This is a genomic window from Campylobacter sp. RM5063 (genome assembly GCF_024723655.1).
Classification (GTDB): Bacteria; Campylobacterota; Campylobacteria; order Campylobacterales; family Campylobacteraceae; genus Campylobacter_D; species Campylobacter_D lari_D.
On the sequence record NZ_JANQDA010000012.1, the window covers coordinates 1 to 54,218 of the forward strand.

The window sequence follows — 54,218 nt, forward strand, 5'->3', positions numbered from 1 at the left end:
TCTAATAACATCAGTTACATCTTTAATATCGCTACTTTGTTTAATAACCTCTTCAGTTCTTGCTGCTACTGCGTTCATAGAAGCACTCATTTCTTCAACAGCAGCTGCGCTTTCTTGTAAAGAATCAGCTTGTTTTTGTGCGCCATCATTAAGCTTTAAAACACTCTCTTTTAAAGCATCAGCTTTAGTTTGAAGCATTTCCCCTTGTTTTAATGAAGCTTGAAGCATTTTTCTTATTTCTTCTCCGACTGCATTAAGCGATTTTTCTATCTCACCATCAGCATACTCAAGCTTATCTGAAAAATCAAGATTTTTAAAACTTTTAAAAACTCTTTCTATTTCATTTAAATCTTTACCAATTTTCATTTGCATATCATCAAGCATTTTATTTAATACTTCTTTTAATTCCACAAGTTTTGGATTAACAGGATTTGCTTTTATTCTTTGAGTAAAATGTCCTTTTTCTATATCACAAGATACTTCTAAGATATTTTGCACAGTTATGTCATCTTTTTCTAAACAAGTATGTATATATTGAACATTATCATTAATCATTAATGCCATTTTTCCAAGTTCATCATTATATCTAGGAATTAAAACCTCAACGGTTGGAAGCTCATGATTTAAGTATCTAAAAAATTTCATTAAATGATCTTGAAGTCTTTGCACTCTTATAGAAACTATTCTTTTTACTGAAGTACCAATCACAACTACTATAACAATTATCGCTATAATAGAATTAATCAAAATAATATTTCTTAAATCCACAATAGAAGCATATACAGATTCATTTGGGACAATAGCCAACATAGCCCAATAAATTCCTGTATTTGGCCATATTTCAAATACTCTTATAGCACCATGATATTCACTACCATCATCTGCTTTATAATCAATAGCTCCTGCATGGATAGTTTTTTGTGCTTCTATTATATGAGCTGTATTTTTATTAACCTCTGTAATCTTTTTTGTAACAAATTCAGCATTTGGATGCGTAGCTATAACACCATTACTTGCTATTAAAATCCTTCTTGCTCCTTGATAAATAGATCTTGAAGAATCATTTAAAAAATCAGCCGTAGGTTTAAGATCAAAAAGCATACCAACAACACCTATAGCCTTTCCTTTTTTATCTGCAATAGGCGCAGCTACATGAACACCTAGAAATTTATTTCCATGTATGTTATACCATCTTGGTTCTCCAAAATATAACTTACCCCCCCCCATCAAATTTTTTATAGCATTCGTTTTAGCAATCTCTTCACTTGCTGCTAAAGTTTGCATACCGCCAGCATTGTTAATATCTACATCTCTCATTAACACCATAAATTCATTATTATTTGAAAAATATTTTACATCAACACCCAAATTTTTATATACAGTTCCGTCTTTTAAATAATAATAACCATAAGCTATATCTCCATTTGCATCAATGGCTTCTCCAAGGATATTTTCTATCCTTTTTGGGTTTATAGCACCTTCTGAAATAAGATTGTTTAAAGTTCTTTGTGTACCAATAGTACTGACGAATAAAGACCTAATGCTCGCTTCAGCTTGATTTCCATAACGATGCACAGAAGCTGTGAGTGTATTTTCTATTTGTGTATTTAAAATAGCTGTGGATCTGTTTATAATCAAAAAAGATAAAATACTTAAGATTAAAACAACCGTTATAATAGCTATTGCAACTATTTTAGCACCAAGACTCCAATTACGCATTTTTTCTCCTTTAGTTAATAAATTATAAATTTTTATAATTATAAAAACTTTTCATTAAATAAAAATTAAAATTTATTAAAATATTAAATATTTTATAAACAATAAAAATTATCAAGTTAAAGCTAAAGAATTGAGTAGTTTTTACAAAGAAAAGAAGTTGAAGATTTATTTAAATGGATGAATGAAAATGCCAGATCACCTCGTTGGTTGAGCATAAATGGAATAGATTATGATGAAGCTTATGTTAAAATTTTTCACACAAGCAAAAGCATAGATGAGTTTAAAGAAAAATACCTTGAGCTTCAAAATACATACTTTGTTGATTTTAGCAAAAAGATTAATGAACCTCAGGAAACTTTAGAAAAAGACAAAGAAAAATCTTTCAAACCTATACAAGGTGAAAGTAAAAATAAAGAAACCTACAAAGATGATAATGCAAAAAATGAACTTATAAAAAAACTTTTAAAAAATAAATTTAGCACAAGAGAAGAATTAGAAATTCTTTTTGGCATGAAATTTAATGATGATGTGGGAGAATTTAATCAATTTCTTTCTCAAAATATCACTCCAAAAATTATAGATATTAAAGTTTAAAAATATTTTTATAATATTAAAATATATTAAATTTTATAAAATCATTAGAACCATTTTCACTAATAACATTAATAACATATTTACCTTTTTTTAAATCTAAAGATAAACTTTCTTCTTTTCCTTCAAAAATCAATTCTTGATTTAAATACCAAAAAAGTTTTTCTTTTTTAGGGTTTATAAGTTTAATTAACAATTTTTGCTTACTTTTTAAATCTTTTGGCAAAATGATATTAAGATTATTTAGCGGATATATGATTTTTAAATTTTGATTAGAACTTTGTAAATTTTGCTTTTCTTTTGCAAAAAATGCTTGTGCATTGGAAGGTAAATTTAATATAATCTTTTTCTTTGCATGGATGAAATTTTCATCTAAAGAATTAACTTCTTTATTTTTATACATAAAAACTTCTTTTAAAAATGGTGAAGTTCTTAAGACATTTGCACTTTGTGGGTAAAGCACTTCTTTAAAGTCAAATTTATAATCATATCTATATCCTGTTTGATTTTCAATTTTGATAGAAACTAAATCATTAGGCTTTTCAAATTCTAAATTAACTCTCTCAAGTAAGGCTAAAAGTTCAAAAAACAATTCCCCTGCTATGCTTACACCATATAAATTTGCATTTGCCTCGCCATTAAAATTTCCAACCCACACTCCTAAAGTGTATTTTGGAGAAGTTCCTATAGCCCAGGCATCTTTTCTACCATAACTTGTGCCTGTTTTCCAAGAAATAATAGTATTAAAATCATATTGTCTTAAACCTGCTCTATCTAAATCCTTTAAGGTTTGTAAGGTTAAAAAGCTTGCTCCATCACTAATAAGCTTTTTATTTTCTCTAGTAAATGCATTTTCTTCATATAAAAGCTCTTTAAAATTTCCATAATTTCCAAGTCCTAGATAGATTTTTACCATATCTTCTAAACTAAATTCTTTTGTGCCCAAAATCAAAGAAAGTCCGTATTTTTTAAAATTTTCATCTTCAAAATCTAAAATATCTTTGAGCTTATAAAAAAACTTCTCATACCCATATTCTGCAAGTAAGCTTACAAAAGGAACATTAAGTGATTTTTGCAAAGATTCTTTTGCACTAATAAAACCATGGTATTTTTTATTTGCATTTTGTGGAGCAAAGTTAGAAAAAAATGTAGGCACATCAAGCATTAAAGATTCAGGCACTATAAGTCCCTCATCTATGGCAAAAGCAAAAAGCAAAGGTTTTAAGGTTGAACCCACACTACGCTTTGCTATCACCCCATCAACTTGACCAAAACTTGCAAAATCATAAAAATCATTAGAGCCTACATAAGCTAAAACTTTATTTGTTTTGGCATCTGCTAACAATATAGCTAGATTTTTTATGCCTTTTTGTTGTAGTTTATAAGAATATTCTTTAGCTTTTTCTTCAAATTTGATTTGAATTTTTTTATCTATACTAGAAACGATTTGTTCTTTATCTGCTAAAAGCCTACGCGCTAAATGTGGAGCTAAGTTTTTCCTTGTTTTAAAGCTAGGAAGTTTTTCAGCCTTTGCAAGAGTTAAAATATCTTTAGAAAAATATCCCTTTTCAAAAAGCCTATCAAGCAAAGCATTGCGTTTTTTTAAAAGTCTATCTTTGTTTTTTTCAAGATTAATTAAACCTGGATTATTAGGAAGCACAGCAAGCAAGGCTGCTTCACTCCAAGTAAGATCTTTTAAATCTTTTTCAAAATAAAATAAACCCGCGCTTGCAACACCTACTAAATTTCCCCCATAAGGAGCATTATTTAAATAAAGTCTTAAAATTTCTTCCTTATCATAAGCGTTTTCTAAAGCAAAAGCTTTGATGATTTCATTAAATTTATTAAAATATGTGCGTTTGTTTTGCTCTAGAAGTTTGATTGTTTGCATAGAAATTGTACTTGCGCCACTTCTTTTACTTGAAAAAAGATTATTTTTAAAAGCCCTTATAATCGCTAAAAAATCTACTCCATAATGAAAATAAAAATTTTTATCTTCATATAAAAGAACTGCACTTTTTAATTTTTGCGGTATAAACTCACTCTCTAAATGCCATTGTTCGTTAGAATCTAAAAATACACTAAGAATTTCTTTATTTTTATCAAATAAAACCTTACTATAAGTGCATTTAAATAAATCCTTACTATCAAAGCTAAAATAAATTAAGCCTATGTAAAGACATAGACTTAAAAAGCATATTGCAAGGCTTATTTTGATTTTCACTGCACTACTTTGACTCTTTTACTCTCACTTAAAGCTCTATAAGCATTATCATACATTGCTTCAGCATAAGCTCCACTCAAAGTATAAACACCTGGAGTAACAGCACTTAATTTCACAAAAAATTCTCTTGACTCATCAGAGTATAAAGGAAAGAAATACATGATTTTATCATCTCTTATATCTACAAAATCATAATAAGAATTTTTCACAAAATTAGGAGTTTCATCATCTAAAAGATCATGTACTATCTCCCATCCACTTGGTAAAATTTGAGTTAAAGCTATATTAGAAGTGCCCGGATAATTTTTATTTGATATTTTTAATTTCATATAAAAAATTTGAGAGCTTTTTATAGCACTTTCATCTATTTCATTTCCATTTTCATCATAAAAACTTCTTTCTATATACATACGCTGCGCAAAAGGTTCGACAATGCCTTTTTTAATTCCCTCTACTCCAAAATGCACATAAGTATCTTCTTTAGCTTCTATCAAAGCGCTGCCTTGATTAAACTCAAATTTAGAAAAACTTGCATTGAGCTTTTTACTCTCACCATTAATTTTTACACTTGCATTGATAGTTTTAGGATTTTCATCACTAAAGCTATTTGCCAAAGCATATAAAGCATAGCCTGTGCTTTGAGTGCTAAGCCAAGCTTGACTTTCTAAAGTTTTTTTAATATCATCTAATAATTCATCATTATTTTTACCATAAATTATTTTATACGCATTTGCAATAATAGCTTCATCTCTTAGAAAAGATCCATAAGTATGAGTATAATTAGCTTTTTCATCAGGCTTTGTGCTTAAATTTTTAGCTATATTTAAAGCTACCTCATCAAAACCTGCTAATTTATAAGCTGCACTAAGTTGCCAAAGACTTACATTGTTTAAGCTTTGCAAATAAGTACTATCTTCATAAATAGCATTCATTATGCTTAAATTTGGCTCTTTGGCTAGAGCTAAAAGATATAAAGAATTTATTCTAATTTCTTTATTTGTTTGAGCTTTTAAAACATAGCGTTTTTGATAATCAAGCCATGCTTTAAACATTCCCTCGCTCACATAATAGCCTCTTTCTTTGGCTAAAATCATAAACATACCTGCATAATTACTTCCCCAAGCATCAGAATCTTTAAGTCCTTGCCAATAAGCAAAACCACCATTAGCAGTTTGAAAATTTGCGTATTTACTTAACAATGCATTGATATTGTTAATATTTTTTTGTTCATTTGCCCCTTGATCAAGTTTTTGCAAAAAGAGTTGCGGTAAAACTGCTGAAGTACTTTGCTCTATACATCCATAAGGATAATTTTGCAAGTATTTTAATCTATGATTTATATTTAAAATAGGCTTAGAACTCACACTTAAAAACGCCACTGGATTGATATAATCTTGTGTGATTTTAAACTCCATAGAAGCATTTGCAGGAATTTTAAAAGATTTTCCCTCATAAGTAATCGTATTTAGTGCTTTTATGTCAATTTGAGTATTTTGAGTATAGGTGTAATCTTTTGCATTTAAACTTAACTCTATTTCTTCCACCCCAAGCTTGCTTGAATTTACTCTTGTGTTAATATAAATATCTTTTGTTTTTTCATTACCAAAATCAATTAAAATTTCATCTTTTTCAAAATTTATGAGTGAATTTTTTGTTTTTAGTTTAAGTTTTGCATTTTTTACATCATCATCTACTTTAAATACCTGCACTAAAAGCTTAAACTCATCATCAAGTCTTAAAACCCTTGGCAAAGTTTCAAGCATTACAGCAGGTGCGCTAACTTGGATATCTTTAGAAGCACTGCCAAAACCTGCTAAGTTGTTCGCCACTACCATAACTCTAACCGAACCTAGATACGAGGGCATATTAAATTTTAATTTTGCATAACCATTTTCATCACTTTGCACTGGCTCTTGAAACAACACAACAGGTTTAAATCGTCTTGCTTTTTCATCGTTTTTACTTTTATTTGCCCTACTTTCTAAGAAAACATCACCGCCCGTAGTTAATACCTTGGAAGCATTAGAAATATTTTTAGCAATGATTTTATCATAGGTATCATATATGCTCATGTTAAAGCGAATTTTTTGATAAAAATATCCCCAAATATCTGGAGTTTTAAAAGCATTTACATCAAGCAATCCCTCATCTACAATAGCTATGGTATAAGTATAACTTTGCTTGTTTTTACTTTGAATTTCTACTTCAAAATCTTGTTTTGGCATGATTTTATCCGGTACTTTTAAATCAAGCTCGATTTTACTTTGTTCATCTACTACATTCAAAGGCACTACACCAAAAAGTCTTAAGGCTCTATCGTTAGTGTATTGATTATAATCTTGAAGCAAAATCACACTCACATACACATTTGGCTTATATTCTTTAAGAATAGGAATTTCAACCTTTGTAATATCTTCATGCGTATCTATCACAAAGCGTTTTAAAACCTTTACATTATCATTTAAAGTAACGATGGCTTTTGCACCCTTAACACTTTCAAATTCAATAAAAGCTGTTTCGTTTGATTTGTATTCTTTTTTATCGCTTTTTATTTTTAAAGAACTCACTATATCAGCATTACTTGGCGCACCAAAACTACTAATATAAAAAAACTCTCCTGCGCTTGTTTTACTTTGTGTATCTTCAAGCTCTATAAACATTTCACCATGGTATTCTTTGGGATCAAATTCTATTTTAACCGGTTTATCCTTACTTAAAATAGTTCCTTGGGTAATGATTTGTGTGTTTTTATCTTTTTTGAGTGATTTTAAAAAATCATCATAATTATCATAATCCCACCACCAAGAATAATCATTTGCATAAATAGTATATTTAATCTCTCTATTTGCTATCAAATTCTCATCTAAATCACTCACAATAGCTTCAAAATTAATTGTAGAACCCGAGCTTAAATAGTGATTTTTTAAACGCTTAATACCCACAAAATACTCATGTAATATCACTTGTGAATTCACAAGCGCTTCAACTGATCTTGAACCTTTTTCAAAAACCCTAGCCCTTATGTTAGCTTCAAGATTATATGGAGTATTTTTAAAAAAATCTTTTAAAGCAAATTCTTGCTTTACAAAGCCACTTTCATCTAAAATGCCTTTTAAATTATCTTGATATTTTTGCACTAAAACACTAGGATTTGAAAAAATATATTCTGGATATTTTGAATTTTTATATTCTTTTTTACTTACAAATAAATCAGCTTGATATTGTAAATTACTTGCTGGTGTTCCAAAAAGATATTTTGAGCTAATATTAAAATCTAATTTTTCATTTTCTTTTATACTTTTTGGAGCTTGTATAGATACTTTTATACGATTTGGCACTATATTTTGCACTAAAATTTCTTTATCAAAAATAGCATTTGCAAATTCTACTCTAGCTAAATACACTCCACTTAAAGCTTGTTGATCAAGTGAAATCTTTTTATAAAAAGTTCCATTACTCAAAGGATCAAGTTTAATTTTATCTAAAAACTTTTTATTGCGTGGATCAAAAAAACTCAAAAATATAGGGTGATTAACAGCTCCTTTATCATTTCTTGCAACCATAGTTAAATGTATATCATCACCTGGTCTATAAACCCCTCTTTCTGTGTAAATAAACACTTTGTTTTGAGAATTTTGCTCTAAACCATCTACATCAAAACCATCATATAATAAAGGCGAACTTAAGCGTAAAATAGAAGCTTGCTTATCTTTTGAAGCAATGATAAATAAAGCTCTTGACTCATCAATATCATCAAAAACAGCCAAACCATTATCATCGCTTGTCTTAGAAGCTAAAATTTGATTGCTTTTACTAATTATATCAACCCTAACCCCACCTAAAGCCTTTTGCGTGGTAAAATCTCTTACATCGACAAAAAGTTTTTTATTTAAATTTTGAGCAATTAAAGCTATATCTGAAAAAATCAAATTTTTACTAATCTTTGCTTTTTGATCGAAAAATCTTTGTTTTTTCCAACTCTCCATACCCTCATCAAAAACATAATCAATATCTTCTTCTTTAAAATAAAGCTTAACTATAAACACACCACTTAAATCTTTTAAACCATCTAAAGCTATCTCATTTTCTTGCCATTGATTTTTAACATTTTTAATATCAAAGTCTTTTTTTAATACTACTTCACTAGTATAATCACTCTCTGAAAAAATATCGCTATCATAATCACTTAAATTTTTAGCACCTTGAAGATTTTTATATCTTAAATATTCACTTAAATTATTTGAAAATACCTGATGAACTTCTAAATGGATCTTTTTAATATTTAAACTTTTAAAAGCTATTTTTTTACTCGCTTTGCTAGATAAAAATACCCCTTGATTTGTAAAACTTATAGCAGGCTCATAGTCTTTTAAACTTACTTGAGTTTTATAGCTTTCTTTTGTACTAATTCCATCAGCGCTTTTAATCCCTTGAGCAAGTTGAATTTCATAAGTTTTATTTGGAGTAAAATTTCCTATGAGCTTGATTTTATTCCCAAATACCAATGCTTTAAAATCTACTTTGGGTGTAATAAAAATCAACTCTTTTAAATTTTGATCTTGCGAAATACTTTGAGAAAAAAGTAATTCTATGTTTTTATTGATTATATTTGCATTTTGAAATACAAATTCGTTCTTTGCAAGTAAAATATATTCTAAATCTATATTTTTCTCTAAACCTAAAATTTCTTTATCAAAAACTACTTTTATATTAGTGTTTGTATTTTTAATTTTTAATGGCTTAGAATACACACTTGCTATATCATCTTGGATGATAATTTTATCTATTTGAATTTCTTTTTCTTGTGCATTAATTTTTACAGCTTTTAACAACTCATCTTTATCAAAAGCATAAAAACTTTGAACATTTAAAATCAACACACTCTCATCATTTGATATATTTTGAAAATATCCTTTGACATCTAGTTTTTCAAAAGGAGTTTTTACTTTTAATTGTATTTTTTCATCAGCTACAATATCATTTAAGTCTATAAAAATATCATAATTTTGATTTGCTTTTAAAGAAGTGTATATGTTTAATCTTGTGGAAGTTTCAAGTTCATACTTTGCTTTTATTTTTTGATTATTAATAACAATTTCTCTTTCTTTTACAACACCTATGTTTTCTGTAATGATATTGGTATTAAATTCTATAAAAATACTATGCGTATTTTCATTAAAACCATAAGATCTTATAATAGAATTCTTATCTTCATTTTTAGAACATGCAAACAACAAGCTTGCAAGCAAAACAATAAAAAAATAATGTAAAAATCCTTTCATGGGTATCCTCTTTTTGGTAAATTTTTCAAATTATATCTAAATTCACTCTTGCTTCACTCAAAAAATTATATAATTCTTACATAAAAATAAAGGAGAAAAAAATGAAAAAGAAAATCGCTGCATTATTGACAACCTTAAGTCTTTCAAGTCTTGCTTATGCAGATGGAATTTATGGTGTGATAGTAGATGTAAATGATGGCGCAAAGACTATTTTAATCGATACTACCTATGGAGAAAAAATGAATATAAAAATTCTACCAAATACAGAAATTGATATGGATGATTGCGGTATTTTTGGTATGGATAAATATGGCACTTTTAGAGATTTAAAAGTAGGAACTTTTATAGAAGCTGAAGTTTTCCATGGCTATGCTCAAACAACACCAAATCCACAAACGCCAAATCAAGTTCAAAATATAACCGCTAAAGAAATTAAAATAGAATGCAAAAAAAGAGCTTATTAAGCAAAATAACTCCTAAAAAGGAGTTATTTTAATGCGTTTTTTTCTTATATTAATTTGCATTAGCACTTTTGCATTTGCTTATAAAATTCAAGGTATTTTAAAAAACACTACTACACATACAATAAGTATTCAAACAAGTTTTGATAATAACTTAATTATTACCATTTTACCCCAAACACATATAGATATTTATAACTGCGGAATTTTTGGTAGCAATAAAAAACAAGCCAATGTACAAGATCTAAAAAAAGGGAGTCTTGTTAAAGTTAAAGGCAGTAAAAATGGAAGCATTATCATTGCTGAAAAAATTATAGTAGAGTGTGATGATCAAAGAAGAGCTTATTAAGATAATAACTCTTCTTTATCGTCTTTATTGATTTTTTCTATATAAAGACTTTGTGAAGGAAATGCAAAACTTAGTTTATTTCTTTCGACAATCTTCATTAATTCAAGTAAAATACTTTGTCGTGCTTCTCTAAAACCTGCAGCATCAACTGCTTTAGTATAAAAATATACTTCTATATCAATAGAACTTGCGCTAAAGCCACTCACAGCCACATAAGTATTATTTTTATATCCTTCTAAATCATTCACTGAAACTAAATTTTGTCTATATCTAGCGCGGGTTCCACCATGATTTAGCGCACTATCATCAACTTGAGCTATCAAAGGACTAGTGGCTAATAAATATCTTATATCTTCTACACATTGCTCAAGTTGTTCAGGTCTTGCATCATAAGTTACACCTATAAATAATTTTACATGGCGTCCTATTTTTCTTTTACTCCAATTTTTTATATTAGTTCCCATAATAGTTGAATTTGGTAAAAACACCAAAGAATTATCAAAAGTTCTAATAGTAGTTTTTCTAAGCCCAATTTCTACTATAGTTCCTTCTATACCTGAAATTTCAACCCAATCGCCTTGATTAAAGCTGTTATCAAAAAGCAAAAGCACAGAAGCAAAGAAATTTGCAATAATATCCTTAGCTGCCAATGCCACAGCCAAACCACCAATACCTAAAGATGCAATCAATGCTGAAATATTAAATCCTAAATGTGATAAAACAAATAAAACAGCTATTACTATAATAATAAAATATAAAATTTTAATAATTAAATTAACCACTTCGCGTTTGCCACTTTTTTCAGCAAGCTTTGCCACAATTACCATACCATAACTATCAAAAATATTTATCACAAGCCAAGCAGTTAAAATAACATAAACAATTGATAAAATATTACTAATTCTTATATCTACAGGTGCAGGATAGTAAAAAATAGTAAAACAAATTCCAATAGCATAAGCAAACAAAAACCAACCCACTGGTCCTTGGAGCTTTTCTAAAAAGTGAGTTTTTATTTCTACATTTTCTGAATTTTTTCCAAATAAATGTATCAATACAAAATACAAAATTTTTGCAAGATAAAATTTCAAAGAATAAAACAAAACAATGACAATAATAGAAATAACTATTTTTCCAACATTTACACTACTAATAGAGGTTTGTTTATTAATATAATTAATGGCATTTTGCAAACCCAAGCCCGTAAATAAAAAATTAGTTTCAAGCAAATTTGCATTATTTCTTAGATATACCAAAATTTCATTATATGACTTGATGGTATTTCTTAAATTATTTTCACTAAGCTCTAAAGTTCTAAGTTGAGTAATATCATTAATTTTCTCTTTATCTAAAGCAAAATTAAAAACTATATCTTCTTTTAATGAGTCAATGCTTTCATCAATAATTTTTTTTATTTTTTGACTTTGAGCACCTTCGATAAAAACTTTTTCTAATTCAAATATACAAAGATAAAAATGTTCTGCAGAGGTTAAATTTAAAAGTTTGATTTTATTATCCACATAATCATAATATCTTTTTTTAGCTTGGGCATTTTCAACACTTTTTTGTAAAGCATTCTTAGTTTTTAAAAAATCTTTTGCTTCTTTATCATCAATCTTTTGAGATACCATTTTTAAAGGTAAAGTAGTCAAAAGAGCTGTTTTTTGTTTTTCTATTTCTTTGATATTATCTTGAAATTCGGTGCTATTTGTATCACCGGTTTTAAAACTTTCCAAAAGTAAATTAAGCTCTATATAATCTTGTACCAAAGCAAAAATACTATTCTTATCCTCTAAAGCATTTTTTTCCTGTGCATTCAAAGTGCTGATAAATAAAAATAATAAAATAATATTAACAATCTTTTTCATACTTTTTTCACCCTCTCTTGTATTAAAACAAAATTTTCAAAATTAAAATCATACTCATAAATTTCACCCGTTTCTATGATGTAATACCAAGCATGAAGTTCTATTTCTTTTTTATTTAAAGCTTCTTCTATACCTGGATAGGTTAATAAATTTTGTAAAGAATTAACCAAGTTCATTTTTTCAGTCATCCAAGATCGCATGGCTAAATCACTGCCTGCAACTTTTAAAACCTTATTTTTAATAGGCTCGAGCAAGGTAAGCCATTTTCTCACATTCGGCATACTCTTTAGCTCATTTTCATTTGCATATAAAGCCGCACAGCCACCACAATTACTATGTCCACAAACTATGATATTTTTTATATGTAAAGAACTAAAAGCATACTCAATAGCTGAAGTAGTTGCCAAAAAATCATCTCCTACTCTATAAGGTGGAACTATATTGCCTATATTTCTTACAACAAAAAGCTCTCCTGGGCCTGTATTAGTAATTAAATTTGGTATAACTCTTGAATCAGCACATCCTATAAAAAGCGTGTGGGGATTTTGTTTATTTTTTAAACTTTCAAAAAGTTCTGCATGCTCTTTAAAATCTTCTTGCATAAATTTTAAAGCACCCTCGATCAAGTCTTTCAAAAAAAGTCCTTTTTTGCATTTTAATAAAGCATTATACTAAATTATTTTTACTTAAAATAAATCTATAAATTTATTTTTTGTTATATTTTTATACAATTTTAATCTTTTATTTATCTTTTTTTTGTAAATTTTAATTTTTAAAAATTATTGGAGGATTTTAATGAGTCTTTATGATAGAGATTATTCTAACTCTAAAACTCAAGAATTTGAAGGTTATGCTAGAAGTGATTTGAGCATTTTTATAAAACAAACTTATCAGCTTTTTGCTGCTTCATTATTAGCTGCAACAGCAGGTGCTTACATAGGAATTTTTGCCTTAGCGCATTTATTTGCACAATCTCAAGCAACTTTTTGGATTTTATTTATCGTAGAAATTGGCTTGTTATTTGCATTACAATGGAAAAAAAGAGAAGCTCCGCTTAATTTAGTTTTACTTTTTGCCTTTACTTTTGTTTCAGGACTTACTTTAACACCACTTTTATATTCTGTTTTAGCACTTCCTGCAGGAGCTAGCATTATCGCTCAAGCTTTTGCTTTAACAACAGTGGCTTTTGGTGCTTTAAGCGTTTTTGCTATGAATACAAAAAGAGATTTTACTATGATGGGAAAAATGCTTTTTATAGCTTTAATTGTTATCGTAGTAGCTTCTTTAATTAATATCTTTTTTCAAAGTTCACTTTTAAGCTTAGCAATTTCTGGTATTGGTGCAATTTTATTTTCTTTTTACATTCTTTATGATACTCAAAACATCATTAGAGGAAATTATGAAACACCAATCGAAGGTGCAGTTGCGCTTTATCTTGATTTTATCAATCTTTTCATCTCTCTTCTTAATATTTTAAGAAGCTTTAATAGCAGATAAAAATTTGCGAGAAAAATTCTCGCAAATTTTCTTTACCTCTTTCAAGTTTTTATCAAACTTTTTAAGTTAAAATACTCATTTTATTTTCAATAAGGAAAATTCATGACTACTCTTTTAATTATTTTGCAATTTGCAATTGTTGTGATTATTTGTATTGCTGTTTTATTACAAAAAAGCTCAAGCATAGGACTTGGAGCATATAGCGGAAGTAATGAAAGCTTGTTTGGAGCAAAGGGTCCTGCAGGGTTTTTAGCTAAATTTACTTTTGTGATGGGTGTTTTACTTATCGCTAATACAATTGCTCTAAGTTATATGTATAATAATGCTAATTCTAACTCACTTGCTGAAAAAGCAGAACAAATTTTACCAAAGGCACCTGAAACAAACACAACTAGCATTCCGGTTGCACCAAGTGCTCCAATTAGCGAAAGTAATACTAGCAAATAAAAAAAGGAAATACCATGCTAAATGAAATTTATACCAAGCAAAAACAACAATCAGACAAAAGCTTAGAGGCCTTAAAAAAAGATTTTACTACCATAAGAACTGGCAAAGTAAATATAAATATACTTGATCATATTCATGTAGATTATTATGGTAGTGCAACTCCATTAAATCAAGTAGCAACAGTTTTAGCAACCGATGCTTCAACTATTAGCATTACTCCTTGGGAAAAATCAATGCTAAAAGCCATAGAAAGTGCTATAGCTGCGGCAAACATTGGAGTAAATCCGAACAATGATGGTGAAAGTGTTAAATTATTTTTTCCTCCTATGACAAGAGAACAAAGAGAAGAAAATGCTAAAAATGCTAAAGCTATGGGTGAAAAGGCTAAAGTTGCTATTAGAAATATTAGAAAAGATGCAAATGATGCGGTAAAAAAACTAGAAAAAGATAAAGCAATCTCAGAAGATGAAGCTAAAAAAGCTTATGATGAAGTACAAAAACAAACCGATAATTATACAGCAAAAGTAGATGAGTTAGTTAAAAACAAAGAAGCGGAACTTTTAAAGGTTTAAAAATGAACTTAGAACAAATTTATAAAGATTGTGGAGCATACCTACAAGGACATTTTTTACTTAGCTCAGGGAAACACTCTGAGTTTTACCTTCAAAGTGCTAAAGTTTTAGAAAATCCAAAACTAGCAGGTGAGCTTTGTGATGAGCTTGCGAAAGTTATTGCTAGTTTTAATATTGAATTTGATAGTATTTGCTCGCCTGCCTTGGGTGGAATTTTAGCAGGTTATGAACTTGCTAGAGCTTGTAACAAACGCTTTATTTTCACTGAACGCGTAGAAGGAGTGATGAGTCTTAGACGCGGTTTTGAAGTAAAAAAAGGTGAAAAATTTATCGTTTGTGAAGATATTATTACAACAGGTGGCTCAGCACTTGAGAGTGCAAAAATCATCGAGAATTTAGGTGGAGAAGTAGTAGGTTTTGCAGCTTTAGCAAATCGTGGTTTTTGTGCTGTAAAAAATTTAAACAATCCAAGAAAAGAAAATGCAAAATTACCACAAAATTTACCACTTTTTGCACTAGGAAATTTTGAATTTGATATTTATGATGCAAATACTTGCCCACTTTGTGAAAAAGGCACTAAAGCTATCAAACCTGGTAGTCGTGGTAACTAATGAAAACTAAAGCAAAAATAGCCACTCGCTTTTTAAGATTTAAAGCCTTTTTGATTGATCTATTTTTGCTTTATGTGCCCATTTTGTATTTGTTTTATTTTACTCTTGGCTCTAAAGAAGCTTTTTTAAACAATCAACTTATAATTTTTTTGTGCCCATTGCTTTTTGGATTTTTACAAGCATTATTTTTAGTAAAAAAAGCTCAAAGTCCTGGACTTAAAGCTTATGATTTATACTTGATTGATATTAAAAATGGACACAAACTTAATTTTTTTAGAATAATCCTACGCTATGTAATTTTCATTATAAGCTTTGGCTTGTTGATTGGCTTTTTGGTAAGCTTTTTAAGAAAGGATACCTTAGCCTTGCATGATATTTTAAGCCAAAGCGCTATTGTAACAAAGGTGGAAAAATGAATAGAAAAAGAATTTATAATCCAAAATCAAATGAAACTTTAAATGATAGAAAAGTATTTAACGGCAACCCACATGGTATTTTAAATTTTACTAAAGCAAAATACACATGGGCTTTAAAACTTTGGGATTTAATGGAAGCAAATACTTGGTTTCCAAAAGAAGTAGATACAACAAAAGATGCACTAGATTATCGTTGCAATCTAACCGTAGCAGAAAAAAGAATGTATGATCTAGTTTGGTCTCAACTTATCTCAATGGATAGTTTTCAAACAAACAATCTTGCTGATAATATCAACCCTTATATCACAGCACCTGAAATCAATGCGGTTTTAGCAAGACAAGCTTATGAAGAAGCAAATCACTCAAAATCTTATGCAGTGATGGTTGAAGCAATCTGTGAAAATACAGACTTAATTTATGAAATGGAAAAACACGATGAGACTTTAAGAGAAAAAAATGATTTCATTTCAAGTATTTATGAAGAATTAGCTGGCGAAGTAGATGATAATAAACTTTTACTTGCAATGGTAGCAAATCAAATTCTAGAAGGAGTGTATTTTTATAGTGGTTTTACTGCTATTTATGCTTTAGCGCGTGCAGGAAAAATGCTAGGTTCAGCACAAATGATACGCTTTATACAAAGAGATGAAATTACTCATTTATTATTATTTCAAAATATGATTAATTCTGTGCGTAAGGAAAGACCTGATTTGTTTAATGATATCAATATAAACAAAATTTATGATATGTTTAAAAAAGCAGGTGAACTTGAGATCAAATGGGGTAAATACATCACTCAAAATCAAATCATGGGTTTTACAGACGATATTATAGAAGAGTACATTCACTATCTTGTTGATCAAAGACTAATAGCTATTAATCTTGATAAAATTTATAATGCAAAACATCCTATTAAATGGGTGGATGATTTTTCTAAATTTAATGATCAAAAAAGCAATTTCTTTGAAAGCAAGGTTACAAACTATTCTAAAGGGAGTTTGAGTTTTGATGACTTTTAAGTCACAAAACTACCCATATTTTACATTTTTTTAAACTAAAATTCTCTTTTTATTTAATATTTTATTTTTATTTATTTCATTATTGTAAAATCCGCCATTTTATTTTATTAGTAAAGGGGTAATTATGGAGTTTTTAGAACTTTTGCTAGTCTTTATTGCCATAGTTCTCATGATAATTAAGCCTGAAAAAGAAAAACTAGCTTTTTCTATACTTGTAATTTCATGGGCTATTATGGTATTTGACTATTTAGGTCGCAAATCAGGCGCAATCTTAGGCCTAATGAATCTATAAGGTGGCAAATATGTGTGATATTAACAAAACTAAATTTTTTTATTTTTTAATGTGCTTGGCAGGTTTTTTAATCATTTTAATGCCTGTTGGAATTGCAAATTTGATTTTTGGTTATATGCTAGGTGATAGCCCTTGTACTTCTTGTTGGGGCCAAAGAGAATCAATGATTTTCATTGGTGTTGCAGCTTTATTTATCGTGCGTTATGGTATGAAAGGTAAGTTCTTAGCTTTTCTTTTAATTGCAACTGCATTTGGTTTATGGCAATCATTTAATCATATAAGCGGACATGCACATCGTGATCTTGATCAAGGTTTTGGTTTGCCTATTTTTGGTTTGCATACTTATTTTTGGGCTGAAGTAGTATTTTGGGCTGTAGTTTTATTACTTGGTGTAATTTTTGCTTTTGCTCCAAAATTTGGCTCCTTTGAAAAAGAAATGGAAGGAGTTAGTTTTAGAAAATTAACTAAATTTAACCTAGCTGCTATGGTTATTGTTGCTTTTATCGTAGCTTCAAATGTCTTCCAAGCTTTCGTAAGCACTGGTCCTATCCCATATAGCGGACAAGGTGATCCAGTTCGTTTTAGTTTAAATCCAAAATATATTATTTGGGATGATTCAGGCTGGAATAAAAGTTGGAAAAGCATTTCTTTCCTAGGAAAACGCGATGTTAAAGAACCTGATTTTGCTTTTACCCCTGCTAATGAAAAACTAGGTATTGAATTTGATAATAATATCAGTAATGCTCCATTTGCAAATATCGATGATAATCTAAAAATCGTAAATGAAACAAAAATTGATTTTCCTAAAGCTATCAATACACTTGATTATATCAATGGAGAGTATGTCGCAAGTTCAAAATGGGAAGTATTTTTCCTAGATGATAATTTTAGCACTAAAACAGATTTTCTATTAGACCCATATTTTTCAGCCACAATTAATCCTATCATAGGAATTATTCCTTATTTGGACAACAAATACATCTTAATGGGCTCTAATAAAACTTTCTTAAGATTTGCTCAAAATCCTAATGCAGATGAAGCTTTACAATATGCTGATTTTATTAGAGGAGCAAATAATTTTGAAGGACAAGGTGAAAACCTTGGTCGTGGTAGAATTGACACAGTTAGAGCTAAATTCCATCATATTTTAAGCACAACTACTGATGGAAAATACATGTATCTTGCTACCGTTCCAAACAATAAGGATACTAAAACTTTTGTAATTTCTAAAATTTCTTTAGCAGATAGAGTTCTTTCAGCTGAATTTACTCCTAAAGCTGAGTTAAAAGAAGGAAAAACTTTGGGCGATCTTTATATAACTTCAATGGCTTTTAAAAATGGTAAAATTTATGCATTAAGTAAAAAGCATAATGTTATTGCTGTAATTGATCTAGACAAAGAAGAAGTTGTAAAAACTATTTCGTATCCAGAAAATATAACTAACGCAAGAAGCTTATTCTTCAAAGATGGTAAAATGCACATCTTATCTTATCAAGATGGATCAAATATCCTTTATACACTTGATTAATCTTAAGGCGTTTTTACGCCTTAAGGATTTTAAAGCTAGATAAATAAAATTTAAGATAAAATAACACTTTTTATCAAGGAGTGCTTATTGATTCATATATTTGAACAAAAACAATGTCAAACTATGGCAGAAGAAATTCGCAAAAACACTTTCATTAATGAAGAATTATTTGAAGCTTTTTGTTCTACTCCAAGAGAAATTTTTTCACCTTTAAAAATGCATGCTTATAGACTTGATGCACTTCCTTTAATGGGTAATCAATGGATAAGCTCACCTTTAACTGTGGCCAAAATGACTATGGCGCTTGATTTTAAAGAAGCTGATAGTGTTTTAGAAATAGGTTGTGGTAGCGGGTATCAAGCTGCGATTTTAAGTAAGCTTATTAGAAGAGTTTTTACCATAGAACGCATCGAAAAACTTGCAATTAGTGCTATAGAAAAATTTAAAAAACTAAACTATGCTAATATTCATGTAAAATTTGATGATGGACAAAATGGTTGGAAAAATTATGCACCTTATGATAGAATTTTACTCTCAGCTTATATAGAGCATATTCCAAATGTATTATTTGATCAACTTGAAAATAACGGAATTTTGGTAGCTCCTTTACTTATAGGAAATCAACAATTCATCACTAAATTTACCAAAAAAGATGGCGAGATTAGCAAAGAAGTTTTAGATGAATGTCTTTTTGTGCCTATCAAAGACGGTAAAGAATAATCTTGCTAATTTTTAAGATAAATATTTAATTTTAATATAATTATTTTTAAATATAAGCTTCTTATAGGATTTATTTTTTTATAATTATACTAAAAAAGGAATATTATGAGTTTTAAAAAAATACTTTTTGGCTTATTTACTACTAGCATGCTTTTTGCCTATGAGCAAATGCCTCAAAATGCCTCACATGGAAATTTCATAGACAAAGACAAATGGAAAAATTTAGATAAAAACTGGATTTACTGTGAAAGTGGTTTAAATCAAGATTTTATCAATATAAATAGTAAAAAGGCTACAAATAAAAATCATTCTTTAGAATTTAACTACTCAAATGATTCTTTTGGTTTAATAAATGATGGTTATACCATAAAAATGTATTTTGCAAGCAATGGAAGTCATATCGTGCTAGATAATACAGCTTATAATTTATCTCATTTTCACTTTCATAGCCCATCAAAAATTTCTATTGATAAAAAGCCTTATCCTTTAGAAATTCATTTTAGCCATGTAAGTCAAAAAGGTGATATAGCAGTGGTTGTGCTGTTTTTACAAGAAGGTGCGGAAAATCCTTTTATTAAAAAAATCATCCGTGCTTTTCCTAAAAAAGAAGGCGATAAGCTTTATATTCAAAGCTTAAGCGCTAATGAGTTATTACCAAATAATCTTCAATCTTTTTACATCTTTAAAAACAAACTCAACAAGCCTTGTAATCAAAAAATCACTTGGATAGTTTTAAAAGATATGAGCTATGCCTCTAAAGAGCAAATTCAAATCATACAAAATTTAATGGGAAAAAATGAGAATTTAAAAATACAAGAAATTAATAATTTAGAACAAAATGATTAAGTAAGCTAAACTTAATCATGTATAAAAGCTTGAATTTTTTCTAAATTAGCTCTAAAAATTTTAAAATTTAACTCACTTGAAATTTTTAAATCAGCAAAAAAAGGATTTTTCAAACTTGCTATGAGTAAATAATCATCTTTTTTCAAAACTCTTTGTGTAGAAAATTCTTTATCCTTTACTTTTTCAAAAATACTTTCACTTGAGCTAATATCTTCTTTTAATTTCTTACTATAAAGCAAAATTCCACAAAAGAAATTCCCAAATTCATCTTTAAATTTCACATCATAAAGAATAAAATCATCAAAAATAAAAGAATTTTGAGAATGATAAGTTTTTAAAGAATAATCAAAAGCAATTTTTTCAAAATATTTTTGATCAAAGCCTTGTTTATCAAATTTAGCATTATTTTGTTTTAAAAATTCTTCACACATTTTAAACACAAGCTCATTGCGTCCCCACATAAGCTTTCTTCCTAAAATTCTAAAAAACAAAACTCCTGCTAAAACAGCAAAAAACAAAGCTATAATCACATCTTTGCTAAATTGAAAAGCAAGAAAAAATATAACCAAAGCTTCGGCAAATGCTAAAATTTGTAAAGCTTTGAGTCTTTTATTTAAAGCTTGTCTTATGGCTTCAAAATCCATTAAGACTTAGCCTTTTCCATTCTTTTTCTTTGAGTAGGATCAAGATATCTTTTTCTAACTCTAATATTTTGTGGAGTAACCTCTACAAGCTCATCTTCTTCTATCCACTCTAACGCTCTTTCAAGGCTTAATTTTCTAGGTGGTACAAGCTTAATCGCATCATCACTACCACTTGCTCTAACATTAGTTAAATTTTTACCTTTAATAGGATTAACATCTAAATCATTTGGACGCGAATGCTCACCTATAATCATACCTGTATATACTTTTGTTTGAGGATCAATGAACAATACCCCTCTATCTTGTAAGTTAAATAAAGAATATCCTAGTGCAACACCATTTTCCATAGAAATTAACGCGCCATTATTTCTTTTTTCAACTGCCCCACTAAATGGACGAAACTCTAAAAAGCTATGGTTCATAACACCCTCGCCTTTAGTATCTGTTAAAAATTGTGATCTAAATCCTATAAGCCCGCGCGCAGGAATTTCAAACTCAAGTCTTGTTTGACCATCTCCAGTTGGTGTCATAGTTTTCATTTCAGCTTTTCTTTTACCTAGTTTTTCAATCACTACTCCAGTAAAATCATCAGGCACATCAATCACTAAATGCTCAAACGGCTCTGTTTTAACACCATCTTCTACCTTAACGATAACTTCAGGTCTACCCATACAAAACTCAAAACCTTCTCTACGCATATTTTCGGCTAAAATAGTTATTTGAAGTTCACCTCTTCCACTTACTTTAAATTTACCCTCGCCTGTGCTTTCATATTTCATAGCAATATTAGTTTTCATTTCAGCTTCTAAGCGTTCTGCGATTTTATTTGAAGTTACATGCTTACCTTCAGTACCCGCTAAAGGACCATCGTTTACTGAAAATACTATACTTAAAGTTGGCTCTTCTATATGTAAAGGATCAAGCGGCATAGGGTTGTTTGGATCTACCACGCTATCTCCTACATCTAAAGCTTCAAAACCTGCAATCGCTACAATATCGCCTGTCCCTGCTTCTTCAATGTCCATTTTTTCTAGACCCATAAAACCAATAAGCTTTGAAATTCTTCCATTGATTTTAGAGCCATCTGCTTTAGCAAGCATAACATTTTGATTTTTCTTTACTTTACCATTAAAAATTCTTGCAATACCTATTTTACCAACGAAATTATCATAACCTAGAGTAAAAACTTGAAGCTGTAAAGGATTTTCATCACTACCACTTGGAGCAGGCACACGCTCAAGTATAGTCTTAAACAATGGTTCCATGTTAGTGCTTTCATCTTCAAGTGCAAGTTTTGCATAACCATTTTTAGCAGCCGCATATACTACTGCAAAATCAAGTTGTTCATCATTTGCCTCTAAAGCCACAAAAAGATCAAAAATTTCATTGATTACTCTTTCAGGATCAGCAGCTGGCTTGTCGATTTTATTAATAACAACAATAGGTTTAAGCCCTAAAGATAAAGCCTTTTTTACCACAAATTTAGTTTGAGGCATAACCCCTTCTTGTGCATCAACTAAAAGTAAAACCCCATCAACCATTTTTAACACACGCTCAACTTCACCACCAAAATCAGCATGGCCTGGAGTGTCTATGATATTTATTTTTGTGCCTTTATAATTAATAGCAGTATTTTTAGAAAGTATAGTGATACCTCTTTCTTTTTCTATATCATTACTATCCATTACACGCTCAGCTATTTGTTCACGCTCATTAAAAGTTCCTGATTGTTTTAAAAGCTCATCTACCATTGTTGTTTTACCATGATCAACATGAGCTATAACAGCTATATTTCTAATATTATCCAAGTTTTTCTCCAAAGTCTTAAATTTAAAATCTAATATTATATAAAAAAAATGCTTAAAAATTAAGATTTAAAAATTGGAACACTTGTTGCTTTTGTCTTGAGTAAGAATTATTTTTAAGGAGAAAAATATGTCAAACCTAAATACTCAAATCTTTAACGCTAACTTAGAAAAACAAGGAACTTCAGTTTTAAATAGTAAGCATTTTATGGAACTTTTAAATTATTTAGAAGTTATAAATTCAAATGAAGAAAAAGAATTAAATTATGCAAAACTTTCAAGTAAAGTAAGTGAAATTTTAGATGATGCTAAAAATGAAAATGCGGTTTTAAATGCTAAAAACATAGAAGAATTATTAGTGATATTTAAAAATTTTAATCTTACTCATGAAAATTTAAAACTTGATTGTGCAGCACAATTACAAAATTTATTTCCAAATTTAGCAAAAAATAATTTTTTAGTAGGTTAATTAATGTCTAATATCCAAGCTAGTGATGCTTTAAACTTACTAAGCATCACTCCACAAAATGAAAACCCAAGTAAAGAAAACACTAGCTCGCAAAGTGATGGCGAGGAATTTTTAAATTCCTTATTGCAAGCAATAAATGAAAAAGATGGAAGTTTACCAAAAGATTTCAAGACTCCGCAAAAAGATGATAAAGTTAATGATAAAATTTTAAAAGATGATGTCAAAGACAAAATACCGCTGGATGAAAAAGATGCTTTGAAGCTTTTTGAGGGTGCAAATTTTATGCAAATTCTTTCTTTATTGGAGGTTTTACAAAGCGATAGCAAGGATATAAAACTAAACAAACTTGTCCAAGATAATACTGCTATTTTAGCTCTTGAAAAAAATCTACACAAGCTAAAAAATATAAAAAATATTAATGAGCTTTTTAATGTGGCAAAAGAGCTTGGATTAAACATCAAAAATATAAAATTTGAACAAATTAAAGATTTAAAAGAAGCCTTTCCAAATCTTGATAAAAAAGGTTTTTTTGAAATACCAAAACAAAATAATAATACTAATGTTTTTCAAGATTTAATCAATCAAAAAATTACCAAGCTTTTAAAAGAAGAACCAAATACAAGCAAAAATATAAAAAGCAAAGAAAACGAAGGTGTGTCTTTGCTTTCTTCTGCTTTAAAAAATATAGAACTTCCAAAAAAAGATATAAAAACACAAGCAAAAGAAAACATTCAAAACATAGATTTTAAAGAAAAATTAGTAGAAAAAATTCAAATTCAGGATGAAAAAGAAATAAAAAACGCAAAAAATATCCAAAATACAACAACAAAATTCAATGAAAAACTAAGTGATATTGAGTTAATTAATCTTACTCAAAACACAAACCTAAAAAAAGATATTAAAGAAAAAGAAAAGCTAGATTTTAAAGAAATATTAAAGAATGAAAAACTAACTATTAGCGAAGATAGCTTTAGTAAAAAAATAAGTTCTGTTTTAGAAAATTCAAAAGATTTAAAAGCTGAATTAACAAATATAAAAAATACTCAAAATATACAAAATCAAAATCAAGATTTAAAAATTAACTTAGAAAATCAATTGGCCCCTCAAGATAAACATTTAAAAATAGATAAAAGTAATCAAAATATAGATAATTTTAGTGATATTTTTAAACACACAAAAGAGTTTTCAAAAGATGAAAATGATCATAGTGAAGAAAATTTAAATTCTTATGTAAGGGAAATGAATAGGGTTTCTAATAATTTTATAAAAAATCAAAATATTCCTATGAAAGAAACTTTCAATGATTTTGCCCAAGAATTTAAAGAAAAACTAGAAAGCTACAAAGCACCTATAACTCGCTTTAGTATAACTCTTAATCCACATAATCTTGGAGAAGTAGAAGTAACTTTAGTCCAAAGGGGTTCAAATTTAAATATTAGCTTTAACTCTAATCAAAATACCTTAAATCTTTTCATACAACATCAAGCTGAATTTAAAAATGCTCTTGTAAATATGGGATTTACAAATTTAGAAATGAATTTTAGTAATCAAGAAAGAAAAGAACAAAACAATCCGCAAAGACAAAAAAACAACAATAGTAAAGAAGATAAGGTGAATTTTGAAAAAGAAATTCAAGAAAAACCGAGCTTAGAAATGGTTTTAGCAAAATATTTTTAAATGGAATATTTTTTGCTTTGAGCTTTAAAAATATATAAAAAAGGATTTTTATGTCAAATATAAACACACAAACCCTTCAAGGTCCTTTAGCAACGCTTAATACTAAAGATATGCCAAATGCTAAAGGAAGCACTAGAGCCGGTGAAGGTGATAGCGGGTTGATTTACAACCCTGGGGCAGAACTTGACAAGGATGCGTTTTTAAAGCTTCTTTTAATAGAACTCCAACATCAAGATCCAACAGATCCTATGGATACTGAAAAAATGCTTACCCAAACGGCACAACTTTCAGCACTTGAAATGCAAGATAATACTAATAAAACCATGACTCAACTTGTAACTGCGATGACAAAACTACAAAATTCTATTGCAGCAAGCACAGGTATGAGCGCACTAGCTGCAGTTGGAAAGCTTGCAACAGTTAAAGATAATTACCTTGTAGTGGCAGATGATGATATACAATTTCAAATTAATATGTATTTACCACAAGAACCACAAAAAGGTAAAAAGACTGATATTGATATTGAAGGTTTTGAACTTAAGAAAAATGGCGAAGATAAACTAGATATAACAGGTAAAGTTGATAAAGAAATAGCTGAACCTGGAGAAACTATACATATAAAATTAAAAGATGACAAAGGTCAAGAAGAAACGGTTCAAGCAGTAGTTGGAGAAGATCAAACATTTAAAATAGTAGGACATACCCCAAGTGTTGATATCAAAACAGCAAAAATTGATTCAGCTTATAAATCAGACAGCACACCTGTAACATTTACTATTTATAATGAAGCAGGAGATCCTGTAAGAACAATGAGTGTTAAAGATATGAGTGCTGGTATGAAACAAATCGTTTGGGATAGAACAGATGATAGTGGAAGTCCTGTACCATCTGGAAAATACTATGTAAGAGCAAGCTATATAGGTGAAGATGGCACAACCGTTAATTCAACTTATGGTGCTTATCCTATCACTGGAGTTAAATTTGAAGAAGGTGAAGCTCTAGTTGGTATGGGCGGTAGTTGGGTTAAATGGGAAGATATTAAAGAGATTACAGGATAAAATCATGTTTACGGCATTTTACAATGGAGTAAATGGAGTAAAATCCCAAAGTTATGGTATAGACAATACCGCTCATAATATAAGCAATGTCAATACAGTCGGTTTTAAATACTCTGATGTGGCATTTAAAGATGTATTTTATAGCACCATAACAACACAATCATATAACAAAGGTCAAACTGGTTATGGTAGTGTAGCAGGAGCTACTAATGATATTTTTGAACAAGGTCCGTTAGTTTCTACTGATAATGAATTTGATGTAGCAATTGCTGGAAAAGGCTTTTTTGGTGTAAGTAATGCCAATGGGGTTTATTATACTAGAAATGGTGCTTTTAAACCTGATGCAAATGGATTTTTAGTAGATTCAAATGGAAATTATGTACTTGGAACTATGAATCCATCATTACAAGAAATTCAACTAAGTGATAGAGTTTCTAATATGTTTGGTCAGATTATGGGACAAAAAGTCACTACAGCTTGGAGTGGAACACCTGGACAGAATTTACAAATGGGCGGAGTTAATACTCAAGGACCTATTTCTGTACCTAAAAATCTTTACTTACCACCTCAACCAACGCAGAATATAACTTGGAGTGGAAATTTAGACACAAGCACCAAAACAGAAGCAGTAAATGTAGATGTAGATGCTTCTAAATTTGAATTTAGTAAAAATGAAGATGGTAGTGTAAAAATTTCAGGTAGTGTAAAAGATGAACAAATTTATGGTATAAAACCTGGCGATACTATATATTTTAAAATCACTGATGAAAAGGGTGCTAGTCAAACATTACAAGCTACTTTAGATGAAAATTTAGCTTTTAGTATCGACAATCAAAAACTAGATAAAGTCGATTTAGAAACAGCCAAATTAGAATCATCTCACTTAAGCGTTGAAAAAGAAGTAGCTGATAGCACAGAACTTTCTGCAAAATTAATAAATCCTGATGGATCTATTAGTTGGGTAAAAGTTAAATTAGATAGAGTTTTACCGCAAAATGGTACAGATTTAGAATACAAAGCCGTTGCACAAGTGTATGATAATGATGGCAATAAAATAGGTGGAACAACTGAAGGTTTAATCACTTTTAACGAATCTGGAGCTTTAGTATCTAACACCTTAAATTCAGTAGATAATAATGGAACAAGGGTTAATATAAATCTTGGTTCTTATTATGATCCAAATATACCAAATTCAGGCTATGATGGACTTCATGCTTTACAAAACAAACAACCTTCAGTGCATACACAAACAGATGGTAAGGGCGAGGGGTTTTTAAATAATTATTCTATTAACACAGATGGTACTATCATCGCCACTTTTACCAATGGAGATCAAATAGCTATGGCAAAACTTGCTTTGTTTAATTTCACAAACGAACAAGGCTTGGAAAAGCTAGGGGAAAATCTTTATGGGCAAACAGGAAATAGCGGTAATCCAACTTTTTTACTTGATGCTAATGGAAATTTCAGCACAGCAACTTTTAAAGGTTCTTATTTAGAGCAATCTAATGTAGATTTATCAGTAGCTTTTACTAACTTAATCACTCTACAAAAAGCTTATGATTCAAGTAGTAAAAGTATCACAACAGCCGATCAAATGATACAAAAAGCAATCAACATGAAACGCTAATTTTAGCTTTTCATGTTTTATTTATATTTTTTTGCTCTAAGATATATTTTACCTCTTGCTCAAAAAATTCATACACCCTAAGCTGAACCAAAGATTCTTCTTCATTTTTATCTATTAAACGCTCAAGTTTATCAAATTTTATCTTTTGTATATATCTTGGATTTTTTTTCAAAAGCAAAGCAATATTTTTAAGTAAAGTATCCAAACTAAGCTCACTTTTTAAAACTCTATCTACATATTCTTTAGAAGTTTGCACCAAAATTGCTTGCCTGCTTTTATCTTTTGGATAAATTTCGCTAGCAATATCAGCTAAAACTTGCCAAATTTCTGCTTTTATATTTTTATTTGCCACAATAATAGCCGCAAAAGATTTTGCTCTAAATTCTAAAGACAGATGACTAGGAACAAAAAATTCTCTAAATTTAGATAAAAAATTTGCAAATATACTCAACATACTTCACCTCAATGTTTTTTAAGATATTTTAAGATATTATTTCAACTGCCTTCTCTTAGACCTGTGCAATGCTATTTTTAAGCACCGCTTCAGGGTGGGAACACAGCAGAGCACTTAGACTTAGTGTGTGCCGCAGTCATCTGGGAGAGGGTTTTAAAGTTTAAAATACCCTTTAATATCCTCACAAATTCTAAAGAAATTTACCCCATTAATAGTCGGATTTGTTTTAAAATACTCATACATTCCCACAAAACCGCTTTCAAGCTCTTTAGACTTTACTCCATAGCTAATCGATAAAGCCGCTTCTATAAAAGCTGCTAGCTTATCACAATATTTCAAAGCCTTTCCATCAATAGCCTTAAAACGATCCTCATTAACCGCATCTAAACTACCACTATAAACACTTGGTTTGTTATTAAAAATACGATTTTCAAATTCATTTTTTACAAAGGCACTTTCTTCATTTTGTCCTTCTCTAATACCAAGTATATAACTAAATTCTTCTCTAAAAGATAGTGGTATAAAAGGTAAAATTTTCTCATTAATAAGTTTCATTTCATACTCATTGATGATTTCATTTAAACCATCTATGCCATATTTTACTGGAGAGATGATATCTCTAGTTAAACTTTCGGGTAAATCATGAAACAAAGCACAATAAAAATTGCTTTCTATCCTACCATCGCATGCTTTTACTTCTAAAGAATAAAAATAAGACAAAATAGCTACCACAAGCATATGTCCTAAAACCGCAGTTTCTGGAATCCTTGGAGTTTGTGCCCATCTTTTTTGAAAACGCAAGCGTCCGCTTAGATCGATTATTTTAGAAATTTTTTGATTAAGAGCTATTTTTCTTGCGCCAATTAACTCATAATAATCTTCTAATTCTTCTTCAACCTTAGCCTTAATCTCATCAATATCACTTAAAAATGAACTAGTTTGATAAACTATATTAAACTCCCACCTTGTCGCAAAATACGAAGCAGCTTTTAAAACAAGCCTTTCTTTTGCACAATCTTTACCTTGCAAAAAAAGCTCATAGCGTTTTAAAAACTCACCATTTTCTATATCTTGAATCATTGGTGCGATTTTACTTAACACCCAAGCACTTACTTGCTCATTTTTTGCACGCGTTATCTCATGATACACATCAGGGCGTATATCAGTCACTACCACCCTACTTAAAAACTCAAAAATTCCTGCTTCTATGATAAAACGCATATTGACATCTTTTTCCATTTTAGCAATGAAATAAGCAATGATAAATTTATGTGCTTGTTTATCAAGCTCAACTAAATTTGTCATTCTAGGATAATCATTCCACCTTGATATAGAAGCAGCTTTAAAAATATGCTCTATTAATTCTACACTAATCATTTATTTCCTTTTTTTGCTGTGATTTTACTTTATTTTATAATCTTTAGCAAATTTTAGATATATTTGAAAATGAATTAGAGTAATTAAAAGCTTTCTATATCACTTAACTTAAGATAAACCTCATCATTTTTACTAAGCTCTTTATGATGATAAATACTAAAAATATGTCCTTCCAAACTCACGCCTAGCTCATAAAAATCCCCATAAAACACACATTCTAAAACGCTAGCCTTTAAAGGAGTTTGTGAAGTTGAAATTTGTATATCATTAGGGCGTAAAATGCCATTTTTACTTTGTAAATATGCTTTAAAATTCTCATCTAAAATTGTATTTGGATCTATAAAAAATGCTTCACCCAAAAAACAAGCACTATCTATATTTTTAGGCTTACAAAAAAGCTCTTTAGCACTTCCATAGTCTAAAATTTTCCCATCCTTAATCAAAGCGATATTGTCTGATAAATAAAAAGCATCGTCTTTATCATGCGTAACAAAAATAGCACTAAGCTTATGCTCTTTTAAAATATTTTTGATTTCTTTGCGCATTTTAACACTTAAAGTGTGATTTAAATTTGAAAAAGGTTCATCAAAAAGTATGATTTTTGGTCTTGCAACTATGGTTCTTGCTAGTGCTACTCTTTGGGCTTGCCCACCGCTTAGCTCATTTGGATAACGCCTTAAAAGTGTATTTAAATTTAAAATTTCCAAAACCTCATCAAGCCTTTGTTTTTGCTCGTTTTTACTTAAAGAGCTTATACCAAAGCATATATTTTCTTCTACATTTAAGTGCGGAAACAAAGCATAATCTTGAAACAAAACCCCCACATCACGCTCTTGTGGGGCTAAATACACACTCTTAGAAGCAACTAGTTTATCTCCTATATAAATACTGCCATCATTGATTTCAAAAAAACCCGCTATACAACCAAGCAAAGAACTCTTACCACAGCCACTTTCTCCCAAAATACTGACAATCTCGCCTTCTTTTAAGCTCAAAGAAATTCCTTTTAAGACCTCTGTTTTTCCAAAAGATTTGTAAAGATTGTCAATTTTTAAGATTTCCATTATTATCCTTTTTGGTTGTTTTTATTTTGCAAATAATGCATTAAAAATGTAGGGATAATCCCAAATAACACTATAATCAAAGATGGCAAAGAAACATTATAAATTAACTCATTTTCACTATAAGCAAACACAAGCGATGAAAGCGTTTGAAAACCTGAAGGTGAAAGTATAGTTGAAATAGGCAATTCTTTTAAAATATCCACACAAATAATCACCACAGCTAAAGCTAAATAATGTTTCATCAAAGGAAAATGAATTTGAGTGAAAATTTTAAGTGGTTTTGATTTTAAGGTTAAATTTGCATAGTCTATATTTTTAGAAATTCTCTCATAGCCTGATTGGGTTGCAAAAATTCCAGAAGCTAAAAATCTCACAAAGTATCCAAAAAACAGCACTAAAAATCCACCACCTATGGCATACTCAAAAGATAAAAGATCAAAAATATAATTTAACACACCCAAAATCACTAAAATTCCCACAGCTACCACAGCTCCAGGTAAAGAATACCCCAAAGTCGTAAGCCAAAGGATGATTTTAGAAGCTTTTGTATCATTTAAACGCACTATAAAACATAAATAAAATGCCACTCCCACAATAGCAAAAGAACTCACCAAAGACACACTAAGACTATAAAATGCAGGTGTTAAGACATTGCTTAAATTTTGCATAAAATCAAACCCGGCCCAATAAACAAGCCACATAATAGGCACGACAAAGGCTAAAAATGCCACTAAAAAGCACCATAAAAAGGCTAAAAATGCCCTAAAGCCTTTTAACTCATCTTTTGGGGTAGGTAAAAATACATTTTGATTAAAACCTTTTTTACCTCTTTGAATTTTTTCTAAAAGCATTAAAAATGCGATAAATACAAGTAAAGCCACGCTTAAAGCCACAGCACTGACTTCATCGCCACCACTTCCCCATGTTCTAAAAATTCCTGCACTAAAAGTATCCACGCCAAAATACGCCACCAAACCATAATCACTCAAAACCTCCATAGCCACCAACAGCAAAGCACCCACTATACCCACACGACAAAATGGTAAAATCACTTTAAAAAATGTTTTTAAATTAGAAGCCTTAAGTGTTTTGGCACTTAAAATGATATTTCCAAGTCCATAAGCAAAGGTATTTTTAGCAAAAAAATACACATAAGGATAAAGAGCAAAAGATAAAATCACAATCACGCCATATGCATTCATGATATCTATACGCCTATCAACACCTAAAAACGTGGGAATTAAGCCTTGAAATTCAAACAAATCAATCCAAACAAAACCCATTACATAAGAAGGTATAGCCAAAGGTAAAATCAAAAACCATTCAAAAAATTTCGAGCCAAAAAATTTATAAAAAGCTATCAAATAAGCACTAATTAATCCTATAATCAAACACAATACTAAAGTCCCAAACAATATAAAAGCACTACCAAAAATATACCTTGGTAAGACATTTTTACTCAAATGTTTTAAGGTATTAATATCTATAAAAGGAAGGTGTAAGATAATAGCAAGTATAGGCAGTATGATTAAACTACAGAAAAAAAAGGTGGCAAAAGACCACCTTAAACTTAAAAATTTCAAATTTTATTTTTCCTTAAAATTATTTCCATTGAACTTCATCAAAAATCATTAAAGCTTCTTTAGCATTACCCCAATAAGCTTCAAAATTTGGCTTTTCTACTTTAAACTCGCCCCAAGATTGTAAAATTTTAGCAGGTTTTACTTCTTTATTTACTGGATACTCATAGTTTTGGTTTGTTAAAATTTCTTGTGCTTCTTTTGAAAGCATAAACTCGATAAATTTAACCGCAGCTTCTTTATTTTTAGAAGTTTTTAAAACACCTATACCACTTACATTGATATGTGTTCCTCTATCATCTTGGTTTGGAAAAATCACTTTTACTGAATTTGCAGCTTCAACATCTTTAGGATTTTTTGAATTTGCTAAATGTCCTAGATAATAACTATTTGATATAGCCACATCGCCTTCTTTTGCATAGATTGCACGAATTTGATCACGATCCCCACCTTTTGGAGTGCGTGCAAGATTATTTGCTATGCCTTGTGCCCATTCTTTTGCTTTTTCTTTACCCAAAGTATCTATCATAGCACTTAACAAAGAAATATTATAAACATTATTTGAACTTCTTACTAAAACTTTACCTTTAAATTTAGGATCAGTTAAATCCTCATAAGTTTTAATCTCTCCATCTTTAATTCTATCTTTAGAAGCGATGATGATTCTTGCTCTTGTTGTAAAAGCATACCATTCGTTATTTTTGCCTCTTAATTCTTTTGGAGAAAGTTTTTCTAGCTCAGGCGAGCTAACTGAAACAAAAAGATTATTTGTGCGAACTTGTTCTAAATTTCCCGCATCAGCAGTCATAAATAAATCTGCTTTTGAATTTTTACCTTCAACTTCTAATCTTTTAGCAAGCTCATTAGCCTTAGCTTGCACCACATTTACACTAATACCTGTTTTTTCTTGAAATAATTTGAAAATTCCTTTATCAGAATCATAATGACGATGAGAATAAATCGTAAGCTCTTGAGCACTTAAGCTCATAGCAGCTAGTAAAGATAGTAAAACTACTTTTGCTTTCATTTTATAAATTTCCTTAATTTTAAATTTTGAAATTGATAAGGATTATTATATTAATAATTCACTTTATATTTACTTAAATTGATATACATAATCAATTTAAAATAAAATAATACAAAATTAACATAAATCAAGATATTTTTTCTCTTATTTTTATATAATCATCAAGAATACAATATATAAAGGAGATAAAATGACACAAGAGCAAATTCAAATCATCAAAGATTGAGTACCAATTTTACAAAAAAATGGTGAAGTTTTAACTAAAGAATTTTATAAAATCATGTTTGAAGAATATCCTGAAGTAAAACCTATGTTTAATATGGAAAAACAAGCTTCAGGAGAGCAACCAAAAGCTTTAGCAATGGCTATTTTAATGGCAGCAAAAAATGTAGAAAATTTAGAAAATATGAGAAGCTTTGTTGATAAAGTAGCTATCACTCATACAAAATTAAATGTCAAAGAAGAGCATTACCCTATAGTAGGTGCTTGTCTTTTAAAGGCTATCAAAGTAGTATTAAATGCAAATGAAACTATACTAAAAGCTTGGGAAGAAGCTTACAAAGCTATCGCACAATTTTACATAAACATTGAAAAAGAAATTTATGCAAAAGCTAAGTGATAATAGGCTTTGATTTTTCAAAGCCTATTTTAAAAACGCTATCCCCGCTTTTGCTATTTTTACATCCTCATCTAAGTGTGCTCCACCCACACCTATACCACCAACAACAACTCCATCTATAAAAATCGGTACCCCACCAGGCATAATAGAAAACTTATCATCTAAATAACGAATATCTTCAGGTATTTTACCCTCTTTTACACCTTTAAAAATAACTGCTGTTTCTCTTTTTTGTGAAGTGGCTGTGTAGGCTTTTTTATAACTAGCATTAATCGTATGCACGCCTGCTTTATCATCTCTTAAAACTGCTAAAATTTGACCAGATTTATCTACTATGGTAATACTTACATGAAAGCCATTTTTTCTTGCTTCTTTCTTTGCAAGATCCAAAATCCCTTCAACCATTTGCGAAGTTAGAACAGGCTCTTTTACAAGCTCAAAAGATTTTGCCATCAAACTTACTCCTAAAAATAAACATAAAATAAATAATTTTTTCATTTTTATCCTTTAAAATTTTTCTACTGCATTTTTTGCTAGTTCTTTAATATCGCCTTTTAATTCACAAATTTGACCATTTTGTGCGAGTAAAATTCTATCAGCCATGTCAAAATATACTTCATCATGTGTTATAGCAAATATTGTAATGCCTTTTTGCTTTAAAAGTGGCAAAAGCTTAGTATAAAAAAACTTTCTAAACATAGGATCTTGATCAGCTGCCCACTCATCTAATATTAAAATATCTCTTTTTTCAAGTAAAGCATTAAGCATAGCAAGGCGCTTTTTTTGTCCAGCCGAGAGCTTTATAGTGCTAAAAGTATTTTCCACAAGCTCTACTTTTTCATTTAGTTCTAAAATTTCAAGCCAATATGCCAAGTCCTCTTTGCTAAATTTCTCATCTTCTAAAACATGCTCAAATAAATGAAAATCACTAAAAATCGCACTAATTAAACTTCTATATTCATAAATATTTTCTGAAGTTATTTTTTCATCATCTAAAAAAATATCCCCTTTAAAGTCTATAAAAAGTCCTGCTAAAATCATAGAAAAAGTAGATTTACCACTACCATTTTTACCTATTAAAAATACGCATTCGCCCTTTTTAAGCTCAAAATTTACAGGTTTTAGTGCAAAATTTTCATTATAAGAAAAAGATACATCTTTAAAACAAAGTTTTTGCCAAGTTTTTTTATTTTGACTGAATTTAAACTCATGAGAATAATTTTCTAAATTTAAATTTGAAATTTTATCTAAAGCGATTTTTGCCATCATAAGCGTAGGAAAACTTCCTATCATAGCTCCAAGTGGCGATCTTAAAAAAAGCACGCTTAAAGCAATAGTAGTAGCACTTTGCAAACTAGCAAGTTCATAGCTTAAAGCTATATAAAACTCCACTCCTACTAAAGCTAGCATGGCGCTATTGCTCCAATTATTAGATAAGATATGTAAAATATTTCCTATAGTGGAGCTTTTTTTCTTTTTTAGAGCATTTTTTTCAAACTCGTTTTCATAATAATACTTTGCCCTTAAAGGATTTAAGGTTAATTCTTTATGCCCTTGTAAAATATTTTGATAGTTTTTTTGCAAAGCATCATCATTTTCCCTAGCATTTTTAAAATAAAAATATACCTTACTCATTAAAAAATTATCCACCAAAAAAACGCACACTATCCACACAAAACATAAAAAGAAAATTTCTAAAGAAAGATAAGCTATATAAGCACTTACACAAATAATCAAAACACTTGATTGTATGAATTCAGGAAGTCTTAAAAGTCCAAAAGAAATACTACGCACATCATTATTTAAAGAAGCCAAAATCTTTGCTTTAGTAGTATTTAAAATACTCAAAACACTTGTATCTAAAATTTGCTTTACAACCCTTCTTTGCATTTTAAAAATAAAACTTTGTCCAAACGAGCTTAAAGCAATTTCTACAAAAGAAGAACTCGCAAAAAAGACAAGCAACAAAAGCACAAAATACACGATAATATTTGAGTTTTCAAGATTAGCTTTTAATAAAAATTCATTGATAAAAACTAAAGTCAATACACCTAATATACTCGTAAAAATACTAAAAAGCAAAAAAAGAATGATTTTTAATTTGCTTTCTTTAAATAAAAAAACTAAAAATTTCATTTAATCTAAACCTTAACTCTAAAAGCAAATTATATAACAAAAATATGCATAATAAATTATTTATATTGTTTATGTTTATTTGTTTTTATTTAACTATAAATAAATTTTGTTATAATATATTTAAAAATTACATATTGATATTAATAATTATTTAAGGATAGCTGATGTCTAGTTTTTTTAACCATATTCTTTTGTCTGGTATTGTTATTTCTATCTTATTTAATCAAAGTCTAGCGCTACCTAGTGGTGGTAAATTTACACATGGAACTAGTGGTTCTATTAGCATAAATGATAATCATATGAATATCCACGGAAATGGGCAAAATTCTGTAATACAATGGGGGGGGGGGATTTAGCATAGGCAAAAATGAAAGTGTAAATTTTAATGGCTCTAACAAAAACTACCTAAACATTGCTCATGGGACAAGTAAATCTACCATAGAAGGTTTATTAAATGCAAGTGGCAATAATGTCTTTTTAATCAATCCTAATGGAGTAATCATTACTAAAACAGGAACTATCAATGCTAATCGCTTTGTAGCTTCAACCTCATCAATAAGTTCTGATGAAATACAAAAATTTGCAAATGGAAAAACAAACACCATACAATCACCCATTATAAAATTAGATAAAAACAATGGCAATGTAGTTAATATGGGAAATATTAACGCTGAAGAAGTTGTCTTTATAGGAAATAAAATTTTATTAAATTCAAATATTAAAAATTCAAATGATTTATTAACTAAAATCAACTCAAAAAACATCAAACTTATAGGAAACGAAATAGACATTGATACATCAAATATAAACGCAAATTCTTTATCAAAATTAGAAGTAAGTGCTAAAGAAAGAGGTTCTATATATTTAAATGCTAGTGGATATTACTACGATCCTAATTCTTTTGCAGTTTTTGATAAACTTAAACAAGCTGATTTTCAAAATATAAAACATAATAATAACTCTTTTAACATATATGATTTTGTAGGAATATCTTCAGATGTTGATTGGTGGCATTTTGCCAAAGGTTGGAATGAAAATAAAAAAGATTTTAGAAATACAGCTGTTGAATACAGACTAACAAATGATATAGATTTTAAAGGAAAAAACTATGCAAATTACTGTATAGAAGGATATGGTTGCACCAATATGATAGTAGGATATAAAGATCCTATTTACAATGATAATTGGGAAATTATAGAAGATAATAGCTTTTATAATAAAATTTTTGACGGACAAAATTTTGCTTTAAAAAATATATTCATAGATACAAATGTATTATCAGATTCTTTAAGATATGTTGGTATATTTGGAAATGCTAATGGTTCTGAATTTAAAAATATAATAATTGATTATAACGATAACTCTATTCTATCAAACTCAATGTATACTGGAGGTTTTGTAGGACATGCAAGTGGTGGTAGCAAATTTGAAAATATAGAGTTAAAAAATATCTCTAAAATCTCTACACAAAATAAAAACAATCTCTACGCAGGAGGTTTTATGGGATATGTTAATGGTGCTAACTTTAACAAGATTGATATAAAATCAATAGGAGAAATCAGCGGTATTAGCCTTGAAAATAGATCACATATTGGAGGTTTTGTAGGTGGAATTAACAATGGAAAATTTGAAAATATAAACATATCACAAATAAATAAAATTATTAATGATAAAACAACAAAAGCAACATATACGGGTGGTTTTGCCGGAGAAGTATGGGGAGGAAAATTTAGCAATATCGATATAAGACAAATTGATGAAATTAATGGAGGCTTTGTTACAGGTGGTTTTTCAGGTAATATAGGCTATGCTGATCTTGAAAATATAAATTTAGATATAAACAACATAACCTCCACTTTTACTACTTTACGCCATACTTATGCTGGCGGGTTTGTAGGAAGTATTGATTCTGGTGATACTTATTTTAAAAACATCAATGTGCGTGTTAAAAATGTAAAAAGCATTAGTCAAGATAACAAAGATGGCTCATTGGAAGAAGATTTTTTTGATACAGGAAATGCTTATGCTGGCGGGTTTGTAGGTTTTGCTAATGGAGGTGTTTTTGATAATATTAGCATAGAAGCTGAAAAAATAGAAAGCATTAATAATAACTCCATGGAAGGCACTCGTGCTGCAAGTGGTGGCTTTGCAGGAAAAATAGAAGGATATAGAAGTGATAATTTATCTCTTTCAAATATCACAATAAAAAATATTGACACTATTTCAGGCAAGATTGAAAAAGACAAAAGCGGAATGGTAAATGTTGGAGGTTTTGCAGGATGGATTCAAAAAGAAGGTAAGGGAAGTTTTTCTAACATAAGCATATATGATATAAAAAATATACAAGCTTATGGACAAAAAGACTTTGCCAATGCTGCTGGGTTTATCGGATATATTGAAGGGCGTTCAATGTTTCAAAAATTTAATTTAGATTTTAAAAATATATATTTATTTTTTGAAAATGACTCCCAAATACAATCTTTTGCAAGTGATGGTAAAAATTTAAGTGGAAAATTTATTAGTGCCTATAACGATAAAAATGTAAATTTAGCTTTTAAGAATATACATATTTATCATCATGAAAATGATTTTAATGATGTTTTTAGCGACTTAAAATTATGGAAAGATATGAAAATTAATATTCATACCTATAATGATGATAATAAAAATTTAAAATTTGAAGATTTTTTAAGTAAAGATAATACAATAGCAAGACCTATTATAGAACTACCAAAAAAACCAGATTTTTCAAATAAAATAGAAATTAATTACCCAAATATAGACAATATCATACAAGAAGAAGCCATCCTTGGTAAAGATGATTTATATGAAGATGTCATCAAAAATGAAATTCTAGCAGATCTTATCAATCAGCATTATAAAATATATATTGATGTTTTATTGGATATGTTAGCAGAAAAAGATTATAATCTAATGACAGAAGATGAAAAAGTAGATTTTGTGGCAAAATACTTCATCAAAGATACAGCAAATAATAAATCACAAGCCTTGAAGATAGTTCAAAGTTTAGATTTTATAATGGCTTATCAAAACAACGGATTAAATAATGCAAATGATGATAAATTTGAAGAAGGTGTAAAAGATTTTTATCAAAACAATATAAAATCAAATATAGACAAAACAATTGAGAAAAAATAAGTATATTAGAAATTCTAAAAGGAGAATTAAAAGATATAGTTTTAAATTCGCAACAACTTCTAAAAGAATTGGAAAATATAAAATTACAACTTCAAATAGCAGAAAAATCTTATAATGACTATATAAAAAACAATTCTTCACTAGATCCTAATAAGCTAGCTCAATTACTTAAAAATATCAATATGCTAGAAAAACAACAAGAAACAATAGCTTCCAAATTAGGATTAGCAGAAATTAAAAATAAAATAGAATATCAACACAATAAAGGTAGTTTTTTAATAATGGGAGATTATCAATATGACTTATATAAACCTATTTTAGAAAGCATTGATCTAACACCTAGCATTCCTGTTGAACCTGATTTACCTTGGACTGATCTAACACCTAGTATTCCTAGCATTCCTACACTAGAAAACAATCAAGCAAAATCAAGTCTAAACAATAATCAAAACTATCCTGCAATGATTAATGACAATATTGCTAATTTATTTTTATTTAATTCTTTAGGAGATGATTTAGTTAAAGATGAAATAATAATCAAAGAAATTGGGGAACTTGATATAGAAGCTCGTAAAAAAACTTGTATTGTAAGCGATGGGTTTAAAGCTATGAACCCATGTGCTAATTAAAGAAAGTTAAATGTATAAGATTATTGTTTGCACCTTAATTTTAACATGTGCCTTACGAGCTACAAATGACAATATAAAAATAATAGAATTATCTCCTGATAGAAATATACCACAAAACAAAGCTTTAAAAGAAAATTTAAAAACTGAACAAAATTATGAAAAATTTCAAGATGCTAGAGAAATCATAAATACACACCAAGAACATTATGAAAAAGAAATACTTACTCACTATAATTTTCACATCACAAACAAAGGAATTGATTTTGAAAATTTAGGAATTGAAGAAGAGGAATTACATAATCTCATATTAAACTATGAACAGAAAAAATTTAATATCCAAGATTTGCAAGATGTATCAAATATTGTTGCTTATTATTTCCAAGTTAATGGCTATCCTGCTGCAACAGTGTTTATTCCAAAACAAAATTTTGAAGATGGCAATATAGAACTAAACATTGCTTTAGGAGTATTTGGAAAACACATAATAGAAAACAAAACCTCGATCAAAGATCATTTCATAAAAGATAAATTAGATAAAAAACTTAAAGGTAGAATCATCTCCACTAAATTAATAGAAGATAGCGCATATAAAGTCAATGAAATGTATGGAGTACAAACCCTAGCAGGCTTACAAGCAGGAGAGAATGTAGGAGAAACTGATGTAGTTATAGAAGTAGTGCCTGATACTAAGGCTAATGTATTATTATATGCTGATAATTATGGTATTGAAAGTTCTGGTAAATATAGAATAGGCATCAGCATGGGATTTAATTCTATATTTAATATGGGGGATTATTATAATTTTTACTTACAATCAAGCAATGAAAAACAAATCAACTACGGGGCTAGTTATACTTTCTTTTTAGGAAATTTAAAAATTACTCCAAGTGTATCAAAAGGAAATTATTCCTTGGGAGAAGATTATGAAAATGCCGGATTTTATGGTACTTCTAGAAATTTCGGTATAGACTTTTCTTATCCTGTGTGGATTAATACTAATTCATCATTTTACTTTACTTCAAGTATTTATCATAAAATACTTAGTGATACAAGTGCTGGATTTTTAACTTTTAATAAGCATTCTAATGTAGGTAGTATGGGTTTAGAAGGTTTATTTAGAAATTTTCATAACACTTTTATTTATAGTACCAAAATCAACCTAGGCAAGGTCTATGACGATGGGGTTAATTTTTTAGGTACTAATTATAAAAATAATAGTAATGGCATGGGTTGGTTTAGAAAACTCAATGCTAGTTTGAATAATTATTATAGTATTAATGAATACATTACTCATACTTTAAATATAAACTATCAAAAGGTATTAGGGAATTTTGAATTAGATTCTTCTGAAAGTTCATCTTTAGGTGGAGCTTATGGAGTAAGAGCTTATGATAATGGAGAAGGAGATGGAGATAATACCATAGTAGCTAACTTTGGTATAAGAATAAATATACCAAATACTAATTTTTATTTTACTCCCTTTTATGATGTAGGTTATGCTTGGTATGAAAAAGACTCAGGAAGTAGATTAGCAGATGAGCATTTTTTAGATGCTGTAGGCTTACAAATACTTTATAATAAAGCTAATGAGTATTATATAAAGCTTGATGCAGCAAGAGCAGTTCATCAGTATAAATATGATGATGAACATAGAATGAAATTGTATTTAAGTGGAGGGGTGTATTTTTAACTACCGCTTAGAAAATACACTCTAGTAGCTAAATCTTTAAAAGCTTTAGAGTGGATTAGACCTTGACAAGCTTTAGATTTTGAAGTGCTTGCAAATTCACTTTGACTAAAAGCATTTAAAGCCTCATCTAATTGAGTTTTTATGCTTTGATTTTTAGGATCTTTCAAAGCTTGATTTTTTAAATCTGCTATATTTTGGGCTTTGCTTTTTTGAGCATTATCTACCATAAGTGCTAAAAGCAAAACACTTTCTTTATCTACAAAAAGCACTTTAAAACATTGCTCATCATTTCCTACACTAAAATCAAGTTCTTTGGTGGAATTTTGCAAATTTGATAAGTCTTCATTTTTTATATTTGTTACATTGCTCATTAAAGCTATATTTGAAAGACTTTCATTTTTTAATATATAAGCACTTATATCATTAATAAAAATTTTTAAATTTCCCAAAGCTTGAACTACACTTGCCTCATCTTTACTTGTGCTAAATTTTGGCAGAGCAACCGCAGCTAAAACTCCAAGTATAATTACTACAAACACAAGCTCTATAATAGTAAAAGCTTTTTTCATAATATGCCTTGTAAGTTTTTTACCTTAGGCTTTATAAGATCATCTTCTATATTTACAAATTCTTTACGCTCATAAGCCTCACAAGCTGCCCTTGCTATCATCAAAGCATTATCCGAACAATACTCAAGCGGAGCTAGCAAAAGCTCACATTGATAACTTTGACATAAATGCTCTATTTGACTTCTTAAGCTTAAATTTGCACTAGCTCCGCCTACTATACCAAAGCGTTTAAATTTATACTCTTTAAAAATTTTTTCTAACTTGTTTAAAATATGAGCTATGGCTGCTTTTTGAAATGCAAAGGCAATTTTACTTTTACGCTCCAAACTTAATTCTTCTTTTAAAATTTCCAAACGCACTTGGTTTTTAAGTCCTGAAAAACTATAAGCTAAATCTTTAGAATGAAGCAAGGGTATGCTAAATTCTAAATCATTTTCTTTTACATTTTTAGCTAAATTTTCTATGATAGCTCCACCAGGATAGCCAAGATCCATCATTTTTGCTACTTTATCAAAGCTTTCTCCAAAACTATCATCGGTTGTTCTTGCTAATTCTGTGATTTTACCTTGCTCATTAATAAAAAGCACCATAGTATGCCCACCACTTACAAGCAATACACCCATATCAAAATTAGCTTTTTTATCTAAAAACATAGAATAAATATGCCCTTTTAGATGATTAATCGCAATGAGCGGTAAATTTAAACTAATAGCAAGCATTTTAGCCATAGCTACTCCACCTATCAAACTCACACTAAGGCCAGGTTCATTTGTAACTGCTATGGCGCAAAGTTTATCAAAGTATTTTTGGCATCTTTTTAAAATCTTAGGTAAAGCTTCACTATGTAATCTTGCGGCAAGCTCGGGCACCACCCCTCCATAAGCACTATGGGCATTTTCTTGAGAAATTTTTGTATGAAAGATACACTCAAAGCTATTTTTATTAATGATAGCAATAGAACTATCATCACAAGAGCTTTCTATGGCAAGAATCAAATCTCTCATTGAAATTCCACTAAAATCATACCGATAAATTTGTCTTTTTGTTCTGCTTTTTCTATGGCTTTTGCAGGTATATTTGCTTTTTTAATTTCTTTAAAATTAGTCTTTCTTTCTAAAACTTGATCGGCTAAATTTGCATTCTTTAGCTCATAAAATTCTACTCTGTAAATTTTTCTTTTTTTATCCAAAGAATAACGGCTTTGCATTTGGTTTTTGCTTATAACAATATCACTTTCATCAACACCCCTATCAAAACCTATAACATTAACTCTTACACCTGCTATAGAAGGTATTTTAAAATTATCTTTTACCATAATTTTTTGAGCAAAATTTGTTTGTATATTTTTTCCATCTACTATCACTTCAACACTATCTAGAGCATTTGAAAAATCAAAATATTCAGGATACAATCTTGTTTGCAAGCGATTGCCATAATTGATTGAATATGAGTTAGCATTGGAAATTACTGCAGTAATCTCATTACTTGCTTCATAATTTAAAGCTTGATTAATAGGAAAAGGTAAAAAATTTATAGCACTAGCAGGTTTATCAAGATAAAGTAAAATTTTATCATTAAAAAGTTTTACCTCTAAAGGCTTTTCAATAGCTCTATAAACTCCATTTGGAGTTAAATCAAAAGTTCTTTGAAATTCTATATTTGCCTTTTTTAGATAATACTCCACTGCCAAAAGATGATAATATACTCTTAAATGCGTTGGTAAATTTTTGCTCGCTTCATTAGCAAAAGCTGCTTTGTGATTTGACACCACAAAATAAGTTAAAGCCTTTAGCATATCTTTATCATTGCTTTCTTGGGTTTTGGTGTTTTTTAAATGATATTGATGTTCTTCTTTAACCAAAGCTTTATTGATATTTTCCACTGCTTCTTTAGCAATATTTTCCAAATCTGCATATTTAGTAGAATTTACCTCACTTTGATCAATAATACTAGTATTGCCCCAGCGATTTGGATTTTTATCTTTGCTTTCATATTGAGGTCTATAAAATCCACTTCCATCGTGCAAATTTATAACCATATTCACCTCAGGTTCCAAAATAAGCTTTTTTATGCGCTCTATAGTGTGAAAATCAGGATCGTTTTCATCTATATGGGCAAATTTTCTATTTAAATCTCCAAAATTTCCTCTATTTCTAGCAATAATACTTTCAAAAGCTAAATTTGGTGCGACAATAATTTTACCTTTAGTGATATTATAATCACTCAAAAGCAAACTAGCAGCATGAAACCCACCTGGCTCGTCTCCTTGTATACCTCCAAGGATTAAAACCGTATTATTATCATCTAAACTTTTTCCATTTTCTTTAACGCTAAACTCTAAAGCAAAAACCACATTTATAAAAATCAAAATACTTAAAAAATATCTCACTTCATTTCCTTATCTAAATAAAGCCTAACTTGCTTATCATACTCAAAAACATCTTCAATTTGGTTAATCTTTGGTACACCAAAATAATCCAATGCTTTAAAAATACCCTTGGCTATGTCTAAAAACTGCGCTTTTTGGGCTAAAAATTGATACACCATATATTCATTTGCACTATTTATAATCACACCCAAGTCAGGCTTTTTCAAAAGCTCATCTTTAAGTGAAAATATAGGATATTTTTTTAAACTAATTTTTTCAAATTTTAAACTTGGCATAGCTAACAAATCCAAATTTTCTATAAAGCTTTGATCATGCTCATCTAAAATCGCTTGAGCTATAGACAAACGCATATTTGCATGAGAAAAATATGCACTCATACCACCATCTTTAAATTCACATAAAGCATGCACTAAAGACTTTCTTTCTATCAAAGCATCTATTTGTTTAATACCATAAAGATGATAAGCTTCGATGATTTCAAAAAGTTTATTACACATGCTAGCACTATCTATGGTGATCTTAGCTCCCATGCTCCAGTTAGGATGCTTAAGAGCTTCTTTTACACTGACATTTTTTAAATCTTTGATTTTATAATTATAAAAGGCCCCGCCACTTGCCGTGATAAAAAGCTTTTTAATATCTTTTCTTTTATCTATCAAGCACTTTAGTGCTGCATGTTCGCTATCTATGGCTTTAATCTTAGAAGTGTCAAAAAATTTCCCTGCTACTACTAAGCTTTCTTTGTTTGCCAAGGCTAAAATTTTACCAAGCTTTTGCACCATAAGACTTGAACTTAAGCCTGCAAAACCTACTATAGCATTTACCACTAAAGAACTTTTGCACTCAGCTATCATCGCTTTTAAACCCTCTTGACCACAAAAAATCCTATCATGATCAACTAAGGTTTTATCTTTTTCATCTTGTATACATACAAATTCAGGCTTAAAAAGAGCTATTTGCTCATTTAAAAGCTTGATATTTTTACCGCAAGATAAGGCTTCTATGTTTATGTTTTTTTCTTTAGCAATAAAAAGAGTATTAACTCCTATACTTCCCGTGCTTCCAAGTACGATCATACTAAAGTTGCCATTGCAAATGCTGCAATGATAACAGCATCAATTCTATCTAAAACTCCCCCATGCCCTGGGATTAAATTACCGCTATCTTTAATACCTGCTTGTCTTTTAAAATAACTCTCAAGTAAATCCCCTATCACAGCAAAAATAGCTACGATTAAAGATATATAAATACTTTTTACCAAGCTAAATTCAAAAGAGCCCATGATGGTTCCTAAAATCCCCGCACAAACAATGCCACCTACAACACCTTCTAAAGTTTTATTTGGACTTGTTGGAGAAAAAGCTCTCTCGCCAATTAGTTTTCCTATAAAATACGCCCCACTATCGCAAGCAACGACAATCACTATAAGCCAAAATAATACAAACATACCCTCATAACTTAATACTTGATAAAGCATTAAAATAGGTAAAGTAGGATATATATAAGGCATAAGTTCATTTAAATTTTCACTTTTTTTATAAACTAAATATCCTAAAATCAAAATCAAAGCCAAAAGGCCTATAAAGAAAGGTTTATCTAAAAATGCTCCTATTGCAAAAACACACAAAGCTACAAAAACACTTGCATGTTTGCTTTTAAACATAGCTTTTGCTTCATTAAATGCCAAAAACAATAAAACACCAAAAATCACAAAATTAATCAAAAAATTATCCACTAAAGCAACAACAGCTATCACAGCTATCATCACAATAGCACTAAGAATTCTTGTCTTTGAAAACATTTTTATCCTTTCTATATACTTAAATCAAGCAAATGAGAACTTTTTTTAACTACTTCTTGTCCCTCTTGTTCATCTTCATCTTCTTGCTCTTGTTCTTGATGATGTTTAGAATGCTTTTTTTCTTCCTCTTGCCTTTCTTTTACCTCATCGCTTACTTCATGAGTTTGATTAACTTTTTCAAGTTTTTCAACCGCCTTTTCTTTTGCTTGAAATTCACTCATATTTACCAAAGTTGCAAAAGAATCTTTTGCCAATTCATTACTAGCTTGTGCTGAATGTACTGGTGCATTTTGGTTAGCAAAATGAATACCACCTATGGGACTTATAGGCATACTTACTCCTTTAAAACGCTTAAAGTCTTATAATTTGTATAATTTACAAAAGCCTTTTCTTTTATTTTTACAAAATTCTTACTAGTATAATCGACCAAATAAACTCCAGAACTTAGCTTGGAAAATTCCACACAAAGCTTTGCTGCAAATTCTAGCACTAATTGACTTATTTTTAATTTATTTGAAGTAATGATCACATGAGCACTAGGATAATCTTTCACATGCAGCCAAATATCATCTTTTTTAGCTATTTTTAATAAATATTCATTAGCTTTTTCATTGCGTCCTACGCTGATTTTAAACTCATCAAAATAAAAGCTACTAACCCCTGCATTTAGTTCCTCTTTTTTTGTTTTTTTAGTTTTTTTAGGCATTAAAACTTCTAATTCTCTCAAAGAGGTGCTTTTAGCAATTAAGTCTTTTAAATTTATTAGAAAATCAAGTTTTTCACTTAAAATTTCTCTTTCTATATTGATATTTTTAGCCTTTTGTTTTAGCTTTTTAGCCATTTTATAAAATTCATTCGCACTATTTTTAGGTGTATCTTCGAGTTTAAAGGCAAGCTCATTTGCATTAAAATCTTGCAAAATAAATTCTCTTTGATAATCTTTTAAAGAATTTAAATTAGCAAATAAAACATCTGCTTTTTGGCTTAATTCTTGAGCTTTTTTTAATAAATCGCTTTCTTGCTCTAAATTTTCTATACTCTCTTTAAGAGTAAAGATTTTTTTATCTATATTTAAAAGTTTATTTTCTTTTATATCTTTTAAGCGATCTTGCTGTAACTTTTTAGCACTTTCTTTAAAATACACATTAAAATCATCAATCTTTACAAATTCTTCTTTTATCTCATAAGCTTTTAAAGCTTGGAGTTTTTCGCCTATTTTTACAACGCGGTAGCTTTTATCTATATGACGCAAAGCTTCTATGATAATATCATCAGTGTCTGTGATGATTACATTAGTGTTTTTTCCTGTAAATTCAAAATAAATCTTAGCCCCATAAGCTTTGTAAGATTTTTCTGATAAAACTTCAAAAGATAAAATTCTATTATTTTCTAATACTTCTAAATTTAAAATCTTTGCGTTAGAGAAGTATTTTTTTAGCATAAAATCAAAAGGTGCATTATAGACTTTTGCTTGGAGTTTATCTTGGTAAATTCCACTTTTTCCACGCGTTAAGTCTAGTATAAAAGCTTGATGATCTAAGCTAAGCTCTAAGATATTATCATCAAGGCGTTTGAGATAATTTAGTCTTTGAAATTGTTTAAAATAATCTTTTATTTGTATTAAATCTGTATATTTCATAAATGTATTATAAAATATTTTGATGAATTTATGAGGTTTTTTATGAGTGAAAAAATTCCCTATCCTTGTGTGATTTTATGCGGAGGAAAATCTTCGCGTATGGGAGAAGATAAAAGCTTATTACAAGTAGATAATAAAAACTTAACTCTTTATCAATATGAAAAAATGTCAAGGATTTTTAATCAAGTTTTTATTAGCAGCAAAAAAGATAAATTTCATCAAAAAAACTTAGCACTTATTTTAGATGAGGATTTAAACAACTACTCTCCACTCATTGCCTTAAATTCCATACTTAAACATTTTAAAAATACCTATGTATTTATCCTTAGCGTGGATACTCCAAACATAAACAAAGAAAGTTTTTACAAGCTTTTTGATCATCTAAAATCACAAAATATACTCTTAGCAAGCACAAAAAAACACAAGCATTATTTATGTGGATTTTACCATAGTAGGAATTTTGAAAAAACTTTGCAATTTTTACAAGAAAACAATCACAAATTAGCCCTTTTTTGTGATACAATGAAAGCAGAATTTATAGAATTTGAAGATGATAATGAGTTTATAAATTTAAATTATTTTAAAGAATATAAAAAGTGGCTTCATGAAAAAGACAATTCTACCCATAGTATGTGCTTTTAGTGCTTTAGCAAATGAGGATTTATTCAATCAAGCCTTAGAATATGAAAATCAAGGTAAGTACAAAAAAGCTATGCAAATTTATAAAAGCTTAGCTTTAAAAGAAAAACAAAAAGAAGCAAGTTTAGAAAAGTCTTTTAATTTTGAGCAAAATACATCCAAAGAGAAAAAATTAGATGATATTAATCCAAAAAATGAAGCTTTAGCAAACTACCTTGGCACAGAAAAATCATACAATCCTTTTGGTATTAGCACGCATAATCTTAGCTATTTTATGCCTGTTTCTTATAGTTTTAGCAAGAGAGATTATAAAAGCACTGAAACTAAATTTCAAGTAAGCCTTAAAAAAACTCTTTTTGAAAATCTTTTGGGTTTAAATGAAAGTTATAACATAGGCTATACGCAAATTTCATGGTGGCAACTTTATAAACATTCTGCTCCTTTTAGAGAAACAAACTATTTACCTGAATTTTTTATCAACTTTCCTATAAGCGGACATGGTGCTTTTGAGAATTTAAAAGATGTACGCATAGGCTTATTACATGAATCTAACGGACAAAATGATCCAAAATCAAGATCATGGAATAGAATTTATCTAAGCAATGCATGGTTTTTTGGCGATTTTATGTTCATACCTAGAGTTTGGCTAAGAATTCCTGAAAAAAGTTCAGAAGATGATAATCCTGACATAGAAAAATATTTAGGTAATTTTGATATTAATCTTGCTTATACCCAAGATGATTATTTTATCAATATATTGTGGCGTAATAATTTAAATTTTGCTAATAACCGCGGTGCAGTAGAAATAAGTGGAGCTTATAAAATTTCTAACAATGGCTTATATATTTACACTCAGTATTTTAACGGATATGGTGAGAGTCTTATTGAGTATAATAAATCTTCAAGCAGACTTTCAAGTGGAATATTGTTAATGTATTAAAATGGAAAAATTTTGCTTTATTAAGTTTATCATTAATAATGAAAAGTCTTTTAAAAGATTGTGCGATTTGTTTAATTATATCAAAATCTTAAAAGATGAGAATTTACAAATAGAAGATTTATACACAGATAAAAGTATATATAATTTTTACAGCAAAAAAGAATTAGAATATTTCTCAAGCAAAGATTGTTGGGAGTTTGATGATATTTTTGACTGCATAGGAAATGGAGAATACTATTTTCACTCCATAGAAAAAATAGAGGAAAATATCGCCAAATTGTATTTTTACCCCATTTCTTTTCCTTATGGTGGAGTTGAACCTATAATCGAGTTTATAAAATCATTTCAAATGAAAATTCTTACAATTGATTGTGGTTATATGGAAGAATTTGAATATTAAAAGCCTTTTTAGACTTTTAATATTTTAAATTAAGAAAAATGCTATAACACTACCCAAGATAAGCAAAGAGCCGTTAAAGCATAAAAAGGTTGGTATACAAGTATCTTTTATATGATCACCTTGCTTATCTGCATTAAGCCCTACACTCACTCCCAAAGTCGTTTCACTAGCAGGTGATCCTGCATCGCCCAAAGCTCCAGCAACACCGATGATAAAAATAATTGCAGCAGGTGAAAAACCAAGTTCTATACATATAGGACAAAATAAGGCGGCGATGATAGGAATAGTACCAAAAGAACTACCTATACCTATAGTGATTAAAAGACCTATAGCTAGCATAATAAAAATAGCTAAAAAGTGACTTTGCTCCATAAAAGGCACGCTTGTTTTTACAAGCTCAGCTATACCTCCACTTTGTTTTAAAACCTCTCCATATCCTGAAGCAACAAGCATTACAAAAGCTATATAACCCATGATTTTAAGCCCATCATCAAAAACTAAATTAACTTTGTTATACTCTACTCCACCCAAAATTACCATCAAAACAAAACCTAAAAGCCCTGATAAAGGTAAATTGTGCGTCAAAATTTGCAAAATCAAAGTCAATCCAAGACCAGCTAAAACACCCCATTCTTTTTTACTCATTTTTAGATTTTCAAAATCCATTTTGGCAATTTGTTCTTCTTGATATTCTCTTGGCTTAGCATAAAATACAAATACAGCCAAAAATAAACCAACTAACATACAAATAGCCGCAAAAGCCATAGTTTGAGAAACTTCTCCTAGGCTAATTTGCACCCCATTTGAATTTAAATTATCCACAAGCAAAGTTTGAAAAATAAGTCCAAAACCTAAAGGCACAACCATATAAGGTGTGGTAAGTCCAAAAGTTAATGCACAAGCTATGGCTCTACGATCTATTTTTAATTTATTAAAAAGTTTCAACAAAGGTGGAATTAATAAAGGCACAAAAGCTACATGGATAGGGATTAAATTTTGCGAAAAACAAGCAATAAGTGCCAAAGAAAGTATAAGTAAGTATTTTTTATGTGAAATATAATGCGAAACTATTTTAATCAAATATGCTGTTAGATTAGTTTTTGATATAGCAGCGGCCACCGCTCCAAGCAAAATATAACTTAGTGCTGTTTGCAAATTCCCTTGCATACCATCAATTAAAACTTTCATAGAATCCATCATAGCTTGTGGAAGTTGGGTAAAAAAATCCACCAAACTTAAATGCTCCATATGCATAAATTTAGACCAAATACCTACAAAAAGCCCAGAAAGCAAAACACTAAGTAAAACATTAAACCTAAAAAAACACAAAAGCGTCATTAACAAAACGCCTATAAATACTGGATTAGTTAAAAGCATTACATTCCTTAAATCAAAATAATTGCACATTTTAAATAATTTTCTTTAAAATACTATTTAAGTTTAAAAAATTTAAGCAAAAATTGCAAAATAAAAGCATAAAATGATAGTTTTTACTTTAAAAAAGGATACAAATGAGAAGTGACGCAATCAAAAAAGGACACTTAAAAGCACCAAATCGCTCTTTACTTAGAGCATGTGGCTTAAATGATGAAGATTTTAATAAGCCTTTTATAGGTGTAGCAAATAGCTATATAGATATCATCCCGGGACATTTTTTCTTAAATGAATATGCAAAAATCATTAAAGATGAAATCCGAAAAAATGGCTGTATTCCTTTTGAATTTAACACCATAGGTGTTGATGATGGTATAGCTATGGGGCATGATGGTATGCTTTATTCTTTACCAAGTCGTGAAATCATCGCAAACTCTATTGAAACAGTGATGAATGCACACCAACTTGATGCACTAATTTGTATCCCAAATTGTGACAAAATTACTCCAGGTATGCTCATGGGGGCTTTAAGAGTTAATGTGCCGACTATTTTCGTTAGTGGTGGACCTATGAAAGCAGGAGTAAATAAACATGGAGAAAAAATCAGTCTAAGTTCTGTTTTTGAAGCAGTGGGAGCTTATGAGGCTAAAAAAATCGATGAAGAGGATTTAAAAGATATAGAATGCAAAGCTTGTCCTAGCGGTGGATCTTGCTCGGGTATGTTTACTGCAAATTCTATGAATACTTTATGCGAGGCTATGGGTATAGCACTAGAAGGAAATGGAACTATTTTAGCACTTAGCAAAGAAAGAGAAGAGCTTTTAAGAAAGGCTGCGCGTAGAATTTGCGAGATTGCCTTAGATGAGCGTTTTAAAATTCGCAATATCATTACTAAAAAGTCCATTAATAATGCTTTAGTTGTTGATATGGCTATGGGTGGAAGCTCAAATACTATCTTACATATGCTTGCCATTGCTTATGAAGCAGGTGTAAATTTGGATATAAAAGAACTCAATCACATCAGTGCTAATGTGGCCCATATAGCCAAAATCGCTCCATCTTTAAATACTGTTTATATGGAAGATATACACAAAGCAGGTGGAGTAAGTGCGGTAATAGCTGAAATAGCTAAAAAACCAGGCCATATTTTAGAACTTGACACTCTAGATATTAGTGGAAAAACTTTAAAAGATCGCATTGAGAATGCTGATATTAAAGATGAAAACATTATAAAAAAAATAGACAATGCCTATTCAAATGTAGGTGGGCTTGCTATACTTTTTGGGAATTTAGCTGAGCAAGGCTGTGTGATAAAAACTGCAGGTATTATGGGCGAGCGTAAATTCAAAGGAAAAGCAGTTTGTTTTAACTCTCAAGAAGAAGCCATTAAAGGCATTATAAAAGGTAAAGTTAAAGAAGGCGATGTGTGCGTGATACGCTATGAAGGACCAAAAGGCGGACCTGGCATGCAAGAAATGCTTAGTCCGACTTCATTACTCACAGGCATGGGGCTTGGTGCTAAAGTTGCACTTATAACAGATGGTCGTTTTAGCGGAGCTACAAGAGGACTTAGCATAGGCCATATTTCTCCTGAGGCTGCAGAAGGTGGTCTTATAGCGCTTTTAAAAGATGGCGATGAGATAGAAATTGATGTAGATACTTACAGCATTAATGCAAATTTAGCCCAAGATGAAATTGCTAAACGCAAAGCAAATTTTAAAATGCCTTATAAGCAAATAAATTCAAGATGGCTTAAAATGTATCAAAAGCTTGTTAGTAATGCTAGCAAAGGCGGGATTTTAGACTTAGAATAATTTTCTTAATTTCTTAAAGAAATTAAGAAATATCTTTTTAAATGTAAAACAAAATATGAAAAATTATGTTAAAGTGGCCGGGAGAAAGGGATTCGAACCCCTGGAGGTGTGACCCTCAACGGTTTTCAAGACCGCCGCTTTCGACCACTCAGCCATCTCCCGTAAAAGAATAAAAATATCAAGTATTAACATCGCATTGGAGGCGACATCCGGATTCGAACCGGAGATCAAGGCTTTGCAGGCCCATGCCTTACCGCTTGGCTATGTCGCCTTGAGTTACCAAAAAGTGGTGCCCGAGGCCGGACTTGAACCGGCACGGAAGAAAAATTCCGAGGGATTTTAAGTCCCTTGTGTCTACCAATTCCACCACCCGGGCGGGTGATAATGGAGCGGGAAACGAGATTCGAACTCGCGACCCCAACCTTGGCAAGGTTGTGCTCTACCCCTGAGCTATTCCCGCATTAAAGTTGAAATTATACTTATTAAAACTTAAATGCACATAAAAAATATAAAAACTACATATGTTTTCAAAAAGATAAAAAATTTTTATTTTTTTCTAATTATTTTATAAGTAAAATACCCGGCCAAAAAATAACTAAAAAGGAACAAGTATGTTTAAATTTAACAGTTTATCTAATAAATTGACAACAATAGCCTGTTTTTTAATAGCTATTATACTAATAGTTGTTAATATGATTAGCTATTATCAATCTAAAGAAAGCACTAGTTATTATCTAGAAGAAATTCAGAAAAAAACTATGTTTGATGTTAATTCAGCATACAATATATATTCTGGAGCAAAAAGAGATGCCATTGCTTCTATTGTTAAATTTGTAGAAAAAAATCCAAGGGTTAATTCTGGCGAACTATTTGATATATTAGAAACAGTAAAAGAAGCAGCTGGCTTTAATGTAGTATATATTGGATTTAATGACGATGGAAAATTATATCAATCTAACAGAATTATTAGAAGTCCTGAAGAAACCGGATTTGATGCAAGAACAAGATCATGGTATCAAGAGGCCAAAAGCGTGGGAAAACTTGTAGTATCAGATCCTTATAAAAGCATAGAAGATGACTCTATAACAGTTTCTTATACAGCTCCAATATATTCCAATGGAAAACTTTTGGCAGTAGTTGGAGGTGACTATAATTTACATACTTTTGCAAAAGATGTATTAATAATGGGTCGC

At 29.6% G+C, this 54,218-nt stretch carries 48 protein-coding genes, 4 tRNA genes, 1 other RNA gene and 1 pseudogene; 28 read left to right on the forward strand and 26 right to left on the reverse strand.

From position 1 onward, the window contains the following. A partial coding sequence (locus tag CAMP5063_RS05290; RefSeq protein ID WP_337194944.1) for a PDC sensor domain-containing protein occupies positions 1-1,719 on the reverse strand: 1,719 nt, incomplete at its 3' end. Between the two features lie 141 nt (positions 1,720-1,860). Here CAMP5063_RS05290 and CAMP5063_RS05295 point away from each other — a divergent pair. Then, positions 1,861-2,313, forward strand: a pseudogene (locus CAMP5063_RS05295) (hypothetical protein); the annotation flags it as partial. 16 nt (positions 2,314-2,329) lie between these two features. Here CAMP5063_RS05295 and pbpC read toward each other — a convergent pair. Next, positions 2,330-4,534, reverse strand: a complete 2,205-nt coding sequence (pbpC, locus tag CAMP5063_RS05300) for a penicillin-binding protein 1C (protein ID WP_337194945.1) — start codon at positions 4,532-4,534, stop codon at positions 2,330-2,332. Beyond that, complete coding sequence (locus CAMP5063_RS05305) at positions 4,531-9,816, reverse strand: alpha-2-macroglobulin family protein (RefSeq protein WP_337194946.1); 5,286 nt, start codon at positions 9,814-9,816, stop codon at positions 4,531-4,533. Before CAMP5063_RS05305 ends, pbpC begins: the two co-directional genes overlap by 4 nt. 101 nt (positions 9,817-9,917) lie before the next feature. Here CAMP5063_RS05305 and CAMP5063_RS05310 point away from each other — a divergent pair, with 101 nt between their 5' ends. Continuing rightward, complete coding sequence (locus CAMP5063_RS05310) at positions 9,918-10,280, forward strand: hypothetical protein (RefSeq protein ID WP_263662123.1); 363 nt, start codon at positions 9,918-9,920, stop codon at positions 10,278-10,280. Between the two features lie 31 nt (positions 10,281-10,311). After that, entirely contained in the window at positions 10,312-10,626 is a 315-nt protein-coding gene (locus tag CAMP5063_RS05315) for a hypothetical protein (RefSeq protein ID WP_133319015.1), read from the forward strand. Here CAMP5063_RS05315 and CAMP5063_RS05320 read toward each other — a convergent pair. After that, on the reverse strand, positions 10,623-12,494 hold the full coding sequence (locus CAMP5063_RS05320) for a mechanosensitive ion channel family protein (protein WP_133319016.1): 1,872 nt from the start codon (positions 12,492-12,494) through the stop codon (positions 10,623-10,625). The genes CAMP5063_RS05315 and CAMP5063_RS05320 overlap by 4 nt on opposite strands. Beyond that, a complete protein-coding gene (locus tag CAMP5063_RS05325; protein ID WP_133319017.1) occupies positions 12,491-13,129 on the reverse strand; it encodes a carbonic anhydrase in 639 nt (212 codons plus the stop codon). Before CAMP5063_RS05325 ends, CAMP5063_RS05320 begins: the two co-directional genes overlap by 4 nt. A gap of 160 nt (positions 13,130-13,289) precedes the next feature. Between CAMP5063_RS05325 and CAMP5063_RS05330 the strand changes: the two genes are divergently transcribed. The 10 genes from CAMP5063_RS05330 to CAMP5063_RS05375 all read left to right on the forward strand — a co-directional run bounded on the left by CAMP5063_RS05330 (position 13,290) and on the right by CAMP5063_RS05375 (position 20,442). Next, complete coding sequence (locus CAMP5063_RS05330) at positions 13,290-13,991, forward strand: Bax inhibitor-1/YccA family protein (RefSeq protein WP_039629164.1); 702 nt, start codon at positions 13,290-13,292, stop codon at positions 13,989-13,991. 102 nt (positions 13,992-14,093) lie between these two features. Further along, positions 14,094-14,438, forward strand: a complete 345-nt coding sequence (gene secG / locus CAMP5063_RS05335; RefSeq protein ID WP_133319019.1) for a preprotein translocase subunit SecG — start codon at positions 14,094-14,096, stop codon at positions 14,436-14,438. A 14-nt stretch (positions 14,439-14,452) separates the two neighbouring features. Continuing rightward, positions 14,453-15,010 carry a ribosome recycling factor gene (gene frr / locus CAMP5063_RS05340; RefSeq protein ID WP_039668941.1) on the forward strand — a complete coding sequence of 186 codons (558 nt, stop codon included), beginning with the start codon at positions 14,453-14,455 and terminating at the stop codon, positions 15,008-15,010. 2 nt (positions 15,011-15,012) lie between these two features. After that, entirely contained in the window at positions 15,013-15,621 is a 609-nt protein-coding gene (gene pyrE / locus CAMP5063_RS05345; RefSeq protein ID WP_133319020.1) for an orotate phosphoribosyltransferase, read from the forward strand. Next, positions 15,621-16,037: an RDD family protein gene (locus CAMP5063_RS05350; protein ID WP_133319021.1), complete on the forward strand. Its 417-nt coding sequence runs from the start codon at positions 15,621-15,623 to the stop codon at positions 16,035-16,037. Before pyrE ends, CAMP5063_RS05350 begins: the two co-directional genes overlap by 1 nt. Further along, the gene (locus CAMP5063_RS05355; RefSeq protein WP_133319022.1) at positions 16,034-17,056 is read left to right on the forward strand and encodes a ribonucleotide-diphosphate reductase subunit beta; all 1,023 of its coding nucleotides are present in this window, start codon (positions 16,034-16,036) and stop codon (positions 17,054-17,056) included. Before CAMP5063_RS05350 ends, CAMP5063_RS05355 begins: the two co-directional genes overlap by 4 nt. Positions 17,057-17,180: 124 nt before the next feature. Then, the gene (gene dba, locus CAMP5063_RS05360; protein WP_133319023.1) at positions 17,181-17,348 is read left to right on the forward strand and encodes a disulfide bond formation protein Dba; all 168 of its coding nucleotides are present in this window, start codon (positions 17,181-17,183) and stop codon (positions 17,346-17,348) included. Between the two features lie 10 nt (positions 17,349-17,358). Then, positions 17,359-18,876 (forward strand): disulfide bond formation protein DsbI, encoded by a 1,518-nt coding sequence (gene dsbI, locus CAMP5063_RS05365; protein ID WP_337194947.1) that lies wholly within the window; start codon positions 17,359-17,361, stop codon positions 18,874-18,876. A 90-nt stretch (positions 18,877-18,966) separates the two neighbouring features. Further along, positions 18,967-19,596, forward strand: coding sequence for a protein-L-isoaspartate(D-aspartate) O-methyltransferase (locus tag CAMP5063_RS05370; protein ID WP_133319188.1), 630 nt, complete (start codon positions 18,967-18,969; stop codon positions 19,594-19,596). Positions 19,597-19,701: 105 nt separating this feature from the next. Then, entirely contained in the window at positions 19,702-20,442 is a 741-nt protein-coding gene (locus tag CAMP5063_RS05375; RefSeq protein WP_337194948.1) for a carbonic anhydrase family protein, read from the forward strand. An 11-nt stretch (positions 20,443-20,453) separates the two neighbouring features. Here CAMP5063_RS05375 and CAMP5063_RS05380 read toward each other — a convergent pair whose 3' ends face one another. Continuing rightward, positions 20,454-21,086: a poly(A) polymerase gene (locus CAMP5063_RS05380; RefSeq protein WP_337194949.1), complete on the reverse strand. Its 633-nt coding sequence runs from the start codon at positions 21,084-21,086 to the stop codon at positions 20,454-20,456. Beyond that, the gene (typA, locus tag CAMP5063_RS05385) at positions 21,086-22,894 is read right to left on the reverse strand and encodes a translational GTPase TypA (RefSeq protein WP_220567072.1); all 1,809 of its coding nucleotides are present in this window, start codon (positions 22,892-22,894) and stop codon (positions 21,086-21,088) included. The genes CAMP5063_RS05380 and typA overlap by 1 nt, the downstream gene beginning before the upstream one ends. 127 nt (positions 22,895-23,021) lie before the next feature. Here typA and CAMP5063_RS05390 point away from each other — a divergent pair, with 127 nt between their 5' ends. From CAMP5063_RS05390 to CAMP5063_RS05410, 4 genes are read left to right on the forward strand one after another with little or no spacing between them, the layout of a single operon-like run. Beyond that, positions 23,022-23,360 carry a hypothetical protein gene (locus CAMP5063_RS05390; RefSeq protein ID WP_263661610.1) on the forward strand — a complete coding sequence of 113 codons (339 nt, stop codon included), beginning with the start codon at positions 23,022-23,024 and terminating at the stop codon, positions 23,358-23,360. A gap of 3 nt (positions 23,361-23,363) precedes the next feature. Next, positions 23,364-25,037 (forward strand): flagellar hook-length control protein FliK, encoded by a 1,674-nt coding sequence (fliK, locus tag CAMP5063_RS05395; RefSeq protein ID WP_337194950.1) that lies wholly within the window; start codon positions 23,364-23,366, stop codon positions 25,035-25,037. A 50-nt stretch (positions 25,038-25,087) separates the two neighbouring features. Next, positions 25,088-26,095: a flagellar hook capping FlgD N-terminal domain-containing protein gene (locus CAMP5063_RS08525; RefSeq protein ID WP_220567070.1), complete on the forward strand. Its 1,008-nt coding sequence runs from the start codon at positions 25,088-25,090 to the stop codon at positions 26,093-26,095. Positions 26,096-26,099: 4 nt separating this feature from the next. Then, complete coding sequence (locus CAMP5063_RS05410) at positions 26,100-27,725, forward strand: flagellar hook protein FlgE (protein ID WP_133319032.1); 1,626 nt, start codon at positions 26,100-26,102, stop codon at positions 27,723-27,725. A gap of 10 nt (positions 27,726-27,735) precedes the next feature. Here the strand turns inward: CAMP5063_RS05410 and CAMP5063_RS05415 are convergent, their stop codons facing one another. Beyond that, positions 27,736-28,179 carry a hypothetical protein gene (locus tag CAMP5063_RS05415; RefSeq protein ID WP_133319033.1) on the reverse strand — a complete coding sequence of 148 codons (444 nt, stop codon included), beginning with the start codon at positions 28,177-28,179 and terminating at the stop codon, positions 27,736-27,738. A 52-nt stretch (positions 28,180-28,231) separates the two neighbouring features. On the opposite strand from CAMP5063_RS05415, the gene ffs reads away from it, so the two are divergent. Then, positions 28,232-28,329: signal recognition particle sRNA small type (ffs, locus tag CAMP5063_RS05420), an RNA gene on the forward strand. Between the two features lie 3 nt (positions 28,330-28,332). Here the strand turns inward: ffs and CAMP5063_RS05425 are convergent. The 4 genes from CAMP5063_RS05425 to CAMP5063_RS05440 form a co-directional block, all read right to left on the reverse strand. Next, a complete protein-coding gene (locus CAMP5063_RS05425; protein WP_263659558.1) occupies positions 28,333-29,556 on the reverse strand; it encodes an HD domain-containing protein in 1,224 nt (407 codons plus the stop codon). Between the two features lie 83 nt (positions 29,557-29,639). Beyond that, entirely contained in the window at positions 29,640-30,620 is a 981-nt protein-coding gene (locus CAMP5063_RS05430; RefSeq protein ID WP_337194951.1) for an ABC transporter ATP-binding protein, read from the reverse strand. Positions 30,621-30,622: 2 nt separating this feature from the next. Beyond that, positions 30,623-32,203, reverse strand: coding sequence for an ABC transporter permease (locus tag CAMP5063_RS05435; protein WP_337194952.1), 1,581 nt, complete (start codon positions 32,201-32,203; stop codon positions 30,623-30,625). Between the two features lie 19 nt (positions 32,204-32,222). Continuing rightward, a complete protein-coding gene (locus tag CAMP5063_RS05440) occupies positions 32,223-33,227 on the reverse strand; it encodes an extracellular solute-binding protein (RefSeq protein ID WP_133319037.1) in 1,005 nt (334 codons plus the stop codon). A gap of 232 nt (positions 33,228-33,459) precedes the next feature. Here CAMP5063_RS05440 and cgb point away from each other — a divergent pair, with 232 nt between their 5' ends. Then, on the forward strand, positions 33,460-33,846 hold the full coding sequence (gene cgb, locus CAMP5063_RS05445; RefSeq protein ID WP_337194960.1) for a single-domain globin Cgb: 387 nt from the start codon (positions 33,460-33,462) through the stop codon (positions 33,844-33,846). Positions 33,847-33,870: 24 nt separating this feature from the next. Here the strand turns inward: cgb and CAMP5063_RS05450 are convergent, their stop codons facing one another. Together CAMP5063_RS05450 and CAMP5063_RS05455 are read right to left on the reverse strand one after the other, a co-directional pair. Further along, positions 33,871-34,344, reverse strand: coding sequence for a GlcG/HbpS family heme-binding protein (locus tag CAMP5063_RS05450; RefSeq protein WP_133319039.1), 474 nt, complete (start codon positions 34,342-34,344; stop codon positions 33,871-33,873). Positions 34,345-34,353: 9 nt separating this feature from the next. Then, a complete protein-coding gene (locus tag CAMP5063_RS05455) occupies positions 34,354-35,982 on the reverse strand; it encodes a multidrug ABC transporter permease/ATP-binding protein (RefSeq protein WP_263670302.1) in 1,629 nt (542 codons plus the stop codon). A 164-nt stretch (positions 35,983-36,146) separates the two neighbouring features. Between CAMP5063_RS05455 and CAMP5063_RS05460 the strand changes: the two genes are divergently transcribed. The 4 genes from CAMP5063_RS05460 (at position 36,147) to CAMP5063_RS05475 (ending at position 41,460) form a co-directional block, all read left to right on the forward strand. Next, positions 36,147-36,338: a hypothetical protein gene (locus tag CAMP5063_RS05460; RefSeq protein WP_337194953.1), complete on the forward strand. Its 192-nt coding sequence runs from the start codon at positions 36,147-36,149 to the stop codon at positions 36,336-36,338. A 55-nt stretch (positions 36,339-36,393) separates the two neighbouring features. Next, complete coding sequence (locus tag CAMP5063_RS05465; protein ID WP_337194961.1) at positions 36,394-39,141, forward strand: two-partner secretion domain-containing protein; 2,748 nt, start codon at positions 36,394-36,396, stop codon at positions 39,139-39,141. 68 nt (positions 39,142-39,209) lie between these two features. Further along, on the forward strand, positions 39,210-39,770 hold the full coding sequence (locus tag CAMP5063_RS05470; RefSeq protein ID WP_337194954.1) for a hypothetical protein: 561 nt from the start codon (positions 39,210-39,212) through the stop codon (positions 39,768-39,770). Between the two features lie 10 nt (positions 39,771-39,780). Continuing rightward, a complete protein-coding gene (locus CAMP5063_RS05475; RefSeq protein ID WP_337194955.1) occupies positions 39,781-41,460 on the forward strand; it encodes a ShlB/FhaC/HecB family hemolysin secretion/activation protein in 1,680 nt (559 codons plus the stop codon). On the opposite strand, the gene CAMP5063_RS05480 is transcribed toward CAMP5063_RS05475, so the two are convergent. From CAMP5063_RS05480 to CAMP5063_RS05510, 7 genes are read right to left on the reverse strand one after another with little or no spacing between them, the layout of a single operon-like run. Beyond that, a complete protein-coding gene (locus CAMP5063_RS05480; RefSeq protein WP_318529825.1) occupies positions 41,457-42,029 on the reverse strand; it encodes a type II secretion system protein in 573 nt (190 codons plus the stop codon). The genes CAMP5063_RS05475 and CAMP5063_RS05480 overlap by 4 nt on opposite strands. Next, positions 42,026-43,033, reverse strand: a complete 1,008-nt coding sequence (gene tsaD, locus CAMP5063_RS05485; protein ID WP_263661599.1) for a tRNA (adenosine(37)-N6)-threonylcarbamoyltransferase complex transferase subunit TsaD — start codon at positions 43,031-43,033, stop codon at positions 42,026-42,028. Before tsaD ends, CAMP5063_RS05480 begins: the two co-directional genes overlap by 4 nt. Next, the gene (locus CAMP5063_RS05490; protein ID WP_337194956.1) at positions 43,030-44,418 is read right to left on the reverse strand and encodes a M99 family carboxypeptidase catalytic domain-containing protein; all 1,389 of its coding nucleotides are present in this window, start codon (positions 44,416-44,418) and stop codon (positions 43,030-43,032) included. Before CAMP5063_RS05490 ends, tsaD begins: the two co-directional genes overlap by 4 nt. Then, on the reverse strand, positions 44,415-45,494 hold the full coding sequence (gene dxr / locus CAMP5063_RS05495; protein ID WP_337194957.1) for a 1-deoxy-D-xylulose-5-phosphate reductoisomerase: 1,080 nt from the start codon (positions 45,492-45,494) through the stop codon (positions 44,415-44,417). The genes CAMP5063_RS05490 and dxr overlap by 4 nt, the downstream gene beginning before the upstream one ends. Then, positions 45,491-46,219, reverse strand: a complete 729-nt coding sequence (locus tag CAMP5063_RS05500) for a phosphatidate cytidylyltransferase (RefSeq protein WP_337194958.1) — start codon at positions 46,217-46,219, stop codon at positions 45,491-45,493. The genes dxr and CAMP5063_RS05500 overlap by 4 nt, the downstream gene beginning before the upstream one ends. Before the next feature lie 11 nt (positions 46,220-46,230). Then, positions 46,231-46,551 carry a hypothetical protein gene (locus tag CAMP5063_RS05505; RefSeq protein WP_133319048.1) on the reverse strand — a complete coding sequence of 107 codons (321 nt, stop codon included), beginning with the start codon at positions 46,549-46,551 and terminating at the stop codon, positions 46,231-46,233. A 2-nt stretch (positions 46,552-46,553) separates the two neighbouring features. Beyond that, positions 46,554-47,858 carry an NFACT RNA binding domain-containing protein gene (locus tag CAMP5063_RS05510; protein WP_263726253.1) on the reverse strand — a complete coding sequence of 435 codons (1,305 nt, stop codon included), beginning with the start codon at positions 47,856-47,858 and terminating at the stop codon, positions 46,554-46,556. Positions 47,859-47,900: 42 nt separating this feature from the next. Here CAMP5063_RS05510 and CAMP5063_RS05515 point away from each other — a divergent pair, with 42 nt between their 5' ends. Genes CAMP5063_RS05515 through CAMP5063_RS05525 form a run of 3 tightly spaced genes read left to right on the forward strand, consistent with a single transcriptional unit; the run spans position 47,901 to position 49,837 of the window. Then, the gene (locus CAMP5063_RS05515) at positions 47,901-48,500 is read left to right on the forward strand and encodes a molybdenum cofactor guanylyltransferase (protein WP_263659548.1); all 600 of its coding nucleotides are present in this window, start codon (positions 47,901-47,903) and stop codon (positions 48,498-48,500) included. Then, positions 48,463-49,437 carry a phospholipase A gene (locus CAMP5063_RS05520; protein ID WP_263661593.1) on the forward strand — a complete coding sequence of 325 codons (975 nt, stop codon included), beginning with the start codon at positions 48,463-48,465 and terminating at the stop codon, positions 49,435-49,437. The genes CAMP5063_RS05515 and CAMP5063_RS05520 overlap by 38 nt, the downstream gene beginning before the upstream one ends. A gap of 1 nt (position 49,438) precedes the next feature. Further along, a complete protein-coding gene (locus tag CAMP5063_RS05525; RefSeq protein ID WP_039629213.1) occupies positions 49,439-49,837 on the forward strand; it encodes a hypothetical protein in 399 nt (132 codons plus the stop codon). Between the two features lie 24 nt (positions 49,838-49,861). On the opposite strand, the gene CAMP5063_RS05530 is transcribed toward CAMP5063_RS05525, so the two are convergent. Continuing rightward, positions 49,862-51,214 (reverse strand): Na+/H+ antiporter NhaC family protein, encoded by a 1,353-nt coding sequence (locus CAMP5063_RS05530; protein WP_412174902.1) that lies wholly within the window; start codon positions 51,212-51,214, stop codon positions 49,862-49,864. A gap of 134 nt (positions 51,215-51,348) precedes the next feature. Here CAMP5063_RS05530 and ilvD point away from each other — a divergent pair, with 134 nt between their 5' ends. Beyond that, positions 51,349-53,025, forward strand: coding sequence for a dihydroxy-acid dehydratase (gene ilvD, locus CAMP5063_RS05535; protein WP_337194959.1), 1,677 nt, complete (start codon positions 51,349-51,351; stop codon positions 53,023-53,025). A 74-nt stretch (positions 53,026-53,099) separates the two neighbouring features. Here the strand turns inward: ilvD and CAMP5063_RS05540 are convergent. The 4 genes from CAMP5063_RS05540 to CAMP5063_RS05555 form a co-directional block, all read right to left on the reverse strand. Further along, a tRNA-Ser gene (locus CAMP5063_RS05540) sits at positions 53,100-53,187 on the reverse strand. A 35-nt stretch (positions 53,188-53,222) separates the two neighbouring features. Next, positions 53,223-53,296 (reverse strand) — tRNA-Cys (locus CAMP5063_RS05545). A 16-nt stretch (positions 53,297-53,312) separates the two neighbouring features. Further along, positions 53,313-53,401 (reverse strand) — tRNA-Leu (locus tag CAMP5063_RS05550). Positions 53,402-53,410: 9 nt separating this feature from the next. Next, positions 53,411-53,485: transfer RNA gene (locus CAMP5063_RS05555), tRNA-Gly, on the reverse strand. A gap of 151 nt (positions 53,486-53,636) precedes the next feature. Between CAMP5063_RS05555 and CAMP5063_RS05560 the strand changes: the two genes are divergently transcribed. After that, on the forward strand, positions 53,637-54,218 hold a 582-nt coding region (locus tag CAMP5063_RS05560; RefSeq protein ID WP_263661590.1), incomplete at its 3' end, for a cache domain-containing protein.

What these genes read in the sequence shown, in the direction of transcription:
- CAMP5063_RS05315 (WP_133319015.1), top strand. Translation starts at nt 10,312, where the DNA reads ATGCGTTTTTTTCTTATATTAATTTGCATTAGCACTTTTGCATTTGCT.
- CAMP5063_RS05425 (WP_263659558.1), bottom strand. Translation starts at nt 29,556, where the DNA reads ATGATTAGTGTAGAATTAATAGAGCATATTTTTAAAGCTGCTTCTATA.
- CAMP5063_RS08525 (WP_220567070.1), top strand. Translation starts at nt 25,088, where the DNA reads ATGTCAAATATAAACACACAAACCCTTCAAGGTCCTTTAGCAACGCTT.
- CAMP5063_RS05310 (WP_263662123.1), top strand. Translation starts at nt 9,918, where the DNA reads ATGAAAAAGAAAATCGCTGCATTATTGACAACCTTAAGTCTTTCAAGT.
- fliK (WP_337194950.1), top strand. Translation starts at nt 23,364, where the DNA reads ATGTCTAATATCCAAGCTAGTGATGCTTTAAACTTACTAAGCATCACT.
- frr (WP_039668941.1), top strand. Translation starts at nt 14,453, where the DNA reads ATGCTAAATGAAATTTATACCAAGCAAAAACAACAATCAGACAAAAGC.
- CAMP5063_RS05520 (WP_263661593.1), top strand. Translation starts at nt 48,463, where the DNA reads ATGAAAAAGACAATTCTACCCATAGTATGTGCTTTTAGTGCTTTAGCA.
- CAMP5063_RS05415 (WP_133319033.1), bottom strand. Translation starts at nt 28,179, where the DNA reads ATGTTGAGTATATTTGCAAATTTTTTATCTAAATTTAGAGAATTTTTT.
- secG (WP_133319019.1), top strand. Translation starts at nt 14,094, where the DNA reads ATGACTACTCTTTTAATTATTTTGCAATTTGCAATTGTTGTGATTATT.
- CAMP5063_RS05475 (WP_337194955.1), top strand. Translation starts at nt 39,781, where the DNA reads ATGTATAAGATTATTGTTTGCACCTTAATTTTAACATGTGCCTTACGA.
- CAMP5063_RS05320 (WP_133319016.1), bottom strand. Translation starts at nt 12,494, where the DNA reads ATGAAAAAGATTGTTAATATTATTTTATTATTTTTATTTATCAGCACT.
- CAMP5063_RS05530 (WP_412174902.1), bottom strand. Translation starts at nt 51,214, where the DNA reads ATGCTTTTAACTAATCCAGTATTTATAGGCGTTTTGTTAATGACGCTT.
- CAMP5063_RS05450 (WP_133319039.1), bottom strand. Translation starts at nt 34,344, where the DNA reads ATGAAAAAATTATTTATTTTATGTTTATTTTTAGGAGTAAGTTTGATG.
- CAMP5063_RS05505 (WP_133319048.1), bottom strand. Translation starts at nt 46,551, where the DNA reads ATGCCTATAAGTCCCATAGGTGGTATTCATTTTGCTAACCAAAATGCA.
- CAMP5063_RS05430 (WP_337194951.1), bottom strand. Translation starts at nt 30,620, where the DNA reads ATGGAAATCTTAAAAATTGACAATCTTTACAAATCTTTTGGAAAAACA.
- CAMP5063_RS05375 (WP_337194948.1), top strand. Translation starts at nt 19,702, where the DNA reads ATGAGTTTTAAAAAAATACTTTTTGGCTTATTTACTACTAGCATGCTT.
- CAMP5063_RS05305 (WP_337194946.1), bottom strand. Translation starts at nt 9,816, where the DNA reads ATGAAAGGATTTTTACATTATTTTTTTATTGTTTTGCTTGCAAGCTTG.
- CAMP5063_RS05515 (WP_263659548.1), top strand. Translation starts at nt 47,901, where the DNA reads ATGAGTGAAAAAATTCCCTATCCTTGTGTGATTTTATGCGGAGGAAAA.
- dxr (WP_337194957.1), bottom strand. Translation starts at nt 45,494, where the DNA reads ATGATCGTACTTGGAAGCACGGGAAGTATAGGAGTTAATACTCTTTTT.
- CAMP5063_RS05350 (WP_133319021.1), top strand. Translation starts at nt 15,621, where the DNA reads ATGAAAACTAAAGCAAAAATAGCCACTCGCTTTTTAAGATTTAAAGCC.
- CAMP5063_RS05500 (WP_337194958.1), bottom strand. Translation starts at nt 46,219, where the DNA reads ATGTTTTCAAAGACAAGAATTCTTAGTGCTATTGTGATGATAGCTGTG.
- dsbI (WP_337194947.1), top strand. Translation starts at nt 17,359, where the DNA reads ATGTGTGATATTAACAAAACTAAATTTTTTTATTTTTTAATGTGCTTG.
- CAMP5063_RS05440 (WP_133319037.1), bottom strand. Translation starts at nt 33,227, where the DNA reads ATGAAAGCAAAAGTAGTTTTACTATCTTTACTAGCTGCTATGAGCTTA.
- tsaD (WP_263661599.1), bottom strand. Translation starts at nt 43,033, where the DNA reads ATGAGAGATTTGATTCTTGCCATAGAAAGCTCTTGTGATGATAGTTCT.
- CAMP5063_RS05410 (WP_133319032.1), top strand. Translation starts at nt 26,100, where the DNA reads ATGTTTACGGCATTTTACAATGGAGTAAATGGAGTAAAATCCCAAAGT.
- CAMP5063_RS05510 (WP_263726253.1), bottom strand. Translation starts at nt 47,858, where the DNA reads ATGAAATATACAGATTTAATACAAATAAAAGATTATTTTAAACAATTT.
- CAMP5063_RS05525 (WP_039629213.1), top strand. Translation starts at nt 49,439, where the DNA reads ATGGAAAAATTTTGCTTTATTAAGTTTATCATTAATAATGAAAAGTCT.
- CAMP5063_RS05330 (WP_039629164.1), top strand. Translation starts at nt 13,290, where the DNA reads ATGAGTCTTTATGATAGAGATTATTCTAACTCTAAAACTCAAGAATTT.
- pyrE (WP_133319020.1), top strand. Translation starts at nt 15,013, where the DNA reads ATGAACTTAGAACAAATTTATAAAGATTGTGGAGCATACCTACAAGGA.
- CAMP5063_RS05460 (WP_337194953.1), top strand. Translation starts at nt 36,147, where the DNA reads ATGTCTAGTTTTTTTAACCATATTCTTTTGTCTGGTATTGTTATTTCT.
- CAMP5063_RS05480 (WP_318529825.1), bottom strand. Translation starts at nt 42,029, where the DNA reads ATGAAAAAAGCTTTTACTATTATAGAGCTTGTGTTTGTAGTAATTATA.
- CAMP5063_RS05390 (WP_263661610.1), top strand. Translation starts at nt 23,022, where the DNA reads ATGTCAAACCTAAATACTCAAATCTTTAACGCTAACTTAGAAAAACAA.
- CAMP5063_RS05455 (WP_263670302.1), bottom strand. Translation starts at nt 35,982, where the DNA reads ATGAAATTTTTAGTTTTTTTATTTAAAGAAAGCAAATTAAAAATCATT.
- CAMP5063_RS05380 (WP_337194949.1), bottom strand. Translation starts at nt 21,086, where the DNA reads ATGGATTTTGAAGCCATAAGACAAGCTTTAAATAAAAGACTCAAAGCT.
- dba (WP_133319023.1), top strand. Translation starts at nt 17,181, where the DNA reads ATGGAGTTTTTAGAACTTTTGCTAGTCTTTATTGCCATAGTTCTCATG.
- ilvD (WP_337194959.1), top strand. Translation starts at nt 51,349, where the DNA reads ATGAGAAGTGACGCAATCAAAAAAGGACACTTAAAAGCACCAAATCGC.
- CAMP5063_RS05355 (WP_133319022.1), top strand. Translation starts at nt 16,034, where the DNA reads ATGAATAGAAAAAGAATTTATAATCCAAAATCAAATGAAACTTTAAAT.